The following is a 57,671-nucleotide window of genomic DNA, read 5'->3' on the forward strand; positions in this document are numbered from 1 at the left end:
CTGGGGGCGGGGGCGGCGCGTTGGGCGGCTGACCTCTTTTCCTCTTGGTCCCCCCCCCCCCCCCCCGCCCCACCATCGCGCCTGCGAAAAGCAGGAGTTGAAGCCGTATAGTGTTTGTGCCAGCCGGGGAGTATGTGAGCACGAAACGGCGACATGCCGGGGAGGCGGTCGTATGGCATTGATCGGGCTGGCCGCAGGGGGCTGTTGTCAACCAGCCTTATTTCCAAACTCTGCCCTCGCGGCCGAGTAGTTGACGGGGAGGAACGATGGGGGACAGCTTCGGGCCCGTGCGTGACCACGCGGACGACGACGGAAGCGGTGCCGACGACGGAGCCGGCGAGGGCGTGTCACGCAAGGAACCGATCCGGGTCCTGGTGGTGGATGATCACGCGCTGTTCCGGCGGGGCCTGGAAATCGTTCTGGCCCAGGAGGAGGACATCCAGGTCGTCGGCGAGGCGGGGGACGGCGCGGAGGCGGTCGACAAGGCCGCTGATCTGCTGCCCGACATCGTGCTGATGGACGTCCGGATGCCCAAGCGCGGCGGTATCGAGGCGTGTACCTCCATCAAGGAGGTGGCTCCCAGCGCGAAGATCATCATGCTGACGATCAGCGACGAAGAGGCCGATCTCTACGACGCGATCAAGGCCGGTGCCACGGGTTACCTCCTCAAGGAGATCTCCACCGACGAGGTGGCGACGGCGATCCGCGCCGTCGCGGACGGCCAGTCGCAGATCAGCCCGTCGATGGCGTCCAAGCTGCTGACGGAGTTCAAGTCGATGATCCAGCGGACCGACGAGCGCCGGCTGGTGCCCGCGCCCCGGCTCACCGAACGCGAGCTGGAGGTCCTCAAGCTCGTCGCGACGGGGATGAACAACCGCGATATCGCCAAGGAACTCTTCATCTCCGAGAACACCGTCAAAAACCATGTGCGCAACATCCTGGAGAAGTTGCAACTGCACTCCCGGATGGAAGCGGTGGTCTACGCGATGCGGGAGAAAATCCTCGAAATCCGGTGACCCGGTGACCCGGTGACGCCCTGATCCGGTGATGCGGTGATCCGATTCCGGTTCAGCGCGGATCGGCGGCCAGTTCCGCGCGGAGCGCGGCGGCCAGCTCCCGGTCGTCGCAACGTTCGAGGCGCACGGCGTCGCAGCCGACCCAGGACGCGGCCTCGCGCAGCGCCTGGGCCATGGGGCCGACGGCCTTGCGGTCGCGCATCGAGACCTGGCGGGCGATGAGCGTGCGGCCCTCGCGGGCCGGATCCACCCGGCCCACCAACTGGCCGCCGGCCAGCAGCGGCATCGCGAAGTAGCCGTGTATCCGCTTGGGCCGCGGAACATACGCCTCCAGGCGGTGGGTGAAGCCGAAGATCCGTTCCGTGCGCGGGCGGTCCCAGATCAGCGAGTCGAACGGCGAGAGCAGGGTCGTGCGGTGCCGGCCGCGCGGTGGTGCGGCGAGGGCCGCCGGATCGGCCCAGGCGGGCTTCGCCCAGCCCTCGACCTCGACCGGGACCAGGCCGGAGTCGGCCACCACGGCGTCGACCTGTTCGGCCTTCAGCCGGTGGTAGTCGGCGAGGTCGGCGCGGGTGGCGACGCCCATCGCCGCCCCGGCCTGGGCGACCAGGCGCCGGACGCACTCGGTGTCGTCGAGATCGTCCTTCAGCAGTCGCTCGGGGAGGGCGCGCTCGGCGAGGTCGTACACCCGCTTCCAGCCCCGGCGCTCGGTGCAGACCACCTCGCCGAGCATCAGGGCGCGCTCCACGGCGATCTTCGCCTCGCTCCAGTCCCACCACGGGCCGCCGTTCCTGGCTCCGCCCAGTTCCGTCGCCGTCAGCGGCCCCTCGGCGGTGAGCTGTGCCAGCACCGCGTCGTACGCGGCCGGCGGCAGGTCGTGATGCCAGGTGCGGCGGGCGCGGTAGGCGCGGCGGCGGAAGGCGAAGTGCGGCCACTCCTCGACGGGCAGCACGCAGGCGGCGTGCGACCAGTACTCGAAGCTGTGCGGTGCCGCCGCGGGCCCGCCGGGGGTCCAGTAGGCGGCCTCGACGGCCTGGCGGCCGGTCGCGCCGAGGCGGGCGTAGGGGACCAGTTCGTGGGAGCGGGCGAGGACCGAGATCGTGTCGAGCTGGACCGCGCCGAGGTGCCGCAGCACGCCGCGGACGCCCGCCCGGCGGTCCGGGGCGCCCATCAGGCCCTGCGCCCGCAGCGCCATCCGGCGGGCGTCGTCACGGGAGAGGGCGGTAACGGGCCTGGGCTCCGGGGCTGGCTGCGTCGCGGCGGTCATGCGGCAAAGGGTAGGGGCGGGCACTGACAACAAGGCCCGGAGGCGGGGGCGTCCCCCGTCCCCCGGGGACGCCCCGGGGGACCGTCAGCGGCTTCAGCCCGTGTACGGCAGGTAGGGCGTCGTCTCCCGGACCGGCGCGGAGCCCGGGAAGCCGGCGCCGTCGTGGCCCTCCGGCTCCGCCAGGAGATCGCTCGGGAGCAGCGAGCCGATCCACACGTCACGCCGCGTGCCCTGGTGGAGGAGTTTGGCGCGCAGGGTGCCCTCCATCTGGAAGCCCGCCTTGCGGGCGACGGCGCGCGAGCCCTCGTTGCCGGCCTCCGCGAGCCATTCCATCCGCTCCACGCCCAGGTCGCGGAAGGCCCAGCGCAGCACCGCGCGGGCCGCCTCGACGGTGTAGCCGCGGCCGCGGTGTTCCTTGGCGGTCCAGTAGCCGAGCTCGGCCTGCCGCTCCGGGGTGTGCAGCCGGTCGAGGCGGACCAGGCCCATGGAGCCGACCAGCGCGCCGTCGGCCCGGGAGGTCACGGCGAAGGCGTAGGCCGTGTCCTCGCGCCAGCCCTGCGGGGCGAAGGTGCCGACGAACTGTTCCGCGTCCGTCAGGCCGTACGGCGAGGGGATGCTCGTCCACCGCGGAATGTCGGGTTCCTGACAGGCGGCGTACACCGCGGGGGCGTCGGAAGGCTCGAAAGGGCGCAGAATGAGGCGCTCGGTCGTGAGGGTGACATGCTCCATACAGTGAGTCTGCTGTGGGGCGGGAAAGGCGGCGAAGGGTTTTCGCGGTGATTCCCGGCACCTTCCCGGGACCTCGCGCGTTCACCGGGGGAGGGGATACCGGCCTTCGCGGCGGCGGACCTCCCGGCCGAGACGCGTCCTCCCTTACGATGGCCGTTGCGGCGGGGCCTGCCCCCTTGGAAAAATGCCGCGCCCGCGCACTCGACCGTGCAGGCCCGACCGGCAAGGAGACCAGCCCAAGTGTCCGTCTTCAACAAGCTCATGCGTGCAGGCGAAGGAAAGATCCTGCGCAAACTGCACCGCATCGCGGGCCAGGTCAACTCCATCGAAGAGGACTTCAAGGCCCTCTCCGACGCCGAGCTGCGGGCGCTCACCGATGAGTACAAAGAGCGGTACGCGGACGGTGAGTCCCTGGACGATCTGCTCCCCGAGGCGTTCGCCACGGTTCGTGAGGCGGCCAAGCGCGTGCTCGGCCAGCGCCACTACGACGTCCAGATGATGGGTGGCGCGGCCCTTCACCTCGGGTACGTCGCCGAGATGAAGACCGGTGAGGGCAAGACCCTCGTCGGCACCCTGCCGGCGTATCTCAACGCGCTCTCCGGCAAGGGCGTCCACCTGATCACGGTCAACGACTATCTGGCCGAGCGCGACTCCGAGATGATGGGCCGGGTCCACAAGTTCCTGGGCCTGGAGGTCGGTTGCATCCTCGCCGACATGACGCCGGCCCAGCGCCGCGAGCAGTACGCGTGCGACATCACGTACGGCACGAACAACGAATTCGGTTTCGATTACCTGCGCGACAACATGGCGTGGTCGCAGGACGAACTCGTCCAGCGCGGCCATAACTTCGCGATCGTCGACGAGGTCGACTCCATCCTCGTCGACGAGGCCCGTACGCCGCTGATCATCTCCGGTCCGGCGGACTCGGCCACCAAGTGGTACGGCGACTTCGCGAAGTTGGTGCAGCGCCTCAAGCGGGGCGAGGCCGCCAACCCGCAGCGCGGTATCGAGGAGACCGGCGACTACGACGTCGACGAGAAGAAGCGCACCGTCGGCATCCACGAGTCCGGTGTCAGCAAGGTCGAGGACTGGCTGGGCATCGACAACCTCTACGAGTCGGTGAACACCCCGCTCGTCGGGTACCTCAACAACGCGATCAAGGCCAAGGAGCTGTTCAAGAACGACAAGGACTACGTCGTCATCGACGGCGAAGTCATGATCGTTGACGAGCACACCGGCCGTATCCTCGCCGGCCGCCGCTACAACGAGGGCATGCACCAGGCCATCGAGGCGAAGGAGGGGGTGGAGATCAAGGACGAGAACCAGACGCTCGCCACGATCACCCTCCAGAACTTCTTCCGCCTCTACGACAAGCTCTCCGGCATGACCGGTACGGCCATGACCGAGGCCGCCGAGTTCCACCAGATCTACAAGCTGGGCGTCGTCCCGATCCCGACGAACCGCCCGATGGTCCGCAAGGACCAGCCCGACCTGATCTACCGCACCGAGCCGGCGAAGTTCGACGCGGTGGTCGAGGACATCGTCGAGAAGCACGAAAAGGGCCAGCCGATCCTGGTCGGCACCACCTCGGTCGAGAAGTCCGAGTACCTCTCGCAGCAGCTCAACAAGCGCGGCGTCGTCCACGAGGTGCTCAACGCCAAGCAGCACGACCGTGAGGCGCCGATCATCGCCCAGGCCGGCCGCAAGGGTGCCGTGACGGTCGCCACCAACATGGCCGGCCGTGGTACGGACATCAAGCTCGGCGGCAACCCCGACGACCTCGCCGAGGCGGAGCTGCGCCAGCGCGGCCTGGACCCGGTGGAGCACGTCGAGGAGTGGGCGGCCGCGCTGCCCGCCGCCCTGGAGCGGGCCGAGGCCGCGGTCAAGGCGGAGTTCGAGGAGGTCAAGGAGCTCGGCGGGCTCTACGTCCTGGGCACCGAGCGGCACGAGTCGCGCCGTATCGACAACCAGCTACGCGGTCGTTCCGGCCGTCAGGGTGACCCCGGCGAGTCCCGGTTCTACCTCTCCCTGGGCGATGACCTGATGCGGCTGTTCAAGGCGCAGATGGTCGAGCGGGTCATGTCGATGGCCAACGTTCCCGATGACGTGCCGATCGAGAACAAGATGGTGACGCGGGCCATCGCCTCCGCCCAGTCGCAGGTCGAGCAGCAGAACTTCGAGACGCGTAAGAACGTCCTGAAGTACGACGAGGTGCTCAACCGCCAGCGTGAGGTCATCTACGGCGAGCGCCGCCGGGTCCTGGAGGGCGAGGACCTGCAGGACCAGATCAAGCACTTCATGGAAGACACCATCGACGCCTACATCCAGGCGGAGACGGTCGAGGGCTTCGCCGAGGAGTGGGACCTGGACCGGTTGTGGGGCGCGTTCAAGCAGCTCTACCCGGTGAAGGTGACCATCGAGGAGCTGGAGGAGGAGGCCGGCGACCGGGCCGGCATCACCGCAGAGTTCATCGCCGACGCCGTCAAGGACGACATCCACGAGCAGTACGCCGCCCGCGAGGAGCAGCTCGGCTCGGAGATCATGCGCGAGCTGGAGCGCCGGGTCGTGCTGTCGGTCCTGGACCGCAAGTGGCGCGAGCACCTCTACGAGATGGACTACCTCCAGGAGGGCATCGGCCTGCGGGCGATGGCCCAGAAGGACCCGCTGGTGGAGTACCAGCGCGAGGGCTTCGACATGTTCACCGCCATGATGGAGGGCATCAAGGAGGAGTCCGTCGGCTACCTGTTCAACCTGGAGGTCCAGGTGGAGCAGCAGGTCGAGGAGGTTCCGGTGCCGGACGTGGTGGAGCCGACGTCGCTGGAGAAGGGCGCGCCGGACGTCGTCGCGGCCGGTGCGGGCCGTCCCGAGATCCATGCCAAGGGCCTGGAGGCGCCGCAGCGCCCGGACCGGCTGCACTTCTCCGCGCCCACGGTCGACGGTGAGGGCGGCGTCATCGAGGGTGACTTCACCAACGACGAGGACGGCGATTCCCCGGCCCGCTCCGAGTCGGACGGCCTGACCCGCGCCGAGCGGCGTAAGGCCCAGAAGAGCGGCGGGCGCCGGCGCCGGAAGTGAGCCGCGCGCGATGAGCGGTGAGTAGGTGCGTGACCCGGGCGCGGTGTGCCCGGGTCACGCGGTGGAGGCGTCCCGGCCGGGCATCGGCCGGGGCGCCTTTCGCCGTTCTCCGGCGGCGGCTATGGCGCGGGAACGGCCGGTGCGGGGGATTGCGGGCCGAGGTCGAGGGCGGCGCAGCGCCAGCGGGCGTCGGGGCCGAGTTCCAGGCGGAAGGCCAGGGCGCGCAGGCGTTCGCCGGCTGTGACCCGGGCGAACGCCTCGATGACGCCGCTGCGGGGCCGGCACAGTCCGCAGCCGCGGAGGATCGGGGCCGACGCCCGGACGCCCGGCCCGGGGACGGGCCGCAGCGGCGCCTGCGGTGCCAGCTCCACCAGGCGGTCGTACGCGGCGGGCAGGGAGTGGCCCAGCAGGGCGTGTACGGGCCGCTGGCCGCTGAGGGTGAGCAGGAGCTGATGGGCGAACCACACATGCGGGCGGCGCTCCTGTGCGCGTCGCTGGGCGCCGACGGTCGGCCGGGCGACGCCGGGTGCCGGGGCGGCGCCGGCGGGCGCCCGGCGGCGGCTCACGGCGGCTGCGAGGGCCGCCGAGCGTTCCGGGCCCGGCCGGTCGAGCGTCCGGGCCGAGGGGGCGGGGCCGGTGGGCGCGGGCGGGGCGGTGACGGGCCGGCCCTGGGGCGGGGTGCCGGGCAGGGGCCTGCCGGGGGTGGAGCGGGTGGTGGGGGAGGGGGCGCCGGGGCGGGTGCGGGCGGCGGGGCGGTTGCCCGCGGAGGCGGGGCCGGAGCCGGGTCCGGAGCCGGGGCCGGGGCCTGAGCGGGAGCGGGAGCGGCGGCTGGAGGCGGAGCCGCGATCGGTGGGGTACGGGCCCTGGCCAGTACCGGTGGGGTACGGGCCCTGGCCGCTGCCGGTGGCGGCATCGGGGGACGTGGCGGTGTGGCGGACGCTCCCGGGCTCAGCCGTTCCGGGGCGGGGTGAAGGCATCGCAGGAAGCGTGGGAGGAGCGGTGAGGCGCTGGTCTGCGGGCGCCCGCCTCGGCTGCGGGACGGTGGGCGTGAGGACGGGGGGCTTCGTGGGGTCCGTGGCACCGGTGGGGTGCGTGGAACCGATGGGATCCGTGGCCCCGGTGTGGACCGTGGTTTCTGTGGCGTCCGTGCTCCCGGTGGGATCCGGGAAGCGGGCGAAGTGGGCGTGGGGTGCGTCGGGCGTGGCCGGTGTGGCGGTGTTCGGCATGTGGGTCCCCCGTCGGGCCGGGCCCGGAGTGATTACCGGACGGTAGCTTTCGGTGGGAGATCTCTATCGGCGGGGCGCGGACGGCAGCAAGGCGGGCCGGGGCGGGGGCGGGGCGTGCGGGGAGTTCACCCGTCCGTGGCGCGGGCCCGGGAACAGGGCGTGGAAGAGGGCCGGGTGATCTTCGGCGCCGGGTGGCGCGGACGCGGTGGGGACGCTCCGATGGGGGACTGTCGCCCGTATGCTGGCCGGGCGTTCTTCCACGTCGAGCGAAGCGAGCGAAAGCGACTGCCATGCGCCTCTATATCCCCCTGACCCTCCCCGGTCTCGCAGAGGCGCACAAGAGCGGCGAGCTGGGTCCCGGCCCCCTGGACGCGTACGCCGTCACGCCCGCACTGCGCGAGTGGTACGTCTCGGACGACATCGAGGAGCTGGAGTACGCGGCGCTGAACCGCGCGGCGGCGGCCTCCCTGCGCCTGCTCGCCGGTAATCCGCAGGTGGCGCGGCGGCGGGTCGTGGTGGCCGTGGAGGTGCCGGACGGTGCCGCGGTGTCGGACCCCGACCAGGGGCTGGACCCGTCGTCGCTGGGCGAGGTGCGGGTGGCCGGGCCGGTGCCGCTGGCGAAGGCCGCGGCGGTGCACGTCGACGCCGACGACGCGGAGGCGGACGTCGCCGCGGCGGCCGCCGCGCTCGGCGCCGCCGACCAGGGCGATGCCGACGCCCAGTTCACGGTGGACGGCGCGGAGGACCACGACCTGATGTGGTTCGGGGTGCAGGAGATCCCCCACCTGCTCGGCTGAGCGCGGCTGGAACCCTTGGCCCGACCGGTTGACCGGTTGACCGGGGCGGGCCCCTCGGCGTTGTCAGTGGCCGCGGGTACGGTTTTTGCAGGGCCGGCGGACGGGAGCCGGGACCGGAGCCGTAGGGGGGCGCATGGAGAGCCGCAGGGAACACCGGATGGAGCAGCACACCGCGCATATCGTCTGGGACTGGAACGGCACCCTGTTCCACGACATCGACGCGGTCATCGGAGCGACCAATTCCGCGTTCGCGGAGATCGGCCTGGCGCCGATCACGCTGGAGCGCTACCGCGAGCTGTACTGCGTGCCCGTGCCGCGGTTCTACGAGCGGCTGATGGGGCGGCTGCCGTCGGACGACGAGTGGCTGGCGATGGACGCGGCCTTCCACCGGCACTACACCCGGCACCGGGTGGGCTGCGGGCTGGCCGAGGGCGTCGAGCTGCTGCTGGAGACGTGGCAGGCGGCCGGTCACAGCCAGTCGCTTCTGAGCATGTACGGGCACGACGAGCTGGTGCCGCTCGTGCGGGGCTTCGGGATCGCGTCGCGGTTCGTCCGGGTGGACGGCAGGACCGGGCCGTCCGGGGGCTCGAAGGGCGCGCACATGGTGCGGCATCTCAAGGCGCTGGTGCGCGTCGATCCCGGGCGGACGGTCGTGATCGGTGACGCCGTGGACGACGCTGTGGCGGCGCGGGAGGCGGGAGCGCGTGCGGTGCTCTACACCGGCGGGTCGCACAGCCGGAGCAGTCTGGCGGCCGCCGGGGTGCCTGTGGTGGACACCCTCGCCGAGGCGGTCGAGGTGGCGGAGGAGATAAGCCGGCGGGCCGCCTAGCCGCGATCGGCGGGCGCCTGGTACGGACCATGGGGGCCGAGGCATACGCCACCCCGGTGAGGCGTTGTCCGGAGGGGATAAGTTCGGGCCAGGGATTTGTACACACGTGGCCCATGACGGCACCCGTGCGGGGAGAGATAGCCTTGCACCGTGATCAGCGCGATAACCCGCGGGGGCATCGAGGCCCCTGCCCCGCGCCCGGGACACCACGGTGCCCGGGCGATCGCTGGTCTTCGCGGCCGGGACAGCGGGTCGGTTCTGCCCAGGGCAACCGATGACCGCACGGCCCTTTCTCATCGCGGCACACCGTCGACAGCGACCGGAAACCCCGCGTCGCCGAAGCGTTGCGCCGCTTCCACGGAGATCTTCCACAACGTCACGCAACGGCGCGCGACAGGAGCCAGAGGACATGCAGACCAAGCTGGACGAAGCCAAGACCGAGCTGCTCGCCAGGGCCGCCCGGGTCGTTGAGAACAACCCGGCCGGGGGGGCGACCCCGGTACGCGGCCTCGACCCGGACACCCTCACGGGATACCTCCAGCGCTACTACCTGCACACCGCCCCCGAGGACCTCGTCGGCCGCGATCCGGTCGACGTGTTCGGTGCCGCGCTCTCCCACTACCGCCTCGCGGAGGAGCGTCCGCAGGGCACGGCGAACGTCCGGGTGCACACGCCCACGGTCGAGGAGAACGGCTGGACGTGCAGCCACTCCGTCGTGGAGGTCGTCACCGACGACATGCCGTTCCTGGTCGACTCGGTCACCAATGAGCTCTCCCGGCAGGGGCGCGGCATCCATGTCGTGATCCACCCGCAGATCATCGTCCGCCGCGATGTGACCGGAAAGCTCATCGAGGTCTTCGACTCGAGCTGCGACGCGCACGGCAGCACCGGCAAGGGCAAGGCCACCGAGCTGCCGCACGACGCGGTGACCGAGTCCTGGATCCATGTGGAGATCGACCGCGAGACCGACCGGGAGGACCTCAAGCAGATCACCGCCGATCTCCGCCGGGTGCTCTCCGACGTCCGCGAGGCCGTCGAGGACTGGGAGAAGATGCGCGCCGGCGCGCTGCGCATCGCCGACGAGCTGCCCTCCGAACCGACCGCCGGCGACCTGCGCGACCAGGAGATCGACGAGGCCCGCGAGCTGCTGCGGTGGCTGGCCGCCGATCACTTCACCTTCCTCGGGTACCGCGAGTACGAGCTGGTCAGCGCGCCCGGTGAGGGCGGCGCCGAGGAGGACGTGCTGGCCGCCGTGCCGGGCACCGGCCTGGGCATCCTGCGCGCCGACCCGCCGCACAGCGAGGGCGACGAGGGCCACCCGGTCTCCCCGTCCTTCAACCGGCTGCCCGCGGACGCCCGCGCCAAGGCCCGTGAGCACAAGCTGCTGATCCTGACCAAGGCCAACAGCCGCGCCACCGTCCACCGCCCGTCCTACCTCGACTACGTCGGGGTCAAGAAGTTCGACGCCGACGGCAACGTCATCGGCGAGCGCCGCTTCCTGGGCCTGTTCTCCTCGGCCGCGTACACGGAGTCCGTGCGCCGTGTCCCCGTCATCCGCCGTAAGGTCGCCGAGGTCCTGGAGGGCGCGGGCTTCACCCCGAACAGCCACGACGGCCGCGACCTGATGCAGATCCTGGAGACGTACCCGCGCGACGAGCTGTTCCAGACGCCGGTCGACCAACTGCGTGCCATTGCCACCAGCGTGCTCTACCTCCAAGAGCGCCGCCGGCTGCGGCTCTACCTCCGCCAGGACGAGTACGGCCGCTACTACTCCGCGCTGGTCTACCTTCCGCGCGACCGCTACACCACCGCCGTCCGGCTGCGCCTGATCGACATCCTCAAGGAGGAGCTGGGCGGCACCAACGTCGACTTCACGGCCTGGAACACCGAGTCGATCCTCTCCCGCCTGCACTTCGTCATCCGCGTCGAGCCCGGCGCGTCCCTGCCCAACCTCACGGACGAGGACGTCGAGCGGATCGAGGCGCGGCTGGTGGAGGCCGCCCGTTCCTGGGAGGACGGCTTCTCCGAGGCGCTGACCGCCGAGGTCGGCGAGGAGCGCGCCGCGGAGCTGACGCGCCGCTACACCCGGGCCTTCCCCGAGGGCTACAAGGCCGACAACTCCCCGCGCAGCGCGGTCGCCGACCTCCAGCACCTGGAGCAGCTCACCGGCGCCCCGGGCCACGACTTCGCCGTCAGCCTCTACGAGCCGGTCGGCGCGGGCCCCGGCGAGCGCCGTTTCAAGATCTACCGCAGGGGCGAGCCGGTCTCGCTGTCCAAGGTGCTGCCGGGCCTGAACCGCCTGGGCGTCGAGGTCATCGACGAGCGCCCGCACGAGCTGCGCTGCGCCGACGCCACCGTCGCCTGGGTCTACGACTTCGGGCTGCGGATGCCCGAGCACGTCAAGGGCGACGACGCCCGCGAGCGGTTCCAGGACGCGTTCACCGCGGTGTGGACGGGCGCGGCCGAGAGCGACAACTTCAACAAGCTGGTGCTGCGGGCCGGTCTCCACTGGCGCCAGGCGATGGTGCTGCGCGCGTACGCCAAGTACCTGCGCCAGGCCGGCTCCACGTTCTCGCAGACGTACATGGAGGACACCCTCTCCAACAACGTCCACACCACCCGGCTGCTGGTCTCGCTCTTCGAGGCGCGCATGTCGCCGGAGCGGCAGCGGGCCGGCACGGAGCTGACCGACGGGCTGCTGGAGGAGCTGGACGGCGCCCTCGACCAGGTCGCCTCCCTGGACGAGGACCGGATCCTGCGGGCCTTCCTGACGGTCATCAAGGCGACGCTGCGCACCAACCACTACCAGACCGACGGCCAGGGCCGCCCGCACTCCTACCTGTCCATCAAGCTGGACCCGCAGGCCATCCCCGACCTGCCGGCGCCCCGCCCGGCGTACGAGATCTGGGTGTACTCCCCGCGCGTCGAGGGTGTCCACCTGCGGTTCGGCAAGGTCGCGCGCGGTGGTCTGCGCTGGTCCGACCGCCGGGAGGACTTCCGTACGGAGATCCTCGGCCTGGTCAAGGCGCAGATGGTCAAGAACACCGTCATCGTGCCGGTCGGCGCGAAGGGCGGCTTCGTCGGCAAGCGGCTGCCGGATCCGGCGCAGGACCGGGACGCGTGGCTGGCCGAGGGCATCGCCAGCTACAAGACCTTCATCTCCGGTCTGCTGGACATCACCGACAACCTCGTCGGCGGCGAGGTCGTGCACCCCAAGAACGTCGTGCGGCACGACGAGGACGACACCTACCTGGTCGTCGCCGCCGACAAGGGCACCGCGACGTTCTCCGACATCGCCAACGAGGTCGCCGAGTCCTACGGCTTCTGGCTCGGTGACGCCTTCGCCTCCGGCGGCAGCGCCGGCTACGACCACAAGGGCATGGGCATCACCGCCCGCGGTGCCTGGGAGTCGGTCAAGCGGCACTTCCGCGAGCTGGGCGTCAACACCCAGACCGACGACTTCACCGTTGTGGGCGTCGGCGACATGTCCGGTGACGTCTTCGGCAACGGCATGCTGCTCAGTGAGCACATCCGCCTGGTGGCCGCGTTCGACCACCGGCACATCTTCATCGACCCCGACCCGGACGCGGCCGTCTCCTACGCCGAGCGCCGCCGGCTGTTCGAACTGCCCCGCTCCTCATGGGCCGACTACAACACCGAGCTGCTCTCGCAGGGCGGCGGCATCCACCCGCGCTCGGCGAAGTCCATCCCGGTCAGCGCGCAGGTGCGGGCCGCCCTGGGCATCGAGTCGGGCGTGAAGAAGATGACGCCCGCCGATCTGATGCGGGCCATCCTCCAGGCGCCGGTCGACCTGCTGTGGAACGGCGGCATCGGCACGTATGTGAAGGCCGCGCCGGAGACGCACGCCGATGTGGGCGACAAGGCCAACGACCCGATCCGGGTCAACGGCGAGGACCTGCGGGTCAAGGTCGTCGGCGAGGGCGGCAACCTGGGCCTGACCCAGCTCGGCCGGATCGAGTTCGCCATGGCCGGCGGGAAGATCAACACCGACGCGATCGACAACAGCGCCGGCGTGGACACCTCCGACCACGAGGTGAACATCAAGATCCTGCTCAACGGCGTGGTCGCCGACGGCGACATGACGGTCAAGCAGCGCAACAAGCTGCTCGCCGAGATGACCGACGAGGTCGGCGCGCTGGTGCTGCGCAACAACTACGCGCAGAACACCGCGCTGTCGCTGGCGCTCGCCCAGTCCTCCAGCATGCTGCACGCCCAGCAGCGCTTCATGCGCCGCCTGGAGCGGGATGGTTACCTCGACCGGGCGCTGGAGTTCCTGCCCACCGACCGGCAGATCCGCGAGCGGCTGAACGCCGGGCGCGGCCTGACCCAGCCCGAGACCGCGGTGCTCCTGGCCTACACCAAGATCACCGTCGCCGACGAGCTGATCGGGACGGGCCTGCCGGACGATCCCTACCTCCAGCGGCTGCTGCACGCCTACTTCCCGTCGCAACTGCGCGAGGGCTTCGCCGAGCAGATCGACGGCCACGCGCTGCGCCGCGAGATCGTCACGACGGTGCTGGTCAACGACACCGTCAACACCGGTGGTACGAGCTTCCTGCACCGCATGCGGGAGGAGACCGGCGCGTCCTTGGAGGAGGTCGTGCGGGCGCACACCGCGGCGCGGGCGATCTTCGGCCTGGGCCAGGTGTGGGACGACGTCGAGGCGCTCGACAACACGGTGGCCGCGCAGGTCCAGACCCGCATCCGGCTGCACTCGCGCCGGCTGGTCGAGCGGGGCACCCGCTGGCTGCTCAACAACCGTCCGCAGCCGCTGGAGCTGTCGCAGACCATCGACTTCTTCGGCGACCGGGTCGCCGGGGTCTGGGCGGCGCTGCCCAAGCTGCTCCAGGGCAGCGACCTGGAGTGGCACCGCGCGATCCTGGCGGAGCTGACCGAGGCGGGGGTGCCGGAGGCGCTGGCCGTCCGGGTCGCCGGCTTCTCCTCGGTCTTCCCGGCGCTGGACATCGTCGCCGTCGCGGACCGCCTGGGCAAGGAGCCGCTGGATGTCGCCGAGGTCTACTACGACCTGGGCGACCGGCTGCGGATCAACCAACTCCTCGACCGCATCCTGGAGTTGCCGCGCAACGACCGCTGGCAGTCGATGGCCCGCGCCTCGATCCGCGAGGACCTCTTCGCGGCGCACGCGGCGCTGACCGCCGACGTGCTGACGGTGGGCAACGGCTCCTCGACGCCCGAGCAGCGGTTCACGGCATGGGAGGAGGCCAACGCGCCGATCCTCAACCGGGCCCGCGCCACGCTGGAGGAGATCCACCGGTCGGAGGGCTTCGACCTGGCGAACCTCTCGGTGGCCATGCGGACGATGCGTACGCTGCTGCGCGCGCACAGCTAACGGGGCCGGACCCCGGCCCGGGTCCGCACATGACGGCTGTCCGCCGTCATGTGCGGGCCTCGTAGGCCCGCACGACCTCCTCGGTCGGGCCGTCCATGATCAGCTCGCCCTTCTCCAGCCACAGCACGCGGTCGCAGGTCTCGCGGATGGACTTGTTGTTGTGGCTGACCAGGAAGACCGTGCCGGCCTCGGCGCGCAGTTCGCGCAGGCGCGCCTCGGAGCGTTTCTGGAAGGCGCGGTCGCCGGTGGCCAGCGCCTCGTCGATCATCAGCACGTCGTGTTTCCGGGCGGCGGCGAGAGAGAACCGCAGGCGGGCCGCCATGCCGGAGGAGTAGGTGCGCATCGGCAGGGAGACGAAGTCGCCCTTGTCGTCGATGCCGGAGAAGTCGACGATGCCGTCGTAGCGGGCGCGGACCTCTTCGCGGCTCATGCCCATGGCCAGGCCGCCCAGGAGGATGTTCTTGCGGCCGGTCAGGTCGTTCATCATCGCGGCGTTGACGCCCAGCAGTGAGGGCCGGCCGCGGGTGTAGACGCGGCCGCTCGCGGGCGGCAGCAGGCCGGCGAGGGCGCGCAGCAGTGTGGACTTGCCCGACCCGTTGGAGCCGATCAGGCCGATCGCCTCGCCTTCGCGGGCGGTGAAGGTGACGCCCTTGACGGCGTGCACCTCGCGGGTGCCGGCCGAGGTGGTGCGGCGCACGATCCGGTTCAGGGCGGAGGTGGCGCCGCCCCGGCCGCCGCCCGCGCCGTGCACCCGGTAGACCAGGTGGACGTTGTCGGCGATGACGGTGGGGACGCGCTCGGTGGTGTCAGCCACGGCCGTACTCCTCCTCGGCCCGGTGGAAATAGAGGTATCCGGCGGCGCCCGACAGCAGGGCCCAGCCCAGGGCCATCGGCCACACGTGCGGGGGCAGGCCGTCGGCCCGTACGGAGTCGATCAGGGCGTAGCGCATCAGGTCGATGTAGAGCAGGGCCGGGTTGGCGTCCAGGAGTACGGCGACCAGGTGCGGGGCGTCGCGGGTGAAGACCGACAGGTCGTAGAAGACGCCCGAGACGTACATCCAGGTGCGCAGCACGAACGGCATGAGCTGGGCGGTGTCGGTACTGCGCGCGCCGATGCGCGCCACGGCCATCGCCAGGCCGGCGTTGAAGACCGACTGGAGCAGCAGGGCGGGGACCGCCAGCAGCCAGTGCCAGGTCAGCGGCACCCCGCAGAGCAGCACGATGGCGGCGAGCACACCCATGGAGAACAGCAACTGCTGGAGCTGGATGAGGGTGTACGCCAGGGGCAGGCAGGCGCGCGGGAAGTGCAGCGCGCGCACCAGGCCGAGGTTGCCCGACAGGGCGCGGATGCCGGTCAGGACCGTGGACTGGGTGAAGGTGAAGACGAAGATGCCGGTGCACAGGAACGGCACGAAGTCGTCGATGCCGCGGTCGGTGTGCAGCAGCAGGCCGAAGATGACGTAGTAGACGCCCGCGTTGAGCAGCGGCGTCAGCACCTGCCAGAGCTGGCCGAGCCGGGCGGTGGTGTACGTCGCGGTGAGCCGGGCGGTGGCGAAGGCGCCGATGAAGTGGCGGCGGGCCCATAGGCGGCGGGTGTAGTCGGCGAGCGGGGGGCGGGCGCCGCTCACGCTCAGGCCGTGGCGTTCGGCCAGGGCGCGCAGGTCAGGGTCGGGGGCGGTGCGGGGCAGGGGAGTCCGGGCGGGTGCGGGGGCGGGCCGGGCGAGGGTCTGGGGCATGGGGGCCGCTTTCGTACGTGACGGCGTCGACGGCGTCGGGCGGTGACCGGTGGAGGAGGGAGCACGACGGGACGGGGAACACGACAGAACGAGGTATACGACGGAACGGGTCCGTATCGTCGCGACGTCGACAGTAGGGGCTCCCGACGTCGATACGCAACCGTTGCGTCGTGACGCTATGCTCACGCCATGGCAAAAGACGGCAGCGAGAACGACCCCGCGGCGACGCGCCGGGCACCGGCCGGCGCCGCCGTCCTGCGGGAGGACAAGACCGCCGCGATCCGCGCCGCGGTCTTCGAGGAACTGGCCGCGGTGGGCTTCGCCCGGATGTCGATCGAGGGCATCGCGCGGCGGGCGGGCGTCGGCAAGACCGCCGTCTACCGGCGGTGGCGCTCCAAGCTGCACCTCGTCCTCGACGTCGTCTCCGCGGTGGCCGAGGCCGGGATGCCGACCCCCGACACCGGCTCGCTGCGCGGCGACGTACGGATGCTGCTGGAGGTCGCGGCCCGCGCGCTGCGGCACCCGATGGCCGCGCAGATCATTCCCGACCTGCTGGCCGAGGCGGCGCGCAGCCCGGAGCTGGCGCAGGCGCTCAAGACCGCGCTGCACGACAGCCAGGAGGGTGTGGCGTCGGCGATGCTGGCGCGGGCGGCCGAGCGCGGCGAGATCCTGGCCGGTGCCGACAGCCGGCTGGCGCTGGACCTGCTGGCCGGGCCGCTGTACTGGCGGATGCTGGTCGTCCGCGACGAGCCGCCGGCGGACTATCTGGACGAGCTGTCGGCGGCCGTGGTCGGCGCGCTCGGCGGGCGCTGAGCGGCCCGGCCGGCGCGCGGACGGTGACAGAGGTGCCGCGGCGGATCATCCGCCCCGGCACCCCTGTCGTCCTGTGTGCGGGTGTCAGCCCGCGAGCCCGATGTCCGAAGGCTCCTCGTCCGGGCTCGCCTCGCGTTGCGCGGGCAGCCGGAGCGCCCCGGCCGCGGCGGCCGCCGCGCGCGGGGACGGCGCGGGGGTGCGCTCGGCCGGCGGCAGCGGGGCCGGGGCGAGCTCCTGGCCGAGGAAGACGCGGCGCACCACGCGCTCGGCGGCGTGCCCGTCGTCCCACTGGCAGAAGCGGTCGCGGAAGGCGGCGCGCCGCGCGGTGGCCCGGTCGTCGTCCCAACCGCCGTCGCGGAACGCCTCGATCAGCTCGTCCTCGGTGGTGGCGATGACGCCCGGAGTGTCGCCCGGCCTGCCGGAGAGCAGGTCGAAGGTCACGCCCCGGGAGCGGACGTAGGTGTCCCAGTCGTCGGCGTAGTTGATGATCGGCCGGTCGAGGTTGGCGTAGTCGAACATGATCGACGAGTAGTCCGTGACCAGCGCGTCGGCGGCCAGGCACAGCTCCTCGACGACCGGGTGGCCCGAGACGTCGATCAGCGCGCCGCGCTCCTGGAGCTCCTGGAGGCCGGGGTCCTGGTCGTAGAAGTAGTGGGTGCGCACCAGCAGGACGTAGTCCTCGCCCAGTTCGCGGGAGATCTTCTCCAGGTCCAGGCGCGGGACGTAGCCGACCTGGTAGTCGCGCATCGTCGGCGCGTACAGGACGGCGGTCTTGCCGGGGGCGATGCCCAGGCGCTGCCGGATCTCCAGGACGTCCGCCGCGGTGGCGCGGTAGTAGACGTCGTTGCGGGGGTAGCCGGCGTCCAGCGACTGGAAGTCGCACGGGTAGACGCGCTCCCACTGCTCGGTGGTGTGCTGGTTGGAGGAGAGCGAGTAGTCCCAGCGGTCCGCGCGCGCCAGCAGCTTGCGGAAGCTCATGCCCTTGGCGGCGGCCGGATAGCGCTTCTGGTCGGTGCCCATCGACTTCAGCGGGGTGCCGTGGTGGGTCTGGAGGTGGATCTGCCCCTCGCGCTTGACCACGCCGTCCGCGAAGTTGACGTTGTTGACGAGGTACTTGGCGCGGGCCATGACCTCCCAGTAGCGCGGTGAGTTCACCACGACGTGGTCGATGCCGGCCGGGAGCTCGTCGGCCACCGACTGCTTGACGACCCAGACGCCGTGGACCTGGGGCGCGAGCTCCTTGGCCTTCTCGTAGACCGCGAGCGGGTTGCAGGCGGGCAGGCGGTTCCAGTACGCGGAGTAGACCGCGAGGTTCTCGTCCAGCGGCTGGCGCAGCAGGGCCTGGTAGCGCAGGTCCATCGCCTTGCGCTTGGCCTGCCTGACCCGCTTGGTGGCGTGCTTGCGCACCGTCCGCTGAACCTTGCCGGCGACCTTGAGGCCGGCCAGCGCCGGGTAGGCGTCCTTGGCGAGCAGGGCGTACTTGCCGCCGGCCACGCCGGCCGGCCGCACGAAGCCGGGCGGCAGCAGCCGGCGGTAGTCGCGGGCGGCGCGGTGGAAGAACTCGGCCTGGGCGTTGTGCGGCAGGCGGCCGGGCTTGTCCAGGACGGTCAGGTAGTGGTCGATCATCTTGCGGAACATCTGCGGGCGCCAGCGCGCGAGTTCGGGGTGCGCGTCGAGGTGGGCGAAGACCCGGGCGTACTGGTCGAAGACGTCGAAGTGCTTGCGGCTGGTGGTGCGCAGGATGTTGCCGCCCTGGCGGCGCTGGCGGTAGTGCAGCAGGACCCGGTCCAGGACCGCGATGCGCTCGGCGGTGATCAGCGTGCAGAACGTCCAGGGGGCGTCCTCGTAGTAGCCGACGGGGAAGCGGAAACCGTGCTCCTCGACGAAGTCGCGGCGGTATGCCTTGTTCCAGACGATCTGGAGGAGGTCCAGGAGCTCGGGGCGGTCGGCGAGGGGGAAGGCCGGGGCGCCGGACTCGTCGAGGAGGCCGGCGAGCAGGTTGCGCCGGACGGAGCCGTCCCAGTAGGTCCGCGCGTAGTCGAAGATCAGGATCTCGGGGTCCTCGGTGGCGGCCAGCCGCTCGGCAAGGGCGGCGAGCGCGCCGGGCACGAGGGTGTCGTCGCTGTCGAGGAAGAGGACGTAGTCGCCGCGGACCTTCTCCAGGCCGGCGTTGCGGGCCAGGCCCAGGCCGACGTTCTCCGGGAGGTGCAGCACCTGGACGCGGTCGTCACGGGCGGCGTACTCGTCCAGGATGGCGCCGCTGCGGTCGGGCGAGCAGTCGTCCACCGCGATCAGCTCGAAGTCCGTGAAGTCCTGCTCCAGCACCGAGTCCAGGCATTCGCGCAGGAAGCCCTGCACTTTGAACACGGGGACGATGACGCTGAAGCGGGGTACGGCGTCGGTGCCTATCTCGGCCATGCGGTGCTACTCCTCGTGACGAGCTGAGTACAGAACGCAAAAAAACCCCAAAGGGGCTCGTTCCTTGTCAAGTGTCTGACTCGTGTTCATCCGAAAAGGTTGTGGTTGTTCACTTGAATGTTCCACAGCTCTTCTTGGCATAGTCCCCCGAATGGGGGCGTTCCGGGTGAGCGGGAGCCGCTGTGTCACCAAATACTGAAGATTGACTCGATATCGGCTGGACGGGGGCCGCCGAGCGCCACAGAGGAGACGACCCCCCAGTGCCCGCCCGACCGCCCCGCCTCTCCCGCCGCCGGCTGCTCAAGGCCACCGGCGGCGGACTGGTCGCGGCCTCGCTCGGCGGGGGCATCTGGACCTGGCTCTCCCCGGAGGACGGGGGCGCCGCCCGTCCGGCGGAACCCGCCGCCCCCACGGGACCGCTGGTGGCCGCGGCGGACCAGTCGTTCCTGCACGTCATCGCGCACGCCGACGACGCCCTGTACTTCATGAACCCCGACCTGGAGCAGTCCATCCGCTGCGGCGCCCGCTCGGTGACGGTCTGCCTGACCGGCGGCGAATCCGACGGCCACAACGTCGGCCGGGACACCCGCGACCCCGACAGCGTCCCCCAGGACCGCGCCGCCTTCTCCCGCGCCCGCGCCAACGGCCTGCGCGCCGCGCACGCCGTCATGGCCACCGGCGACCCCGACAGTCCGTGGCACGTGGCGGCCCTCTCCCTGGTCCCCGGCTTCCAGGTGGAGATCCAGACCCTGCGGGCCGCACCGCGCAACCAGCTCATCTTCATGGAGCTGGTCGAGGCCAGGTCCGTCTCGGAGGCCCGCGCGACCAGCCTGCGCGGCCTGTGGCTCGGCGTGGCCGACACCCTGCCCACCCTGCGCCCCGCCGGAACGCCCGTGCGGGGGCAGTACCGCTACACCCGCGACCAGGTCATCGAGACCCTGGTGGCGGTGCTGGAGCGGGTCCGGCCCACGGTCGTGCGGACCCTGGACCCGAACGCGGTGCACATCCCCGGCCGGCCGTGGACCGCCACCGACCCCCGGCTGGCCGGTCCCGTCTACCACGACCACCAGGACCACACCGCCTCCGCCTACTTCGCGCAGGCCGCCCTGGCCCGCTACTGGCGGCGGCGCGGGCCCCGCCGCCCCGCCCTCGTCGAGAGCTACCTCGGCTACGAGGCCGGCGTCCTGCCCCACAACATCGATCTCCAGGCCGGCCGCCGCAAGAGCGCGCTGCTGAGCGTCTACGGCTGGGCCGACGGCCGCCCGTGCGCCGATCCGGCGGGCTGCGGCGACCGCAAGGTGGGCGGCTCGGCGTTCACCGCCTCGCGCGACTGGACCCTCAGCACCCGGCTGCGCGCCCCCGGCTCCAACTGCTGGGTCCTGCCCACCGCCGACGGCCGGCTCGCCGCCTTCGCGGTCATGGACGGCAGGGCGCACTGCTGGACCGAGACCGCCCCCGGCAGCGGCCGCTTCGCCGGCCCGGCCGCCCTCGGCGGTGACCTGCTGGACAGCCAGATCCAGGCGGTACGGCGCCCCGACGGCACCCTCCGGCTCTTCGCCTGCCGCACCGTCCTGCCCGGCCCCGGCGCCGCCCACCACCGCGAGGTGCTGACCGCGGCCCAGCGCGGCACCGGCCGGGGCGGGGCGCCGGCCTTCGCGCCCTGGCAGTCGCTGGGCACCCCGGACCCCGACCCGGTCCGGTCGCTGGAGACCGGCTTCCCGGCGGCGGTGGCCACCGGCGACGGCGCGGCACACGTCTTCGTACGGACCTGGGACGGCGGCATCGCCCACCGCCGGGGGACGGGCGACGGGCCATGGTCGCCGTGGGAGGTGCTGGAGGGCCCGGTCGGCGCCCTGAACACCTCACCGCGGGTGGTCGACGGGCTGGACGCCTGCGTGGACTCCGACGGGCTGATCCACCTCGTCGCCCCCAGCGGGAAAACGGTGCTGCACTGGGTGTCCAAGGAGCCCGGCGGAGTGCCGCGGCCGGCTGCCGCCACCGGGTTGCCCGAGGCGGCCGGGCCGGTCAGCGCCGTCGCGCTGGACAACGGCGTCGTACGGATCGCCTACCGGCTGTCGGTCACCGCCCAGGTGATGGTCGCCGAGCGGCAGAAGGCGATCGGGGGCTGGCGGGTGGCGGGGCGCTGCGACCCGGTCGGCGGCCACGGGCGGGTCGCGGCGGCCCGCGCCGACCGCGGCGACCGGATGGTGATCGCGGCGCGGGACCAGGCGGGCGAGGTGCGCGCCGCGCTGGTCCAGGACACGCCGGGGCCCTGGCAGACGGGCCGGGTGGCGCACTCGGCGGCGGCCGCGGTGGCCCGGGACGTCCACGGCCGGGCGGTCGTCGTGGCACTCGGCAACGACGGCCGGCTGTACGCGTCCCGGCAGCGGGGAGCGGAGCGGACCGCACCGTTCGGCGCCTGGCGGGCCCGAACCGGCGGGCGCCGGGCCGTCGGGGCCTGATTTGGGGGGCGCTGCTCGCGGCGTTGGGCTCCACTGCTGCATACGCCGGCGGATCCACAAGCACCAAGCTGAGCAATGGCACGCTTTCCTTCGAGGCTCATAACGGGCGTGAGATAGGTCAGTCTTCTTCGAAGATCTACTTCGGTGAGAAGTACAAGAAGACCAGCGGGGGCTCCGTGTACGCGCAGTTGAGGGTCAGCTTCGAACGAGCCCTCTACAAGGACAAGGTGAAGCTCGTCAAGAAGGGGCAGAGCATTTCCTACTCGGGGAGCGCCCCCGTAAGTTACGCTACAGATTGCAGCGCCATAGGTGTCATGTCGGCGGATGGCGCGTATTTCGAGACGCCTTCGATCACGCACCTTTGCTGAAACGCCCTCCCCTTCCGCCTTCTTGAAAGATATACCTGGTGATTGAAGCATCTATCGGCGCGCTGCCCGGCCTGATACCGGCATTTCTCTTCATCGTAGTGATGCTGGGCATTCCGTCAGTTATGGTGGCGAAGGCCAAGGGCGGGAGCATCGGCATTTCGCTGCTGTTCGCGGCGGCTCTGGCCGGCGTGGTTGCCGTAACGCTTATGCCAGGTGGAGGAGGTTCAGGGCAGGCCGGAATTTGTGATGCCGGCCTGCCCGCGCAGGAGCTTATGGTCTCCGAGTCGGCGCGTCTTAACGTGCTGCTGTTTGTCCCTGTGAGCTGTCTCGCGGTACTCCTCTTCCGGCGGCCGGTCTTGGCTCTTTCTGGAATGTTGATGTTGACGTGTGGCGTCGAGCTGATCCAATCGTGGACAGATCTGGGGCGCGCGTGTAGCTACGACGACATCAGGGCGAACGCACTCGGTGGCCTTCTCGGCGTCTTCCTCGGGGTCGTGATCTTCTGGGTTCAGAAGCGACAGTCGCCTTTCACGCGCGCTGATGCCCTGTGGGGTACCTGCACCGGTGCGGTAGGGGTCCTCATCCTTACGGCATCGTTCGCTTTTACTGTCGATCCTGTTCACCAAGAGGCGAAGTCCCAGCGCATGCGCGCAACCATGAAGGAAACGGAAAAACAGGACGCGTGGCTGCAAAAGACGGTGGACGACCTGTACGGAAAGGGAACGCAGGTCACGCAGTCCACCAGCGAAAAGTTGAACGGCGGGCGGTGGCGCCTCAAGGCAGAAACAGCGCGTGGAGACGTTACTGTCCTGTGGCCGGAACGAAAGCTCGAAGGTTTCACTTCGAAGATGGCTACAGGCGACCACGCTTCACTTTCCGCAGATGAGGTACGGGCGGTTGGTGATCGATTCGCTGACAAATGGTTTCCCGACGACGTGGCCGGCGCCAAGGTCACCTACAGAACTCTTCATGGGGAGAAAGGGCCGCACATACTGGTTTACCGCCGTTACGTGGACAGGGTGATGATGCCAATGCGACTGGACATGACTGTCTCGTCTGCTGGTCGCATCACGGGTGTGGCTGCGCGAAGCATCCCCGATCCGAAACTCCAGAAGGCCACCGTAACGAAGGCTGTAGCGACGAAGCAGGCTGAACGCGTTGCGGGAGACGCGGATGCGGTTCCTGTCAAGCTGCTCGCCCAACGGGTCAACCACTCTTGGCGACCTGTATGGATGGTTTCCCTGGTGCGGGGTCCGGAGCGAAAAGTGGAGTCAACGGTCTTCATCGACGCTGTAACGGGTGGCGAAGTGACGCCAGAACCCGTCGGAGATGATGACTTGCAGAGCTGACCATGCCTTCCGTGGCACGGAGGCGAATGCATCCGCCACGAATCTACGTCCGCCACGAATCCCGATACTCCGCCCGCGGACTCTCGGCCTGTCGTATCTCCCTCCGACCAACCTGCTCCACACCGACATGATCGGCAAGGCTGAACGGAGCCCTACTGGACGAGCGAGTCCGAAGTGCCGCCCGCCCCGGAGACCGGGTCGGCCGGATGGGTGGCGGGGGAGCCGTCCGGGGAGGGGCCCGGCGTCGTGTGGTGGTGCCGGGAAGGAAGCAGGATCCGTCCGGCGACCAGATAGGTGACCGGCAGGGCCGCGAGGGCCGCCGCCAGCGGCGCCACCGCGCTGTCCATCCCCCACCAGCTCACCAGCGCGACCAGACCCGCGCTCTGCGCCGCGTAGTTGGTGACCTGCGTCAGCGGGAAGAGCAGAAACTTTCGCCACGTCGGGCGGGTGCGGTAGGTGAAGTGGGTGTTGAGGAAGAAGGAGCCCGTCAGGCTCAGCAGGAAGCCGGCGGTGTAGGCCGCGAAGTACGGCAGTACGCGGTGCAGCGGCAGATAACAGGCGTAGAACGTCAGGGTGTTGACGCAGCCGACCACGGCGAAGCGCAGCAGGCGGCTCCAGCGTCCGCCCTGCGCGGCACCGGGCATCAGCGGGCCCGGTAGGCGCCGGCGGCGGGACGCGGGGGGTGTGCGGCGCTCGTGGGCCGGATGCGGGCGGTGGTGGCGGGCTCCTTGGCGGCGGCGGGCGCCGCGCGGCCGGCCTCCTTGAGCAGGTAGTGGGGCCGGCGTTTGGACTCGTAGTAGATCCGTCCGATGTACTCGCCGATCAGTCCGAGCATCACCATCTGGAGGCCGCCCAGGCCCACGATGATGGCGACCAGGGTGACGTAGCCGGGCGCGGTGACCCCGCCGACGGCGGCGGCGCCGACGATCCACAGGGTGTAGAGCGCGGCGAGCCCGGCCAGGCTCAGACCGGCGTAGATCGCCACGCGCAGGGGGCGGCAGTTGAAGGAGATCATGCCGTCGATGCCGTAGTTGATCAGCGAGCCGAAGCGCCACTTGGTCTGCCCGGCCTCCCGGGCGGCGTTGCGGTAGTCGAAGGTGACGGTGTCGAAGCCGATCCAGGAGAACAGGCCCTTGGAGAAGCGGTTGTACTCCGGCAGGGATATCAGCGCGTCCACGGCCCTGCGCGACAGCAGCCGGAAGTCGCCCACGCCGTCGGTGAGTTCGACGTCCACCCAGGTGTTGACGGCGCGGTAGTACAGCCGGCTCAGCGCGGTGCGCACCCGTTTGTCGCCGTCCCGGCTGCGTTTGGCGATGACCTGGTCGTGGCCGAGCTGGTAGAGGTCGAGCATTCTTTCGATCAGCTCGGGCGGGTGCTGGAGATCGGCGTCCATGAGGATCACCGCGTCGCCGGTGGATTCCCGCAGGCCGGCCAGCATCGCGGCCTCCTTGCCGAAGTTGCGGCTGAAGGAGAGGAAGCGGGTGGTGCCGGGGTGCCGCTGGGTGAGGCCGCGCAGGGTGCGCAGGGTGCCGTCGGTGCTGCCGTCGTCCACGTACCAGAGCTCGTATTCGACGACGAGCCCGTCCAGTGCGGCGCGGAGCGTGTCGTCGAAGCGGCCTATGACGGCTTCTTCGTTAAAGCAGGGAACGACGAGGGAGAGCTTCATTCAGCAGTCCTTTTCGCCCGGGGCAGGGGACGGTTCATGCGCCGCCCTCTGGGTGCCGATTCTCGCAAAGGTGGGCGAATGTCACGATTCGGGCGTGTCGTGGGCGGGGGTCTTCCGCCGCCCACGGACGCGCGTGCCACCGGCCACCGCGGCCAGCACCAGGGCCGCCGCGCCGCTCGCCGCCAGTCCCGCCTTCAGGCCCGGTGGAGTGTACGAGCAGGCCAGACGCGAGGCGGAGGAGCCCAGCGGCACGGCCATCAGACCGCCGAAGGAGCGCGGTGCGCGGGCCGGCCCGTCATCGACCGAACAGCTCCAGCCCCGGATGGCGGGCACGGCCAGCACCGCGCTGCCGGAACTGCCCGGCGGCAGGGTGGCCGCCAGCCCGTGGCCGCTCGCGGTCAGCGAGAGCGGGCCCCGGGCGCGCAGGGCGGCCACCGCCGCGGCCAGCTTGCGCGGCGAGAGGCAGGCGACGGCACCGTCGGGGACGTGCTGGCGGCCCCGGCCGGCGAAGCGCACCGTCACCGTGCCGTCGGCCGGGACCGTGCCCAGCTTCCGGACCGGGTTGGCGGTGGTGTCGCGGCGGCCGACCGCCGGGGCGCCGCCGCCGGGGCCGCCGACCTCCCCGGAGAACCACGGCGCGTACCAGACGGCCGTACTGCCCGGGGCGCACTGGGCCGTAAAGGTGGTTCCCGGACGGCCGGGGCCGCCTGCCGGCCCGCCGGCGACGCGCCCGGGCCCGGCCGCCTTCGGTGCGCCCGCCTTCCGCCCGGCCGCCTCCCGAACGGCCGCCTTCCGCCCGCCCGCCTTCCGTACGGCCGGCAGGGTCCAGCCGCCCCGGTCGCGGACCGCCGCCGCGCCCGGGGCCGGCGTCAGCGGCGGCACCTCGTACACCCGCGCGCCCAGCACCCGCTCCTGGCGGGCGAAGACGGTCCCGGCCGGCGAGGCGGGCGGCAGGGTGGCGCGTACGGTCAGCAGCGGCGCCGGCACGCCGCGGGCGAGGGTGTAGCGGCCGTGGCCGCGCGGTACGGGGTGCAGCGAGCTGCTGACCCCCATCAGCGCCTGGCCGACCGGGTCCTCGAAGCTGAGGGTGTGCCGGCCCCTCATGTACCAGCCGGCGCCCAGGGCGTGCAGCGTGCGGGCGGTCGCGGCGGGCAGGTAGCTGCTGTAGTACGAGCCGCCCTCACCGCCGATCAGCAGCGGGTCGTTGTTCGCGAACTCGTGCGGGCCGGGGTCGGTGCGCGAGCGGGGCCAGTCGGCGCGGGCCGCCAGGCCGCGCCGGGCCGCCAGCACCCGGTCGTTCAGCGTGGTCTTCGGCCGGAACCACGCGATCTTGTCGCGCTGCACCGTCACGGAGAACGCCGCGTACGCCGAACCGGCCAGGACCGCGCAGGTCAACGCCACGGTGACGACCGCCCGTACGCCCGCCGCGGCGGCGGGGCGGCGGCGGGCGGCGGCCAGGGCGGCGAGCGCCCCGAGCACCACCGTGCCGGCGCCGGACAGCAGGATCCAGGTGGAGTCGCCGACCGCGCCCCGCTCGCGGCACAGCACCGCCAGCGCGGTGACCACCGCCGCGCCCGCGGCCAGCTCGCGCAGGCGCGGCCGGTGCGCCAGCGCCAGCCACGCGATCATCACCAGGACGCCGCTGAGGACGAAGGCGGCGCGGTACGGACTGCCGTTGGGCAGCGCGGAACCGTGCCACACCAGGATCGTCGGCTGCCACACGAAGGAGGCCGCGATCCCCGCCGCCAGGGCGCACCAACCGATGCGGACCGCCACCGGCACGGCCCGCACGAAGGGGAACGCGGCCACCAGCAGCAGCCCGAGGACGCCGGTGAAGACGTGCGGCACCGGTTGGGCGAGCGGGCCGCCATGGCCGACCGGCAGCAGCTCCGCCAACTGGTCCAGCAGCGGCGGCCGGCCGCGGTAGACGGCCTCCGGGGCCGGTTGGGACGTCTTCGCGGCCTTGAAGGCGACGGTCATCGCCGGGGCGGCGAGCGCGATCCCCGCCAGCGCCATGGACGCGGCCCGGGCGAGCGACCGCAGCCGGTCGCGGGCCGGCGTCCCGGAGGCGAGCAGCAGCCGCAGGGCGAGCACCAATGCCATCGCAAGGGTGGCCATCGCCGCCGTATAGAAGTTGCCCGCCCAGGCCAGGCCGACCAGGAGCGTGCCGGCCACCCAGCGGCGCCGGTGCAGGCACCAGTCAGCGGCGATGCCGGTCAGCGGCAGCGAGACCAGGCCCCACATCCACATCGGGTCCGCGAAGGCGTCGTTCAGCACCCAGCCGCACAGCCCGTAGCCCACCGACAGCAGCGCCCGCAGCGAGCCGGGCCCGGGGTGCAGGCGGCCGAGGAAGACGGTCATCGAGGCGGCGCCCAGGCCGATGCTCAGCAGGGTGACCAGGAAGACCGAGGAGTCCAGGAGGTGGCGAGGGAAGAGCGCGACGAGCCAGGAGAACGGGTTCATCAGGTAGGTGAGGAGGTCGGCGAGGAAGGGGACGCCGTAGCCGCTGCTCCAGTTGAAGAACGCGTCGCCGCCGGTGGTGCCGTGGACCAGGTCCCACAGCCGGGCGTGGAAGGGGACGAACTGATTGCCCAGGTCGTTGATGGCGCGGGAGCGGGCGCCGAAGGGGTGGGTGCCCGCGGCCGCCAGGGCCAGGCAGTAGGCCCCCATGGCCACCAGCGCCGCGAGCCCGGGGGCGGCCGACCGCTCCAGGACCGCTCGCGGCGCCGGCCCGCACCACCGGCCGGCGCGGCCGGGCAACCTTCCGCGCCCGGGCCGCCTCTTACGGGAGGGAGGGACCGGTTCCACCGGCGCTGAACCAAGATCGGCGAACACCCCGCCTACGGTATATGTCTTGAGAGTCCGTTTTGCTCTGCCGGGGCGCGGAGTGCTTTCCCCGGTCCGGTGATTTCACCGGACCGCAGGCGACGAACGGAGGCCACGGTGCCCGCATCCGAGAACTCACCGCGTTCACCCCACCGGGCCACCGCCCGCCCGGAGGCCGCGGCGCCGACCGTCTCCGTGATCGTGCCGGTGCACAACACCCGCCCCTACCTCGACCGCAGTCTCGGCTCGGTCTTCGCCCAGACCCTCGCCCAGGACCGGATCGAGCTGATCGCGGTCGACGACGGATCCACCGACGGCAGCGGCGAGTGGCTGGCCGAAACGGCCCGCCACCACCCGAACCTCACCGTGCTGAGCCGGCCCGCCTCCGGGGGCCCCGGCGCGCCCCGCAACACCGGCCTCGACCACGCCACCGGCGACTACGTCTTCTTCCTCGACTCCGACGACCGGCTCGGCCCGCAGGCGCTGCAACGGCTCACCCGGATGGCCGAAAAACACGGCTCGGACATCGTCTACGGGCGGCTGGCCGGCGCCGACGGCCGCACCGCCCCGGTGGACCTGCGCACCACCAGCGCCAGCGTCTCGGTCTTCGACTCGCCGGTCTACTGGACGCTCGCCGCCTACAAGCTCTTCCGCCGCTCCTTCGTCGAAAAGCACCGGCTGCGCTTCGTCGAAGGCCGGCTGCGGGCGGAGGACCTGCCGTTCGGCATCACCGCCCTGCTGCGCGCCGGCACCGTCTCCGTCGTCGCCGACCACGTCTGCTACTACCTGCACGGCCGCGACGACGACAGCAACGCCAGCCGCCAGGACATCGACTGGGCCGAGCACCTGCGCTACATCGCCACCGTCCTGGACCTCGTCGCCGAAGAGGTGCCGCCCGGCGAGAACCGCGACAAGCTGATGGTGCGTCACTTCCACGGCGAGATCCTCGGCGCGTTCAGCGCGCCCTACCTCGCCCGCGACGAGGCGGGCCGCCGGGAGATGGCGGCCGCCGCCCGGCCGCTCGTCGAGCGCTTCCTCACCGACCGGGTCCTGGCCGCCCTGCCGCCCCGGCTCCGGCTGCGCGCCCACTGCCTGCGCGCCGGACTCGACGACGAACTGACCGGCGTCATCCGGGCCGACACCGAGGACACGCCCGCACCGCCGCACATCGACCCCGACGGCCGGGTCTACGCCGGCTACCCCTACTTCCGCGACCCCGGCCGCGCCCTGCCCGACGCCTGCTACGACCTCACCGACCGGCTCGCCCCGAGCCAGCGGCTGACCGGCCTCGACTGGGTCGGCGGCGTCCTGCGCCTGGCCGGCACCGCCGCCCTGCCGGGACTGGACACCGCCGCCGTCGAGATCGTGCTGCACCGCGCCGGTGCCGAACACGCCGTCCCCGCCGACCACCGCGACGGCGGGTGGCGGGCGGCGCTGGACCCGGCCACCGCGGCGGACGGCGCGCCGCTGCCCGACGGCGTGTGGGGCCTGAAGATCGCGGTCACCGCGCACGGCGCGGACGGGCCGGCCGCGCCGGGCGTCCGGCGGGAAGCCTGGCTGCGCCCCGAGGACCCTGGCGCCCCGACCACCGCCGCGCCGACCGAAGCCGCCTTCCCGCCGCGGCTCGTCGGCCGCGGCCCCGCCGGCCCGGCCGTCGCCGCGCTGTTCCGCTCCGCGCCGCACGGCCATCTCCACCTCGACCTGGACCGCGACGGCGTCCGCCGCCCTCTTGGCGGCGACCTGCGCGGCGACGCCGCCTGCGACCGCACCGGGCGGGCCACCGTCACCGCCGGGGTGACCCTGCCCGGCTGCCCGGCCGACGGCACGCTGCGACTGGTCCTCTTCGACGCCACCCGGACCGTGGCGCTGCGCACCGCGACCGAACGGGGCGCCGGGGACCGCTTCACCGTGCGGTCCGTCCTGCGCTGCGCGCCGCCCGGCACCTGGCGGGTGGCGCTGCGGCTGACGGCGGGCGGGCTGCGCCGCGAGATGCCGGTACGGGCGGCGGGCGGCCGCGCGGACGGCCGGGCACCGCTGATCCTCACCGTCCCCGAGGGCGGCGCCGGGGTGACGGCGCCGCTGCGGCGGATGCTGGGCTGAACGGGGCGCCGGGGCCGGATCCCGCCGCGTCGGCGGTCCGGCCCCGTCCCCTCAGCGGCGCGGCGCCCGCGGGTGGTGGTGCTGCCAGCCCGCCCACGCCGAGGTGATCATGTCGCGGACGTCGTGGTGGGCCTTCCAGCCCAGCTCGGCGCTGATCCGGTCGGCGGCGGCGACGACCCGCGCGGGATCGCCCGGGCGGCGCGGGGTGACCTCGGCGGTGGCGCCCTCGTGCCCGGTGATCTCGATGATCAGGTCGATCATCTCGCGGACGGACACCCCCTCGCCGCGCCCGATGTTGAGCGTCAGATCACGCACCGGGCCCGGCCCGGCGAGCTTGCGGGCGGCCGCCACATGGGCGTCGGCGAGGTCGCTGACGTGGATGTAGTCGCGCACGCAGGTGCCGTCGGGGGTGTCGTAGTCGTCGCCGAAGATGAGCGGTGCAGCGCCCGCGGTGAGCTTTTCGAAGACCATCGGGACGATGTTGAAGACCCCGGTGTCGGCCAGCTCGGGGGCGGCGGCGCCGGCGACGTTGAAATAGCGCAGGCAGGCGGTGCTGATGCCGTGGGCCTTGCCGGTGGCGCGCGACATCCACTCGCCGACGAGCTTGGTCTCGCCGTAGGGGTTGATGGGGGCGCAGGGGGTGTCCTCGGTGACCAGCTCGACGTCCGGCATGCCGTAGACGGCGGCCGAGGAGGAGAACACCAGGCGGCCCACGCCGCCCGCGCACATCGCCTCCAGCAGCGTCTGGAGGCCGTGCACGTTCTCGCGGTAGTAGTGCAGCGGCATCTCGACGGACTCGCCGACCTGCTTCTTCGCCGCCAGGTGCACCACGTCGGTGACGCCGTGCTCGGCGAGGGTGCGGCCGAGCAGCTCGCGGTTGAGCGTGGAGCCGACGACCAGCGGCACGCCCTCGGGAAGCCGGGCGGCCACCCCCGTCGTCAGGTCGTCCAGTACGACGACCTCCTCGCCCGCCTGCCGCAGGGCGCGTACGACATGGGAGCCGATGTAGCCGGCACCACCCGTGATCAAGTAAGACATGACGTCAATCCTAGGCTCGGGGTCAAAGGGGCGGGCCGGGCCGCGGTCAGCGGCGCAGCCGGCGGGCGGCGATGCGCCACACACTGCGCAGGCCCGACGCGACCCGCAGCGACAGCGCGCCGCCGGTCGTCGCGTACGGCTGCGCCAGCAGCAGCAGATGGCGGCGGCTGGGCAGGACCCGGCGCCGCAGCCCCGGGCCGGTCGCCCGCAGCGAGGCGCGGAAGCGGGAGCCGTCCGCGCAGCTCACCTCGGCCATCAGGTCCCAGGGCTCGGGGTCGGCGGACCGCTTGCCGCCCCGCTCGATCAGCGCGCCGAGGTCCAGCACGACCTCGGCCGTCCAGCAGACCGCCGGGTCGGTGCCGTCGGCACACGCGGCGCCGGGGGTGAGGGCGGCGGTGTGCACCGGGCCGCGCCGGTCGTCCGTGCGGCGCCGCAGCTCGATGTCGATGCCGACGGGGCCGGCCGCGGCCAGCCGCCCGTACAGCTCGTGCACCCGCAGCCGCAGCACGCTGCGGGCGCCGATGACCGGTTCGGCGTCGACGGTCACCGGCAGCCGGTGCAGCGGCTTGGTGCCGATCGCGTCCAGTTCCACCTCGGGCAGGTCCGCCGACCACACCGGGCGGTCCTCCTGCCGCGCGTACGGCGGCAGCAGCCGGCCGGGCCGGGCCGCCAACTGGGTCAGGCGCTCCAGGTCGCGCGGGACCGGGGAGGCCAGCACGACGCGGGCCAGCCAGCGGGCCGGGGCGCGGGCCGCGAGCAGGTCGGCCTCGTCGAAGCCGGTGAGGTAGGCGCGGGTCAGCCGCCACCACTCGGCGCGGTAGTCGGCGCCGCGGGTGTGCAGCTCGCGGACGTACATCCGCAGGTCGTGGTCGAGGAACTTGGTGTCCGCGGCGTGCGCGAGGGCCTTGAGGCCGGCGTCGTGGAAGATCCGCACGCTGGTGCGGTGCGCGTCGATCCGGGCCTGCCAGTTGGCGATGTCCGTGCGGTCCAGCGAGATCGACTGCTTGGCCGCGGCCCGGCGCACGTGCCAGACGTAGACGCTGTCGGGGATGGTCGCCAGGCGCGGGGCGGCGGCCAGCACCCGGGCGGTGAACACGAAGTCCTCGTAGGTGAAGCGGCCTTCGGGGAAGAGGATGTCGTGCTCGGCCAGGAACGCCCGGTCGTAGAGCTTGTTGACGCACAGGGTGTCCCGTACGAGCTGGGGGCTGGTCTCGGGCGAGCCGTGGACGGCCGCCTCGCGGTAGAGGGCCGGCTGCCACGGGATGTCGCGGTAGGCGGGCAGTTCACGGCGTACGCAGGCGCCGGCCACCACCGGGGTGTCGTGGCGCAGGGCCGCGGTCAGCAGCGCCTCGGCCGCGCCCGGTGGCAGCACGTCGTCACTGTCGAGGAACATCACGAAGCGGCCGGTGGCGGCGCGCAGCCCGTCGTTGCGCGGGGTGCCGCAGCCGCCGCTGTTCTCGGCGCGGTGGATGACCCTCAGGCGGGGTTCGGCGCGGGCCAGGGCGTCCAGCGCGGCGCCGGTGCCGTCGGTGGAGGCGTCGTTCACCGCGATCACTTCGGTGACCGTCTCTCCCGGTGCCCCCTGCGCCAGCGCGGAGCGCACGGCGTCAGCGACATGGGCGGCATCGTTGTAGGCGATGACGACGATGCTGACCTGCGCGGTGGGCGTGATGGTGGGCCCAGGCCGTGGCTCAAGGGCTTCTTTCACAGTCACTAAATCTACATTTCGTGTCGACAGCATCTCTTGGCGCGAGCGGGATCCGGTCCCCTTATCCGATGGGTCAGAGGGAGAAACCCGCCGTGCGGTTGCACCCCTTGCCACGGTTTTCCGCCTCATTGCCGTCTTGTGACGGACCGGAAGGCCGGACGGGGGGCTGCGCCGGCTCGTGACGACGCCTGCACATGCTGTAACGACGCGACCGCCGCGCGATGCCGATATGCGCGGCACCACATTGCCGCGGCCCGGGCCCCGCCGGCCCCGGGCCGCTGCCGTGTCCGTGAGCGCCGGGCCGGCACTCACTCCGTCATCAGGTCGGCGACCCGGCCCGCCGCGCCACCGTCGTCCCGGTGGCAGAAGGTCTGCCGGAAGTCCGCGTACGCGTCCGCGGCGGCCCGGTTGATGGCGTCCAAGTCGCCCAGCGCGTCGATCAGTTCACCCGTCGAGGTGAGCAGCGGGCCCGGCACCCGGGCCTCGAAGTCGAGGGTGAAGCCGCGCAGGGTGTCGCGGTAGTGCGGCAGGTCGGGGGTGAGGAAGAGCATCGGGCGGCCGGTGTTGGCGAAGTCGGCGGTCAGCGAGGAGTAGTCGGTGACCAGGACGTCCGCCGCCAGCAGCAGTTCGGTGGCGTCCGGGTGCGCGCAGACGTCGAGGGCGAACGGCGCGTGGTGCGCCGGCAGCCGGTCGGCGACCAGCGGATGGCCGCGCACCAGCAGCACGTGGTCCGGCGCCAGCGCCGCCCGGGCCGCCTCCAGGTCGAGCGGCAGATGCAGCCGGTGGTGGGCGGCGTCGTAGGCGAGGTGGTCACGCGGCGTCGGCGCGTAGAGCACCACCTTCTTGCCGGGGTCGATGCCCAGGCGGGCGCGTACGGCGGCCGCGGCCCGGTCGCGGTCGGGGCCGAACAGGGCGTCGGTGCGCGGCAGTCCGCACTCCAGCAGCTCACCGTCATAACCGAGCGCGGAGCGCAGGACCGGGGTGCTGTGCGCGTTGGGCGACAGCAGAACGCTCCACTGACGCTCCGGTCGCGGTCGCGGCGCCAGGTGGGCCAGTCCGGCGCACAGGGTGCCCGCGAGGTCCGCGCCGATGCGCTTGAGCGGGGTGCCGTGCCAGGTCTGCACGACGCGCTGGCCCTCCCGCCGCGAAAACCACCGGGGCAGGTGGGTGTTGGTGACGACCCACCGGCTGTGCGCCAGGGCCCCGTGCCATGCGGCGCTGCCCACCACCACCGGGCGGGCGGTGCCCGGCACCTCGGCCTGCGCGTCACGCACCGCCCACAGGTGCTCGACCGGCGCGCCCCGGCGCACCAGCTCCTCGTGCACGGCGCGCGGCGAGTCACCGTACGCCCGCCCGCCGAAGCTGCTGTAGAGGACGGAGTCGCGCAGCGGGCGGGCGCGGTGCAGCGGGTAGTGCTCCTCGCGCAGGACGCGGCGGCGGTAGGGGCCGCGGTCGACGGCGGGCAGGGCCGGGCCGGCCGCCACGAACGCCTCGTCGTAGTGGTGCCGGTCGAGGACGAGCGGCTTGCCGCGGACCGTACGGGAGGTGGGCAGCCCGTCGAAGACGGCGGGCGCGAAGCGGACCGGGGCGTCCAGGGGCGAGCCGGGCGCGCCCCGCTCGCGCAGATGGAGCGTCCAGCGGCCCTCCCGCAGGGGGACCGCCCCCGCGAGTGTGGGGAGCGCGCCCAGCGGCAGCGGGCAGTGGAACCGGCCGCCGCTGTGGGTGGTGGCGAAGACCGCCTCGGCGGCGTGCGCGGTGTGCTTGAGGACGAGTTCGGTGGCGCGCGGAGCGGCGTCCGGCAGCGTGCCGGCCACCAGCAGCGTGCCGTCCGCGCGCCAGGCGACGCGGTCGAGGAACGGCTGCGGGGTGCGGTCGTGCAGGACGAGGTCGCCGGCCGCGGTGGCCGCGACGATCAGCTCCCGGCCGTGCGAGAGCGGATACGCGACGGGGGCCAGGTCCGGGGCGCAGGCCACGCGGTCGGTGCCGCCGTCGGAGAGGACCAGCTCGGGCACCCAGGTCTCGGAGAGCGCGGGCGGGATCTCGCGGGGCGCGCCGTCCCGGGCGGGGCGGGCGGCGGCCAGGGCGTCCAGGCGCAGTCGCACGGTGCGGCGGGGGGTGGCGGGGGTGGCCGGAGCGGCCTCGGGCTTCGGCCGGGCCCCGGCGGCGTCCCCGTCCCCGGCGGCGTCCCCATCCCCGTCCCCGGCCTCGGCCGCGTCCCCCGTCTCCACCGGAAACGACACCACCGTGCCGGTGCCCTCATGGGTGAGCCGCAGGGCGCTGGGGGCCGGGCCGGGCGCGGTGACGGTCAGGTCCAGGGCGCCGGTCGCCGCCGCGTGGTGGCCGGCCAGCCGGCGGGTGCGGCGGACGACCGACAGCCGCAGCCGCCCGTCCGCGTACCAGGGCGTGATCCGTACGCCCTCGGGCGCGCCGGCCCCCTCTCCCGCCCCGTCGGCCCCGGGCTCATGCGCGCGCGGCGCGGCGCCCGAGCCGCCCTCCGGCGCGTGCAGGGCGGCGGCCCGCACCACGCCCGCCGACGCCAGCAGCACCCCGGCCGTCCAGTCGCCCTCCTCCCAGCGCCCGCCCTTGCGCAGCCGCCGCGGATCGAGGGTGATCTCGAAGCCCGCCCAGTCGTAACAGTGCTGCTCCTGGCCGGACTCGGCGGTGGCCTGCGGCATCTCCAGCGGGCGCAGGGGCAGCAGGAGGCGGCGCCGGCCCTGGCCCAGGAAGGCGGTCCTGAGGTAGCTGTGGCGGGTGGTGGCGTCGAGGTTGCGGAGGTAGGCGTAGCCGCGCAGCACCAGCGTCCCCTCCCGCCACACCGCCTCCGTCACCCGGGTGCGCGCGGGGAAGTCCGCGTGCTCCAGCCGCGTCACGCCCGGCGGCAGCACGAGCGGCGGCGTCAGTGGCACCGCGGCCCGTTTGCGCAGCGGCGGCCCCGCCACCGCGAAGCCGCCGGGGTTGCGCGCCTCGTGGTCGAGCAGGCGGAGCAGGTCGGTGAGCCGGCCGGCCCGTACGAGGTACCAGCGCATCCGCAGCTCCACGGGGAGCGTGGGGAACACCCGAGGGTCGACGCGGGCGAGGAAGTCGCGGGCGCAGTCCAGGAACGTGGTCCGCTCCCCGGGCGCCGCCGTCGGCAGCCCCTCGACGAGGTCCAGCAGCCCGTCGGTGAGCTGGGCGCGGTCGTACTCGCGCAGGAAGTCCGCGCCGCGGGTGCGGGCCGCGTCGGCGAGGAACCGGCGGATGGCGTCCACCGCCGCGAACCGGTCCCGCAGGGCGGTGGTGCCCGGCGGCCGGAGGCGGGCGGGACCTTCGGGCAGCCGCCAGTAGCAGACGTGCTCGCGCAGTACGTCGACCGCGTCGGCGAGGAGGTGCGCGGGCAGCGTCACCGCCGCGTCGTCGCACCACCGGCCTTCGGGGAAGGCGAGCCGGTGGCGGTCCCAGAAGGCGCGGCGGAAGACCTTGTTGCGGGCGAAGTGGTCGGCCAGCAGGGTGCGGTCCTCGGTGACGTGGGTGCGCAGCGCGGTCGCGCGGGCGGCCGGGTGGTAGCGGGACTGGGTGCGGCCGGCCGCGCCGAGCCGGTAGACGTTGCCGGTGGCGAAGTCGGCGCCGGACTTCTCCAGCAGACCGGTGAGGTCCTCGTAGGCGCGCGGCAGCAGTACGTCCTCGGGGTCGAGGAAGGCGAGGTAGGGGGTGTCGGGGAAGGCGTGCCGGGCCCCGGCGTTGCGGGCCGCGCCGGAGCCGGCGGCGGGACCGGGCGCGGTGGCCGTCGCCGGATGCCGTACGACGCGGAAGCGCGGATCGCGTGCGGCGAAGCGGCGGGCAACGGCGGCGGGCGGGCCGTGCGCGCAGGCGGCCTCGGGGAAACCGGCCGCGCCGCCCGGCCCGCCGGCCCCCGCCGCGGGGCCGGCGTCCACCATCACCACATCCAGGTGGGCCAGTGTCTGGGCCGCCACCGACTCCAGGCACACCTCCCAATTGCGCTCGGACCCCTCGGCGCGGGGGACCGGTACGACGACGGTGAGCCGAGGCTTCATACGCGGACCAAGCCTTTCGGACGGGCGAGAGACGGGACGGGGCGTTCAACTCGCCACCGGCGGCGCGGTCACCGGATCTGCGCTGAAAGGGTGAGGCGGATGATCGACACACCGTCATCGCATGGTTACGCTCTGCGTCCGTCCGCTGTTTGAGTGCCTCGATCCACCGGGATGGCCATGCCCCGCTTCAGCGTCATCGTCCCCGCCCGCAGCGTGCAGGGATTCCTCCGCGGCTGCCTCAGATCCGTCCTCGACCAGCCCTTCACGGACCTGGAGCTGATCGCCGTCGACGACTGCTCCACGGACGCGGGCGGGGCCATCATCGACGAGTACGCCCACCGCGACTCCCGGGTCGTGGCCCTGCACCTGCCCCGGCCGGGCGGCGCCGGCCCGGCCCGCAACGCCGGGGCGGCCCGCGCCCGCGGCGACTACCTGCTCTTCCTCGACGGCGACGACACCCTCGCACCGGACGCCCTGGCCGCCATCGACCGGCGGCTGCGCGCCACCGGCGACCCGGACGTCCTGCTGTGGGACCACGAGCGGACGGACGTCTGGGAGCGGGTGCGGCCCAGCGGCGACGGGAAGTTCCTGGCCGGCACCCGGCCGCGCGCCGGCACGGCCGCGCCGGCGCCGCGCGCCACGGTCCCGGCGCCCGGATCGGCGGCCCGCGCCGAGGTCTTCACCGCCGCCGAACGCCCCGGCGTCTTGGCCGTCCTGCCCGCCGCCTGGAACCGCGCGGTGCGCCGCGACGTCTGGCGCGAGCGGTCCCTCGCCTTCGCCGACGGCCCCTACGAAGACCTCCCCGTCGCCTTCGAGACGCTGCTCGGCGCCCGCCGGATCGCCACGCTCGACCGGGTCTGCGTCACCTGGCGCAGGCGCCGCCGCGGCAGCGCCTCGACCACCCCCGGCCGCCACCACTTCATCGCCGTCGACCGCTACGACGAACTCCTCACCCGCCTCGCCCGGCACCCGCACGCCGCCACCCTGGCCCCCGCGCTCTACGACCGGGCCGCCCGCCACCTCCTGGCGATCCTGGACGACGGCGCCCGCATCCGCCCGGCCGACCGCGCCGACTTCCACCGCGCCACCGCCCAACTCCTGCGCCGCCACCGCCCGCTCGGCGTCCCGCTGCCCGCCGGCCTCGGCTCCTACGGCGGCTACCGCTCACTGCGCGGCGCCGACGTCCTGCGCCGCGGCGCCACCGCCCGGCTGCGCACCCACCGCGAGGCCGCCACCCGCACCGCCTACGAGCGCTACTACCGGCTCCAGTTGCGCCGCCCACTGGATCCGAACCTCGTCCTGTACGGCGCGTACGGCGGTCGCGGCGTGCGGTGCAGCCCGGCCGCCGTCTACCGCAAGGCCCGCGAGATCGCCCCCCATCTGCACGGCGTGTGGGCGGTGCGGGCCCGCGACCGGGCCTTCGTGCCGGCCGGCGTGGACCATGTCGTGATCGGCTCCCGCCGCTACTGGGAGGTCCTGGCCCGCGCCACCTACCTCGTCAACAACGCGGAGTTCAGCGGCCCGCTGCACAAGCGACCCGACCAGATCTTCCTCCAGACCCACCACGGCACGCCGCTGAAGACCATGGGCATGGACCTGCGGCGCTACCCGGCCGCCGCGGCCGGCGTCAGCTTCACCCGGCTGCTGGACCACGCCGATCAGTGGGACTACAGCCTCAGCGCCAACCAGCACTCCAGCGAGGTGTGGGAGCGTGCCTACCCCAGCGGCTACGAAACGCTGCCCACCGGATACCCGCGCAACGACGCCTACTTCACGGCCACCGCCGACGACGTCCGCACGCTGCGCGCCCGCCTCGGCATCGCCCCCGGCACCACCGCGATCCTCTACGCCCCCACCCACCGCGACTACACCCGCGACGCCACCCCGCCGCTCGACCTCGAACGGCTCAGCCGCAACCTCGGACCCGGCCACCAACTTCTCGTCCGTACCCACCCGTTGTACGGCACGGACGCCCGCCTCGCCGCCCTCCAGGACGCCGGCAAGATCCTCGACGTCTCGCGCCACCCCTGCGTCGAGGACCTGTGCCTGGCCGCCGACGCGCTGCTCTGCGACTTCTCCTCGCTGATGTTCGACTACGCCTGCCTGGACCGGCCCCTCGTGGTGCACTCCGCGGACTGGGAGACCTTCCGCCTCACCCGCGGCGTCTACCTCGACCTGCTCTCCGGCAAGCCGGGCGACACCCCGGGCGTGATCGCCGCCGACGAGGACGCCATCGCCGACGCCTTCCACTCCGGCCGCTGGGACGGCCCGCGCGCCGGCCAACTGCGCGCCGCCTTCCGCGAGCGGTTCTGTCCCTACGACGACGGACAGGCCGCCGAGCGCGTGGTACGCCGGGTCTTCCTCGGCGACGACGAACCGCTGCCGCCGCTGCCCGTGGCCGAGCGGACCGTGGCGCCCAGCCCGCGCGAGGCGGAGCGGCACAGCCGGCTGCTGGGCGCGGGAGTGTGAGGCCCCAGGGCCCCTTGATGCCGTAGACCCGTTGGTTTGTCGTCATGGCGCCCACCCGCGCCGTGCCCCCAGGAAGGTGACCGCCACCCGATGCCCGGCCGATCCGACAGCTCCGCCACCACCGACGACCCACAGAGCGCCGAACCCGCCCCCGGCGCCCCCGCCCCGGGCGACACCCGGCCGGCGGCCCCCGCGCCCGCCGCCCCCACCGCCTCCACCGCACGCCTGCCGGCCCGAGGCCGCACCGGCCGCGCCCGCCTCCCGTTCGCCCGGACCCCCTTCCGCCGGCAGTTGCGGCGGATCGGCTCCGGACGGGTGCTCGACATCGGCTGCGGGGCCGGGGACACCCTCGCCGGCTGCGCGCCCGGCAGCGTCGGGGTGGACCACGACCCGCAGGCGGTCCAACTGTGCCGGGACCGCGGCCTGACCGCCTACACCCCCGACGCGTTCCTCGCCGGCCCGCACGCCCGACCCGGCGGTTTCGACGCGCTGCTGTGCGCCCACGTCCTGGAGCATCTGGACGACGAGCAGGTCGAGGAGCTGCTGCGGGCCTATCTGCCGTACGTACGGCCGGGCGGCGGCGTCCTGCTGATCACCGCGCAGGAGGCCGGCCACCGCGGCGGCGACGCCCCGGCCCGCTTCACCGACTTCCGGCTGCTGCGCGCCTTCGCCGAATCCGCGGGCCTGCTCGTACGGCGCGCCTACTCCTCCCCGCTGCCCCGCCCGGCCGGGCGGCTGCTGCGCCGCAACGTGTTCGTGCTGGTCGGGCAGGTGCCGCGCTGAGCCCTTGACGGGAGTTGACGACAGGGCCCGCGGCCGGGCGGGCCGGCGCACCTCACCCGGCCCGGCCTCAGCGGCGGGCCCGGGACCTGCGGCGGGCCGCCACGAGCGCCTTGGTGACGACCGGCGGCAGCACCTCGCGGGCGAGGCGGCGCAGGACGCCGCGCGGCGGCCGGGGCGCCGGACGGGCCGCCGTCCCGCGCGGCTCTGGGGCCGCGGCGCGCTCCGGGGCGGGTGCGGCCGGCCGGTGCCGGGAGACCGGCTGGGCCGGCTCGGCCGCGCCCTTGGCGCTGATCCGCACCAGCGGTGCGCCGTTGACGTACTGCACCTCGTGCCAGATGTCCCCCCGGCCCTTGATCCACTCCAGCAGCGCCGCCTGCACGGGCCCGGGATCGCCCCAGGTGCCGTAGAACTTGGTGCCGGTGACGCAGATGGGGCGCAGGCCCTCGTTCGTCACGGCCTGCCAGGTGGCGGCGGCGACGCCCGGGCAGTGCTCGGCGCGGTAGTCGTCCAGCACGACCACCCCGTCCGTGGTGAGCAGCTCGCGCACCGCGAGGATGTCGCCGTGGACGTGCTCGTACAGATGCGAGGCGTCGATATGAGCGAAGCGGACCGTGTCGTCGGCGACATGCTCGCGGACCACCGAGCTCAGGCCCTGCACGATGGTGGGCAACTCCTCGTGGAAGGAGAGGTAGTTGGCCTCGAAGGCGCGACGGGTCAGCGTCGCGTAGGACTTCTTCATCTCCTTGGAGTTGGAGGCGTCCTCGGCGGGCGAGTCGAACAGGTCGCAGACCGTGAAGCGCTCGCCGGCGCGCAGCCGCGCCCCCAGGAAGATCGCGCTCTTGCCCAGGTACGCGCCCAGTTCGAGCAGGTCACCGGGGAGCGACCGGTCCGCCTGGTGGGCGAGGAACCAGTCGAAAAGGAGCTGGTCGGCGGTGAAGAACCAGCCTTTCACCTCGGACAGCCGGGTGGGGCGCGGGAGGTGTTCGGCACTTTGGTCTGCGGTGAGGGCAGTCATGTGCGGTCCGTCTCCAGACGGTCGGGAATCCACGTTCGGGCGGTGTGCGAAGTTTCGCTGACGATCCTCACTCGCACCACACGTTTCACGAGGGAAAGTGCTCGGTCGCCGGCGCCGGCATCGTAGGCCCGGGGAAGTGAACGGAAGATGGCGCGGAACCCGGCACCACCGGGCCCCGCGCGCCCCGCCTCACCACCGCGTCCGCTACTTCACCGCGCCGGCCATCACCCCGGAGACGAACTGCCGCTGGAAGGCGAAGAAGACGATCAGCGGTACGACCATCGACACGAACGCGCCGGGTGCCAGCACGTCGATGTTGCTGCCGAACTGCCGTACCTCCTGCTGGAGTGCCACGGTGATCGGCGGGCTGCCGCTGTCCGCGAAGATCAGCGCGATCAGCATGTCGTTCCACACCCACAGGAACTGGAAGATCCCCAGCGACGCGATGGCCGGCCCGCCCAGCGGCATCACCACCCGCGTGAACAGCCGCAACTCGCCCGCCCCGTCCAGCCGGGCCGCCTCCAGCAGCTCCCGGGGAATCTCCGCGAAAAAGTTACGCAGCAAGAACACCGCGAAGGGCAGACCGAAGGCCGTGTGGAAGAGGACCACCCCGGCCGTCGTCTCGAACAGCCCCACCGCGCCGAACAGCTTCGCCACCGGGATCAGCGCCACCTGGACGGGCACGACCAGCAGCCCGACGACCACCATGAACCAGCCGTCGCGCCCGGGGAAGTCCATCCAGGCGAAGGCGTAGCCGGCCAGCGAGCCGATGACCACCACCAGCACCGTCGTGGGAACCGTGATCGCCGCGGTGGTCAGCAGCGAACCCATCACCTTGTCGTTGGACAGCAACTGGCTGTAGTTGTCCCAGGTGATCTGGGCCGGTTCGGCGAAGACCCGCCACCAGCCGGACTCGCCGATCCGCCGCGCGTCGCGCAGCGAGGACAGCAATAGCCCGAGGGTCGGCATCAGCCAGAACAGGGCGACCAGGACCAGGAAGATCCGCAGAACGCCGCCGCCGCTGCGCGCCGCGATCCGCGCCGCCCATGACTGCCTGGCCCGTACGACACCGTCCACGGGGGTCATCGGCGACGCTCCTTCCGTATGCGCCGGAGGTTGACGTACATCACCGGCATCACGAGCAGCAGCAGGAAGACGGCGATGGCACTGCCCAGGCCCTCGTCGACATCCGTGCCGAAGGACGACTGGAAGAGCTGGAGGGCGAGCACGTTGGCGGACCGGACGCTGGAGCCCGGCGCGATGATGTAGACCAGGTCGAAGATCTTCAGCACATTGATCATGAGCGTGACCAGCACGACGACCAGGACGGGCGCCAGCAGCGGCACGGTGATCCGGCGGAAGACCTGCCACTCGCCGGCACCGTCCACCCGCGCCGCCTCCAGCAGCTCGCGCGGCACCGCCGCCAGCCCCGCCGCGATCAGCACCATCGCGAAACCGGCCCACATCCAGACGTAGGAGCCGATGATGGCGGGGGTGACCAGCGCCGGGCCGAGCCAGTCGACGCCGCGGTAGGCCGCGGCGAAGTTCGCCGCGGGCAGCCGCAGCCGGGCGCCGTCGGCCCGGTCGGCGGGCAGCGCGTACGTCCCGTCGGCGGCGGTGGTCGCCGACGCCACGACCCGGCCGTCCTGGACCGCCTCGACCGTCAGGCCGGCCAGCCCCTTCTCGCCGCGGTCGATGACGCCGGGCCGGCCGCCGCCCCCGCGGGTGAAGTCCAGCCAGACGGTGCCGGTGATCTTCCCCTGGCGGGGGGCGGCCGCCGCCGCGGCCCGGGCGCCGCGCAGGTCGTCGGGCCGGACGGCGACCAGCGGCAGATCCGCCGCCCGCCCCGCACCCCCGGCGCGTACGGCCGACTTCGTGGTGAACGCGCCGCCGCCGGACGCCGCGAGGTCCGCGTTCGGCCGCGGCTTGGCGCCCGGGAACGGCGCCGGATCGGCGAACGTGTCGTGCACGCCGACCCACACCGCGTTCGCGACCCCCCGCTCGGGATCCTGGTCGTACACCAGCCGGAAGATGATCCCCGCCGCCAGCATGGAAATCGCCATCGGCATGAAGACGATCAGCTTGAAGGCGGTGCCCCAGCGGATCCGCTCGGTCAGCACGGCGAAGATCAGCCCCAGGGCCGTCGAGACGGTCGGCGCGACCACGACCCAGATGACGTTGTTCTTCAGCGCCGTGCGGATGCCCTCGTCCGAGAACATCTCGCCGTAGTTGCCCAGCCCCACGAAACCGTCGCCGGAGGCGTCGAAGAGGCTGCGGTAGACGGAGAACACGATCGGATAGGCCACCAGCGCGCCGAGCAGCAGCAGCGCCGGCAGCAGGAACGCCGCCGCCCTCCACGGCCGTGTGCCCAGCACACCGCCTTTGCCGCTCTTACGGGTGCCTATGACGTCGCTCAGGTCTCTTGTGCCGCGTGCGTCGCTCATCGTCACGCTCCCCCGGTCCCGGTCGAGGCGGTCGGCGTCAGTGCCCGAACGACTTCGCGGCGTCCTTCTCCAACCGCGCCTGGGTGCCCGCGATGTCCTCGGGGTTCTTCAGGAAGTCCTGGAGGTCCTTCCACTCGCCCTGGCCCGGCTTGCCGCCGAACCCGGCGGGCGCCTGGTCGGACATGTCGAAGCGGAAGTCGTCGCCCGCCGCCGTGAGCGCCTTGGCGATCTTCCGCATCACGTCATTGGTGTACGCGGCCGGGTCCAGCTCCTTGTTCGGCGAGATGAACCCGCCGGCCTGCGCCCAGATCTTCGCCGCGTCCGTCGACGCCAGGAACGTCAGCAGCGCCTGCGCCGCCTTGCCGTCCTTCAGCGCCACCGCCACGTCCCCACCGGTCACCACCGGGGACTTGGCGCCCACCGCCGGGAACGGGAAGACCTTGGCGTCGGTGCCGATCGCCGCCTTGGTCTGGGTGATGCTGGCGGCGGCGAAGTCGGCGGAGGAGACCATCGCGGCCTTGGGCGTGTCACCGCTGAAGGTCTGGGTCACCGAGGTCGGGAAGTCGGTCTGCAGGGCCCCGGCGTTGCCGCCGGCGAGCAGGTCCTTCTGCCCGAAGAGCTGCCCGAGCGTGGTCAGCGCCCGCTTGACGGACGGATCGGTCCACTTGATCTTGTGCCGGGCCAGTTGGTCGTACTTCTCGGGCCCCGCCTGGGAGAGATAGACGTTCTCGAACCAGTCCGTCAGCGTCCAGCCGTCCGAACCGCCGACCGACACCGGCTCGACGCCCGACTCCGACAGCGTCCGCGCCGTCTTCAGGAAGTCCCCCCACGTCTTGGGCTCCACCGCGCCGGCGTTCTCGAACGCCTGCGTGTTGTACCAGACCAGCGACTTGTTGCTGGCCTTGAAATAGACGCCGTACGGGGTGCCCTTGTGCGCGCCGAGGTCGCGCCAGCCCGGGGTGTAGTTCTTGGCGAGCTGGGCCTTGGCGGTCGCGCCGAGCGGCTTGAGCCAGCCCTTCTCGGCGAACTCGCCCAGCACACCCACCTGTTGGAGCATCGCGATGTCCGGCGGGCCGCCACCGGCGATCTTCGAGCCGACGAAACCGGCCATGTCGTCGCCGCTGGGCACGAAGTCGACCGTGGCGCCGGTGCGCCTTTCGAACTCGTCGAGGACCTTGCCGAAGTTCTCCCGCTCGGCGCCCGTCCACACCGCGGTGACCTGAAGCTTCTGGCCGCCGAGCCGGGGGAGTTGGACCGTGGGTGCGGTGCCGCCCCCCTTGCCGCCCCCGCCGCCCTTCGCGCCTCCGCCGCCGCAGGCCGACACGGCCAGGGCCAGGACGGCGGTCGCCGCCAGGGCGGTCGTCACCGCGCGCCGCCTGCCGCGCGGTGGCCTCCCGCCGGGCGTGCTGCCGGTGAAGTGAGTGGTGCCGCTGGTGTCGGTGGTCTTCGCGCCGTCGAGTCGTGTGCGCATCCCCGTGAGCCCCTTATCGCCGCGCCTGCCGTGCCGGTGGTGCCTGGCGGTGGTGCCGTGTGTGCGACAGTCCTACGCCCGGATCCCGGGGGCCGCAATAGCGCGTCGGGTGTCAACTCGCCTTTTGTGATCGGGCTGTTACGGGCGGTCGCGGCGCCGGGGCGGCCACCGCCCGGGGGAGCGGCGCGGGCGGGCGGCCGTCCGCGCCGCCCCGGCTCACAGCAAGGGCGGCGCCGCGGCCGCTTCCGAGGACTGGGCGGCCCGCTGCAACGCGCTGGCCAGCAGCGCCAGGTCCGTCGGGCCGTTGCCCAGCTCGCGCAGCGGCCGCCGGGCCGGCGGATCACCCATCCGCTGCCACTCCAGTGGCACGACCGTCGGCCGCAGAGTGGAGGTGCGGGGTATCCGTCCGGTCACCCGGCCCGCCTGGAACGGCGTCGAGGAGCCGTCCTCCGCGCGGTGCAGCCGCCCGCGGCCCGGCGGCACCGGCTCGGCCGGATCGCCGGACGGGCCCAACACCACGCGCAGACCCGCCCGTTCGCTCGTCGCGGTGTCGGCCGTACGCTCCGGATGGCCGGTCGCCGCGATGAGATGCACCCCGAGCGCCACGCCGTCGCGGGCCACCGCCTCCAGCGCCCGCACCACGGACCCGGCGGCCGGCCGCCCGGTGCTGCCCAGCGCCGGGGAGACCAGCGCGTCGAAGTCGTCGACCAGCACGAACAGCCGCGGCATCGGCGCCGCCGCCGCACCGGCTGTAGACCCGGCCGCGCTGCGCGCTCGCAGCCGCAGCGTCCCCGTCGTGGACGGGTCCGCCTCGCCGGCCGCGGCGCCGCTCGTGCCCTCCGTCGTCCGCCGGGGCGCGATGATCCGCGGCGCCGGCAGATGCCGGGCCCGCCATTCGGCGAACGGCGTCCCGGCCAGTATTTCCGCGCGCCGCTTCAGCTCGGAGGACAGCGCCTGCGCGAACTCCCGCATCCGCACCGGGTCCGAAGCGGCCAGATACGTCGTGACGTGCGGCAGGTCCGTACAGACCCGCAGCCCCTCGCCGCGCTCGCTGCCGCCGCCGTCCACCAGCACCATCGACAGCAGGTCGGGCCGGTCCGCGGCGGCCAGCGAGGCGGCCAGCGAACGCAGCAGCTCCGTCTTGCCGGTGGCCGCCGCGCCCGCCAGCAGCAGATGCGTGCCGTCGGCGGCGAGGTCGGCGCACAGCGGGCCGTGCGGGCCGGCACCCAGCACGGCGGCGGCGCCCGGCCGGTCGCCGTCCATGGCGGCGGCCCACCGCGCCATCAGGGACGCCGGGGTGGCCCGCGCCAGACCCAACTCGTCCAGTAGGCGGGCGGAGTCGGGCAGCGGGACGGCGGCCCGGTGGACCCGGAGACCGCCGACGGTGGCCGTCGCGTCGGCCTCGCGCAGCGGCGCCAGCGCCCGGGCGAACCGCTCGGCCCAGGCGCCGGAGACCGCGTCCACCGCCGCGACGGTGCCGTTCGGCCCGGAACCGGGCTGGACGACGCGCAGCGCCGTGGCGACGTCACCGCTGAGGACGGCCACCGCCCCGCACTCGCCGAACGCGGGCGACGCGGCCCGCGCCGCCTCGTACGTCGCGGCCAGCGGGAAGACGGGCGAAGCGGCGGGGGTCTCGGCCAGGCACAGGAGATGGATGCCGGCCGCCGGGCCGCCGGACGCGAGCCGGGCGGCGGTCTCCCGCAGCGCCGACGAGCCGGGGTCGCCGTCCACGATCACGACGGTGTACGGGCCGCGGTGGCGGGCGGCCACGGCGGCGACCTCGGCGCGGTCGGCACTGGCCCAGCCCGGCCCCAGCGGACCGTCGTCCAGCCGGCGCACCAGCTCGGAGGTGCGGGCCGCGGCCTGGTCCTTGTCGTAGGCCAGCAGCAGCCGGCAGTCCTGGCCGTGGGCCGGGCGGACCTGCGGCAGCCAGCCGAGCCAGGCCCAGTCCGCCACCCGCTCCTCGACGGGGCGCGCACGGTCCGCGCTGATCAGCACGATCTCCAGTGCGCCGGGGGAGTGCAGGGCGGCGAGCTGGGCGACGGCGGAGCGGGTGAGGCCGGCCAGCCGGGCACGCGGCCCGGCCAGGCCCAGGGCGCCGGCCCGGCGCAGGTCGACGGTGACGGGGACGGCCCGGCGCCCGCCGTCCCTGGCCGCCGTGCCCAGCCGGACCGTCAGTGCGTCGGGATGGCCGGTGCCGCGCTCCCACAGGCGGGGACCGGGGCCGAGCGCCGTCAGCAGGATCGCGGCGGCGTCCGGCCAGCGTTCGTGATCGGACGGGCCGTGCGGCTCGGCGGGCGCCTCCCCGGCGCCGGCGGCCGTGCGGGACGGCGACGCGCCGGCCCGCTCGCCCGCCCGGTCCGCGACCGGCTCCGCCACCGTCCCCGGCGCGTCCGCCACCGCGGGCCGGCCACCGGCCAGCCGCCGCGCCCAGGCCCCGATGCCGCCCCGCCGGCCTTTGCGCGCCGCCCCCTCCGGCGGCGCCAACTCCCGCTGCCCGCCGTGCGTCCCGTCCGGCCCGCCACCCTCGAACCGCTCCCGCCCGCCGGGACCGAGCCCCTGGGCGACACCGCGGCCGGCGTCGGCGTCCGCCGCGCCCGCCTGGGGGGCGTACGGCCGCGAGGACGCGTACGGCTGCCGGGGCGCGCCGAATCGATCGTGATCCGGGCGGATGTGCCCTTGCGGGTCGTCCTGCCGAGCGTCCTGCCGGGGGTCGTGTGCCGGGCGGGCGTGCCCTTGCGGGTTGTCGAGCGGATTGTCGTGCCGCTGGTCGTGGTGGGGCCGGAGGTGTCCCTGCCCCTGCCCCTGTGATCCGCCTTGCCCCTGGTCGTGTCCCGGCCCGGCGTACCCGAGGTCGTCCTGCCGGGGGTCGTCCTGCCAGTGGTCGTGTGCCGGGCGGGCGTGCCCCTGCGGGTTGTCGTGCGGGGCGTCCTGCCCCCGGTCATGGCCCGGCCGGCCATACGCCTGCGATCGGTCTTCCCGCTGGCCGGATGCCTGCCCGGCGTACGGCGTACCGGGGCGGTCCGCGCCGCCGGTCCGCGCCGGTCCCGAGGAGGCGCCCCGGGCCCCGGGGACCGGGCGGTCGGTATCGGCGTCGTCGAGGAAGGCCGCGCCGGGCGCCTCGGGGGCGTACGAGCCCACGGCTTCGGGCCACGGCCCTGCGGCGGAGGTGGGCGTGCCCCGTAGAGGCGTCTCCCGGCGGGCCGTGCCACCGGCCGCCGGGTGCGCGGGGAAGGCCGCCGAACCCGCCGCGTCCCGGCCTTCCGGGCCGGAGCCCGTCCGCCGACGGCCCGCATGGCCGTCGCCCACCGCCCCATCCGGGGCGGTGCCATAGGCATCGAAGACCTCATACGCACCGTCCCCGGCACCCCGCGCGGATGCCTCACCCGGCTGCTCCGCCCGGCCACCGGCGCCGACCGCACCAGCCCAAGTGGCGCGCGCACCCTCGGAGTCGTACCCGCCCGGTCGCCCGGATTCCGGCGCGGGCCATCGCTCGGCGCCGCCGTCCGCCGGGGAGGATCTCGGCCCCGCCGGTGCGGGAATTCCGGCCGGGCAGCCGTCCGCACCGCCCGCAGCCGGCCACTCGCCGTCCGGATCGCCCGCGTCCCCGCCCGGCCGCGCCGCGCGAGGGTCCGCCGCCGCGCCGGAGGCCGGACCCGCACCGGGGCCCGCCGCACCGCCCGCAGTCGGCCACCCGCCGTCCACGCCACTCGCGCCCCCGCCGGGCCGCACGGCACCCGGGCCCGCCGGGCCGGACCCCGCAACCGCACCGGACCCCGCCGCGCCCGATCCAGCCGCATGGCCGGAGCCCGCCGCATGCCCCGATCCCGCCGCAGGGCCGGAGCCCGCTACCGGGCCGGAACCCGCCACCCCACCGGGCCCCGCCAAAAGGCCGGATCCCGCCCCCGAGCCCGCCGCCGGGCCGCCCGCCGCGTCCGGTCCGCCCTCCCCGGCCCCCGTTCCCGCCGGGGCCACCCGTAGGTGACCCTCGCCGTCCGGGGTGGCGGTCAGGGCGGGGTCGGGGGTGGTGCGGGAGGTCTGGAGGGACAGGGCGGATTCGCCGATGCGGAGGAGGGCGCCGGGGCGCAGTGGGGCGGGGGCTTCGCCCAGTTCGGTGCCGTCGACGGCGGTGCCGTTCGTGGAGCGCAGGTCGGCGACGGATACCGCACCGTCCGGCGCGACGGTCACCGCGCAGTGCAGCCGGGACACGTCGGGGTCGTCGAGGGGCACGTCGGCGTCGGCGGAGCGGCCGATACGGATCTGGCCGCCGTGCAGCAGATGGACACCGCCGGCGTCGGGCCCGGAGATCACGCGCAGCCGCGCCTGCCCGTGCGGCAGGCCGTGCGCGGGGGAGGGGCCAGGGCCCTGGAGGGAGAGCACCGCGCCGTCGATCAGCGGTGGCTCACCGATCGCCGCACGCTGCGGATCGAGCCGCTCGGTCCCCGCGTACAGCACCACGGGACCACCGGAGCCGCCGCCGGCATCCGCGCCCGCGCCGGCCACGGACGCCGCGAGCGCACCGGCCACCGAGGCCAGGGCCGTCCCGGCGGGGGCCGTCACGAGCACGTCGCAGGCCCGGGTGGTGTGGCCGCTGCGCGGCCCGAGGACGGTCAGCCGGATCTGCATCGCCGTCAACGGTCCCTTCTGCCGGGGAATCCGGCAGGGGCTCCGCTCGCTCCCCCACCGCACCCGAGCACGTCGGCACTTCGGACTCACTCATCCAGCACGTCGCGAGAAGGAGCGCGCGCCCCCACCGCATGCGTGCTGGATGCATCCTCGCACCTGCCACTGACAACACGCCCGCCGACCGCCAATCAGTGATCTTGATTGGTCCTCGCCAGGCGAAAAACCGCCTGCTTACGCGCGTCGAACGGCCTGTTTTAGACCGTTGTGATCAGTCGCGGAAGCGTCCGGGCCCCCGACGCGCGGTTCCGGGCCCCCGCCGAACGACGGGGGAGCACCGCCGCCCCGGCCGACCGGGGCAACCATCCGTCCCCCACCCGCGTCTTCCCCCCGAGCCCCGCCCCGGTCGCCGAGCCGTGGAGCGTGGGGGTCGGCATTACAGTGGGGCGGACGGGCCGCGAGCTGACCCTGCGGGCCAGGCAGAGCAACGACCACGACCAGGGAGCGCATGACGTGCGGCCGGTAGGCAGCAAGTACCTGCTCGAGGAACCGCTGGGACGCGGCGCCACGGGCACCGTCTGGCGTGCGCGCCAGCGGGAGGCGGCGGGCGCCGAGGCCGCCGTGGCCGGACAGCCCGGTGAGACGGTCGCGATCAAGGTCCTCAAGGAGGAGCTGGCGCACGACGCGGACGTGGTGATGCGCTTCCTGCGGGAGCGCTCCGTCCTGTTGCGCCTCACCCACCCCAACATCGTCAGGACCCGCGACCTCGTCGTCGAGGGCGATCTGCTCGCCCTCGTGATGGATCTGGTCGACGGCCCCGACCTGCACCGCTACCTGCGGGACAACGGCCCCTTCAGCCCGGTGGCCGCCTCCCTGTTGACCGCCCAGATCGCCGACGCGTTGGCCGCCAGCCACGCCGACGGCGTCGTGCACCGCGACCTCAAGCCCGCCAACGTCCTGCTCGCCGGGTCGGACTCCGGCGACGAGATGCACCCGATGCTGACCGACTTCGGCATCGCCCGCCTCGCCGACTCCCCGGGCCTGACCCGCACCCACGAGTTCGTCGGCACCCCCGCCTATGTCGCGCCGGAGTCCGCCGAGGGCCGCCCGCAGACCTCCGCCGTGGACATCTACGGCGCCGGCATCCTGCTGTACGAGCTGGTCACCGGCCGCCCGCCGTTCGCCGGCTCGACCGCCCTGGAGGTGCTGCACCGCCACCTCAGCGAGGAACCGCGCCGCCCCAGCACGGTGCCCGAGCCGCTGTGGACGGTCATCGAGCGCTGCCTGCGCAAGCGTCCCGAGGAGCGGCCCGGCGCCGGCAACCTCGCCCGCGCGCTGCGCACCGTCGCGGCCGGCGTCGGAGTGCACGCCACCCCGGCCCAGGCCGAGGCCGCGCTGGGCGTCGCCGCGCTGCTCGCCCCCGACCCGGCGCCCGCCACCGTCCCCGGCACCGGCACCGGCACCGACGGCGGCCGGGGCGGCGACGCCGACCCCACCCAGGTGCTCCCCTCGAACGCCGGCTCCTACGACCCGGCCGCCGCCACCAGCGTCCTGCCGGCCACCGGCGGACCGGACGCCGACCCGACCCGCGCCATGCCGCCGATGCCCCAGGGCGCGCCCGGCGGCGGACCGCGGGAGCCGGACGGGCCGCATCCCTGGGAGTCCCAGATGCGCGCCGCCCGCGACCGCAACGAACAGACCCAGGTGCAGTATCTGGACCCGCAGGACGACCCGCTGCGCCGCCGTCCGCAGCGCCGCCCGGCCGCCCCGCAGCAGCGGCCCCAGCAGCAACAGCAGTACGGCGGACCCGCGCCGGTGCCGTACGCCCAGCAGCAGCCGCAGGCCCCGCAGCGCCGCCAGGAGCCGCCGCCGCGCCGCTACGAACCGCAGCGCCCGCCGGCCCCCGAACCGCGGCCGCGCCGCGAACCGCGTCAACGCGGCGCCAACCCGATGCGCATCCCGGGTCTGGGCTGTCTCAAGGGCTGCCTGTTCACCGTGCTCATACTGTTCGTGGCGAGCTGGCTGGTGTGGGAACTGACTCCGCTTCAGGAGTGGATCGGCACCACGAAGGGCTTCTTCGCGCAGATCGGGGACGTCTTCGGCCAGGTGCAGGACTTCGTCCAGAAAATCTCCAAGTAGCGCGGCCGGCCGGCCCGCGCCGGCCGCCGCCGTCCGCGACTTCGTGGATTTGTCGACTTCTCACGGGCGATTTCCTGTACAGAAGTGAAGGTTGCCGCCGTCCGGGGCACTGAACCCCCTGGCACCCGCGTAGCTTTGACGCCAACCTCAGCCCCCGCGGGACGCCCGGGGGCCCGACACGTCGGAGCAGTCTTGGCACGGAAGATCGGCAGCCGGTACACCGCCCACCAGATCCTGGGGCGCGGCAGTGCGGGCACGGTATGGCTGGGCGAGGGTCCCGAAGGGGCCGTGGCCATCAAGCTGTTGCGTGAGGACCTCGCCTCCGACCAGGAGCTCGTCGGCCGCTTCGTGCAGGAGCGTACGGCGCTGCTGAGCCTGGACCACCCCCGTGTCGTCGGCGTCCGCGACCTCGTCGTCGACGGCAACGACCTGGCGCTGGTCATGGACCTCGTCCGCGGCACCGACCTGCGCACCCGCCTGGAGCGCGAGCGCCGGATGGCCCCCGAGGCCGCCGTGGCCATCGCCGCCGACGTCGCCGACGGGCTCGCCGCCGCGCACGCCGCCCGGATCGTGCACCGGGACGTCAAGCCCGAGAACGTCCTGCTGGACATGCAGGGCCCTCTCGGCCCCGGTGGCGCGCACCCCGCGCTCCTCACCGACTTCGGCATCGCCCGCCTCGTCGACTCGCCGCGCAGGACCCTCCCCCAGCCCCCGGCCGGGGGGAGCCCCCTCTCGCTCCGCCCGACGAAGGTCATCGGCACCCCCGACTACCTCGCCCCGGAGATCATCGAGGGCCTGCCGCCGCGCGCCTCCGTCGACGTCTACGCGCTGGCGACCGTCCTGTACGAGCTCCTGGCGGGCTTCACGCCCTTCGGCGGCGGTCACCCCGGCGCCGTGCTGCGCCGCCACGTCACCGAGAGCGTCGCGCCGCTGCCCGGCATCCCCGACGAGCTGTGGCAGCTACTGCTCCAGTGCCTGGCCAAGGCGCCCGCCTCCCGGCTGCGCGCCCCGGAGCTGGCCGCCCGGCTGCGCGAGATGCTCCCGGCGCTGGCGGGCATCCCGCCGCTGGACATCGACGAGCCGGACGACGAGGACGGCGACGACGAGCGGGCGGGCCAGGACGCGGCACCGTCCCCCGGGGGCCGCGAGGAAACGCTTTACCCGCCGTCGGCGGGGGACGACACCCCGCCGCGCGGCGCGGTCCCCCTCGTCCAGGGCGCGGTGCCCGACTCCAACCGCGAGACGCACACCAGCATGCGCGTCCCGGGCCCCGACGAGCTGGCGGGCGGCGCGCACGGCACCGCGCGCGCTCCCCGGGTCGCCGGTGAGCGCCGGGCCGGCTCGGCCCGCCACCGCGCGTCGGCCGAGGCGCTGCGCCGCCGCCGGATCCGGCTCGGCGCGGCCGCCGCGGCGCTGGTGGTGGCGGCCGGGCTGGGCGGCTGGCTGGCCTCGGGCGGCGACGAGCCGGGCGACGCCGGACCGGGCGTCCACCGGCCGGGCCCGGCCGCCCCGGAACCGAACGCCCCAGGTCAGGACGCCCCCGGCCAGGACGATCCCGGCCTCGACGCCCCAAGTCGGAGCGCTCCCTGACCGGCTTCCCGCCAGGGCTGCCGAGGGCGGCCCGACGCCGGTCTCGCGGCGTTCCGGCGGCGGTCGGCCGGGGCCGTCCCGGCCCGTCCCGCCGGGGCCGGGCCACACTGTCGGCGCCAGCCGTTAGGCTGGGTGCGTGGCAGTCGTCGATGTATCCGAAGAGCTGAAGTCCCTCTCCTCGACCATGGGGTCGATCGAGGCCGTCCTGGACCTCGACAAGATGAGGGCCGATGTCGCCGTGCTCGAGGAGCAGGCCGCGGCGCCGTCCCTGTGGGACGACCCGGAGAGCGCGCAGAAGATCACCAGCCGTCTCTCCTACCTCCAGGGCCAGGTGCGCCGGGCCGAGGAACTGCGCAGCCGGGTCGATGACCTCGAGCTGCTCTTCGAGATGGCCGAGGACGAGGGCGACGAGGAGGCCCGCGCCGAGGCCGAGGCGGAGCTGGCGTCCGTCCGCAAGGCGGTGGACGAGCTGGAGGTCCGCACCCTGCTGTCGGGCGAGTACGACGCCCGCGAGGCGCTGGTGAACATCCGGGCCGAGGCCGGCGGCGTGGACGCGGCCGACTTCGCCGAGAAGCTCCAGCGGATGTATCTGCGCTGGGCCGAGCGGCACGGCTACAAAACCGAGCTGTACGAGACGTCGTACGCCGAAGAGGCCGGCATCAAGTCGACCACCTTCGCCATCCAGGTGCCGTACGCCTACGGCACGCTGTCGGTCGAGCAGGGCACGCACCGCCTGGTGCGCATCTCGCCGTTCGACAACCAGGGCCGCCGCCAGACCTCGTTCGCGGGCGTCGAGGTGCTGCCCGTGGTCGAGAAGACCGACCACATCGAGATCGACGAGTCCGAGCTGCGGGTGGACGTCTACCGCTCCTCCGGCCCCGGCGGCCAGGGCGTCAACACCACCGACTCCGCGGTGCGCCTGACGCACCTTCCGACCGGCATCGTCGTCTCGTGCCAGAACGAACGCTCGCAGATCCAGAACAAGGCGTCCGCGATGAACGTCCTCCAGGCCAAGCTCCTTGAGCGCCGCCGCCAGGAGGAGCAGGCCAAGATGGACGCGCTCAAGGGCGACGGCGGGAACTCCTGGGGCAACCAGATGCGTTCGTACGTCCTGCACCCCTACCAGATGGTCAAGGACCTGCGGACCGAGTACGAGGTCGGCAACCCCACCGCGGTGCTGGACGGCGACATCGACGGCTTCCTGGAGGCCGGTATCCGCTGGCGCAAGCAGCAGGAGAAGTAACGCTTTTCGCCGGAAAACAACTGCCGCTCTTCGGAGGGCAGTTGTTTTTCGTTGTGGCGGTTTGGTCACAGTCGTACGTCCATGTATCCCCCAACTCCCAGCAATTCGGGCATCGAGTCTTTATTCGACCTTGACGATGTTGGGAGAACTGGGAAGGGTGGGCGCGGCATGCGTATGTCCGGGGCGCGTGTGTGAACGGGGAGATGAGTGGCCTGCCCGCAGTTGCGGGGCCGTAACTCGCTGCCCCCATCGGCCGTCGCCCCGCGCAGAGATGCTCCAATGACGAGTTCAGCTACTGGGGGTAGCAGCACATGAAGAAGAAGACGCGGCTGCGCGTAGCGCGCATCGCTGCCGGCGCGGTGATCGCGGCCGGAGCGTCGCTGACCGCGGCCGGTGCCGCTTCGGCGGCCACCGCTGGAGAGACGTCGCAGCAGGACGGCGGCGTCATCGGCGGCCTGGAGATCATCGGCGGTGTCTTCGGCGGTGGCGACTCCGGTGGTGACACCGGTGGCGACACGGGCGGTGACACCGGTGGTGACACCGGCGGTGACTCCGGTGGTGACACCGGCGGCGAGATCGGTGGCATCGGCGGCGCCGACACCGGCGGCAGTGACATCGGCGGAAGCGACATCGGCGGCGGTGACATCGGCGGTGACACCGGTGGCGACACCGGCGGCATCGGCGGCGGTGACGCCGACGGCGGCGCCATCGGTGGCGACGACTCCGGCGGCAGCGTCGGCGGTGGCAACGACGGTGGCACCGACACCAGCGGTGGCAACAGCTCCGGCGGCAACTCCGGCGGCGACAGCTCCGGCGGAAACAGCTCCGGCGGCAACTCCGGTGGCGGCGACAGCGGTGGTGGCAGCACCTCCGGCGGCAACAGCGGTGGTGGCAGCACCACCGGTGGCGACGGCACCGGCACCGACAACGAGAACACCAAGCCCATCGAGCAGCCGGGCCAGGGCAAGGAGCAGATCGCTGACACGCCCGGCCAGGCCAAGCAGCAGGCCAAGGGCGGGGAGCTGGCCGAGACCGGTTCCTCCGGCACGACCGTCCTGCTGATCGGCGCGGCGACGATGATCGCGGGCGGTGTGGGCTTCCGCCTGCTGCCCCGCCTCATCAACAAGAACGGTGGCGGCGCGGCCGCGGCCTGACGCTGACACCCGCACGACGACGAGGGCCCGGAGCGCAGCCAGCGCCCCGGGCCCTTTGGTGTCTCAAAGGCTGTCCCCAGCCTTACCGGCGCGCACCCCGGCGCCCGAGCGTCGTCACACCGCGTGTTCGATCAGCAGGGTGACCGCTATCAGCGCGATCAGCAGGGCCACCAGCATCACGGGGTTGAGCTGGGCGAACATGCCGCCCGCTTGCTGCTGGAGCCGTTGCCTGCTCGCCCGGCACACGGGGCAGCGGCCCTCGCTCACAGGGGCCGCGCAGTTGGCGCACACCAATCGGTCGTACGTCATGCGACCTCCTTCTTCACCGCGCCAACGCACCGGAAGGCGCATTGGTTCCCCCTACCACTGTGCCAGGTCCGTGGCGGAACGGCGCGCCCCGCCAGTTTGTGCTCCTTTTGTCCCGTAGGTGTCGTGAATAAACGCACCAACCCCTGACGGCGACTGCGCCGCCGCGTGAGGTTCGCGTATGGTCACGCACACCGACGGGAGCCGCAACCCGGCAACCCGTGCCCTCTATCCAGGTCGACCGTGGTGCATCAGTGATCCGATTCGACAACGTCTCCAAGACCTACCCGAAGCAGAACCGCCCCGCTCTCAGGGACGTCTCCCTGGAGATCGAGCGCGGCGAGTTCGTCTTCCTGGTGGGCTCCTCGGGCTCCGGTAAGTCCACCTTCCTGCGGCTGCTCCTGCGTGAGGAGCGCGCCAGCCATGGCGCCGTGCACGTACTGGGGAAGGACCTCGCGAAGCTGTCCAACTGGAAGGTTCCGCAGATGCGGCGCCAGGTGGGCACGGTCTTCCAGGACTTCCGGCTGCTCCCCAACAAGACGGTGGGGCAAAATGTCGCCTTCGCCCTCGAAGTGATCGGCAAACCGCGCGGGCAGATCCGCAAGACGGTTCCCGAGGTCCTCGAACTCGTCGGCCTCGGCGGCAAAGAGGACCGTATGCCGGGTGAGCTCTCCGGTGGTGAGCAGCAGCGCGTCGCCATCGCGCGGGCGTTCGTCAACCGCCCGATGCTGCTCATCGCGGACGAGCCCACCGGCAACCTCGACCCGCAGACCTCGGTCGGCATCATGAAACTGCTGGACCGGATCAACAGGACCGGTACGACGGTGGTCATGGCCACCCACGACCAGCAGATCGTCGACCAGATGCGCAAGCGGGTCATGGAACTTGAAAAGGGCCGGCTCGTACGCGACCAGTCGCGCGGCGTGTACGGCTACCAGCACTGAAAGGACGCCATGCGCGCCCAGTTCGTCCTGTCGGAGATCGGCGTCGGTCTCCGCCGAAATCTCACGATGACCTTCGCCGTCATCGTCTCGGTAGCCCTCTCGCTGGGTCTCTTCGGCGCCTCGATGCTGATGAGCGACCAGGTCGAGACGATGAAGGGCTACTGGTACGACAAGGTCAACGTCTCGATCTTCTTCTGCAACAAGAATGACGCCGCCACCGGCACCAATTGCGCCAAGGGCGCGGCGACGCAGCAGCAGAAGGACGAGATAAAGGCCGAGTTGGCCAACCTGCCGATCGTGCAGAGCGTGACGTACGAGTCCAGCGACCAGGCGTACAAGCACTACAAGGAGCAGTTCGGCGACACGCCCGTCGCCGGCCTGGTGACGCCGGACCAGCTTCCGGAGTCCTACCGGGTGAAGCTGAAGGACCCGACGAAGTTCACGGTCATCAAGTCGGCGTTCTCCGAGCGGCCCGGCGTCCAGGAGGTGCAGGACCAGCGGGACACCGTGGAGCCGCTGTTCCGGCTGCTGGACGGCATGCGGTACGCGGCGCTCGGCGTGATGGGGCTGATGCTCGTCGTCGCGCTGCTGCTGATCGTCAACACCGTCCGGGTGTCGGCGTTCAGCCGCCGGCGGGAGACGGGGATCATGCGGCTGGTGGGCGCCTC

35 protein-coding genes (1 of these 35 only partly in view) are annotated in these 57,671 nt (G+C 73.0%); 17 read left to right on the forward strand and 18 right to left on the reverse strand.

The genetic code is table 11. The features are described from left to right. Positions 1–266: 266 nt before the first annotated feature. Positions 267–1,016 carry a response regulator gene (locus tag ACZ45Z_RS03890; RefSeq protein ID WP_468355633.1) on the forward strand — a complete coding sequence of 250 codons (750 nt, stop codon included), beginning with the start codon at positions 267–269 and terminating at the stop codon, positions 1,014–1,016. A gap of 52 nt (positions 1,017–1,068) precedes the next feature. Here ACZ45Z_RS03890 and ACZ45Z_RS03895 read toward each other — a convergent pair whose 3' ends face one another. Next, positions 1,069–2,280, reverse strand: coding sequence for a winged helix-turn-helix domain-containing protein (locus ACZ45Z_RS03895; RefSeq protein ID WP_468355636.1), 1,212 nt, complete (start codon positions 2,278–2,280; stop codon positions 1,069–1,071). A 93-nt stretch (positions 2,281–2,373) separates the two neighbouring features. After that, positions 2,374–3,009: a GNAT family N-acetyltransferase gene (locus ACZ45Z_RS03900; protein WP_468355639.1), complete on the reverse strand. Its 636-nt coding sequence runs from the start codon at positions 3,007–3,009 to the stop codon at positions 2,374–2,376. Between the two features lie 240 nt (positions 3,010–3,249). On the opposite strand from ACZ45Z_RS03900, the gene secA reads away from it, so the two are divergent. Then, on the forward strand, positions 3,250–6,084 hold the full coding sequence (gene secA / locus ACZ45Z_RS03905) for a preprotein translocase subunit SecA (RefSeq protein WP_468355642.1): 2,835 nt from the start codon (positions 3,250–3,252) through the stop codon (positions 6,082–6,084). A 119-nt stretch (positions 6,085–6,203) separates the two neighbouring features. Here the strand turns inward: secA and ACZ45Z_RS03910 are convergent, their stop codons facing one another. Further along, complete coding sequence (locus tag ACZ45Z_RS03910; protein WP_468355645.1) at positions 6,204–7,061, reverse strand: Rv3235 family protein; 858 nt, start codon at positions 7,059–7,061, stop codon at positions 6,204–6,206. 539 nt (positions 7,062–7,600) lie between these two features. Here ACZ45Z_RS03910 and ACZ45Z_RS03915 point away from each other — a divergent pair. The 3 genes from ACZ45Z_RS03915 to ACZ45Z_RS03925 all read left to right on the forward strand — a co-directional run bounded on the left by ACZ45Z_RS03915 (position 7,601) and on the right by ACZ45Z_RS03925 (position 14,307). Further along, positions 7,601–8,107: a DUF6912 family protein gene (locus tag ACZ45Z_RS03915; RefSeq protein WP_468355648.1), complete on the forward strand. Its 507-nt coding sequence runs from the start codon at positions 7,601–7,603 to the stop codon at positions 8,105–8,107. Positions 8,108–8,264: 157 nt separating this feature from the next. Continuing rightward, positions 8,265–8,936, forward strand: a complete 672-nt coding sequence (locus ACZ45Z_RS03920) for an HAD family hydrolase (RefSeq protein ID WP_468355651.1) — start codon at positions 8,265–8,267, stop codon at positions 8,934–8,936. 409 nt (positions 8,937–9,345) lie between these two features. Next, entirely contained in the window at positions 9,346–14,307 is a 4,962-nt protein-coding gene (locus ACZ45Z_RS03925; RefSeq protein WP_468355654.1) for an NAD-glutamate dehydrogenase, read from the forward strand. 46 nt (positions 14,308–14,353) lie between these two features. On the opposite strand, the gene ACZ45Z_RS03930 is transcribed toward ACZ45Z_RS03925, so the two are convergent. Together ACZ45Z_RS03930 and ACZ45Z_RS03935 are read right to left on the reverse strand one after the other, a co-directional pair. Then, positions 14,354–15,121 carry an ABC transporter ATP-binding protein gene (locus ACZ45Z_RS03930; protein ID WP_468355657.1) on the reverse strand — a complete coding sequence of 256 codons (768 nt, stop codon included), beginning with the start codon at positions 15,119–15,121 and terminating at the stop codon, positions 14,354–14,356. Further along, positions 15,114–16,043, reverse strand: coding sequence for an ABC transporter permease (locus ACZ45Z_RS03935; protein WP_468355661.1), 930 nt, complete (start codon positions 16,041–16,043; stop codon positions 15,114–15,116). The genes ACZ45Z_RS03930 and ACZ45Z_RS03935 overlap by 8 nt, the downstream gene beginning before the upstream one ends. A 189-nt stretch (positions 16,044–16,232) precedes the next feature. On the opposite strand from ACZ45Z_RS03935, the gene ACZ45Z_RS03940 reads away from it, so the two are divergent. Further along, a complete protein-coding gene (locus tag ACZ45Z_RS03940) occupies positions 16,233–16,856 on the forward strand; it encodes a TetR/AcrR family transcriptional regulator (protein WP_468355664.1) in 624 nt (207 codons plus the stop codon). An 84-nt stretch (positions 16,857–16,940) separates the two neighbouring features. On the opposite strand, the gene ACZ45Z_RS03945 is transcribed toward ACZ45Z_RS03940, so the two are convergent. Then, positions 16,941–19,274, reverse strand: coding sequence for a bifunctional glycosyltransferase/CDP-glycerol:glycerophosphate glycerophosphotransferase (locus ACZ45Z_RS03945; RefSeq protein ID WP_468355667.1), 2,334 nt, complete (start codon positions 19,272–19,274; stop codon positions 16,941–16,943). Between the two features lie 260 nt (positions 19,275–19,534). Here ACZ45Z_RS03945 and ACZ45Z_RS03950 point away from each other — a divergent pair, with 260 nt between their 5' ends. Then, positions 19,535–21,736, forward strand: coding sequence for a PIG-L family deacetylase (locus ACZ45Z_RS03950; RefSeq protein WP_468355670.1), 2,202 nt, complete (start codon positions 19,535–19,537; stop codon positions 21,734–21,736). 406 nt (positions 21,737–22,142) lie between these two features. Further along, complete coding sequence (locus ACZ45Z_RS03955; protein WP_468355673.1) at positions 22,143–23,453, forward strand: VanZ family protein; 1,311 nt, start codon at positions 22,143–22,145, stop codon at positions 23,451–23,453. A 152-nt stretch (positions 23,454–23,605) separates the two neighbouring features. Here the strand turns inward: ACZ45Z_RS03955 and ACZ45Z_RS03960 are convergent, their stop codons facing one another. The 3 genes from ACZ45Z_RS03960 to ACZ45Z_RS03970 all read right to left on the reverse strand — a co-directional run bounded on the left by ACZ45Z_RS03960 (position 23,606) and on the right by ACZ45Z_RS03970 (position 27,879). Continuing rightward, entirely contained in the window at positions 23,606–24,097 is a 492-nt protein-coding gene (locus ACZ45Z_RS03960; protein ID WP_468355676.1) for a GtrA family protein, read from the reverse strand. Then, positions 24,097–25,119, reverse strand: a complete 1,023-nt coding sequence (locus ACZ45Z_RS03965) for a glycosyltransferase family 2 protein (protein WP_468355679.1) — start codon at positions 25,117–25,119, stop codon at positions 24,097–24,099. The genes ACZ45Z_RS03960 and ACZ45Z_RS03965 overlap by 1 nt, the downstream gene beginning before the upstream one ends. A gap of 81 nt (positions 25,120–25,200) precedes the next feature. Then, positions 25,201–27,879: a YfhO family protein gene (locus ACZ45Z_RS03970; RefSeq protein WP_468355682.1), complete on the reverse strand. Its 2,679-nt coding sequence runs from the start codon at positions 27,877–27,879 to the stop codon at positions 25,201–25,203. Positions 27,880–28,062: 183 nt separating this feature from the next. On the opposite strand from ACZ45Z_RS03970, the gene ACZ45Z_RS03975 reads away from it, so the two are divergent. Beyond that, positions 28,063–30,045 (forward strand): glycosyltransferase, encoded by a 1,983-nt coding sequence (locus ACZ45Z_RS03975; RefSeq protein ID WP_468355685.1) that lies wholly within the window; start codon positions 28,063–28,065, stop codon positions 30,043–30,045. Between the two features lie 51 nt (positions 30,046–30,096). Here ACZ45Z_RS03975 and galE read toward each other — a convergent pair whose 3' ends face one another. The 3 genes from galE to ACZ45Z_RS03990 form a co-directional block, all read right to left on the reverse strand. Beyond that, entirely contained in the window at positions 30,097–31,083 is a 987-nt protein-coding gene (gene galE, locus ACZ45Z_RS03980; protein ID WP_468355688.1) for a UDP-glucose 4-epimerase GalE, read from the reverse strand. Positions 31,084–31,129: 46 nt separating this feature from the next. After that, positions 31,130–32,791 (reverse strand): glycosyltransferase family 2 protein, encoded by a 1,662-nt coding sequence (locus tag ACZ45Z_RS03985; protein WP_468357309.1) that lies wholly within the window; start codon positions 32,789–32,791, stop codon positions 31,130–31,132. A gap of 308 nt (positions 32,792–33,099) precedes the next feature. After that, positions 33,100–36,822 carry a bifunctional glycosyltransferase/CDP-glycerol:glycerophosphate glycerophosphotransferase gene (locus tag ACZ45Z_RS03990; RefSeq protein WP_468355691.1) on the reverse strand — a complete coding sequence of 1,241 codons (3,723 nt, stop codon included), beginning with the start codon at positions 36,820–36,822 and terminating at the stop codon, positions 33,100–33,102. A 153-nt stretch (positions 36,823–36,975) separates the two neighbouring features. On the opposite strand from ACZ45Z_RS03990, the gene ACZ45Z_RS03995 reads away from it, so the two are divergent. Next, positions 36,976–39,291, forward strand: a complete 2,316-nt coding sequence (locus tag ACZ45Z_RS03995) for a bifunctional glycosyltransferase/CDP-glycerol:glycerophosphate glycerophosphotransferase (RefSeq protein WP_468355694.1) — start codon at positions 36,976–36,978, stop codon at positions 39,289–39,291. 90 nt (positions 39,292–39,381) lie between these two features. Continuing rightward, positions 39,382–40,074 carry a class I SAM-dependent methyltransferase gene (locus tag ACZ45Z_RS04000; RefSeq protein ID WP_468355697.1) on the forward strand — a complete coding sequence of 231 codons (693 nt, stop codon included), beginning with the start codon at positions 39,382–39,384 and terminating at the stop codon, positions 40,072–40,074. A gap of 67 nt (positions 40,075–40,141) precedes the next feature. On the opposite strand, the gene ACZ45Z_RS04005 is transcribed toward ACZ45Z_RS04000, so the two are convergent. From ACZ45Z_RS04005 to ACZ45Z_RS04025, 5 genes are all read right to left on the reverse strand, one after another. Then, positions 40,142–41,089, reverse strand: coding sequence for a class I SAM-dependent methyltransferase (locus tag ACZ45Z_RS04005; RefSeq protein ID WP_468355700.1), 948 nt, complete (start codon positions 41,087–41,089; stop codon positions 40,142–40,144). 204 nt (positions 41,090–41,293) lie between these two features. Next, a complete protein-coding gene (locus ACZ45Z_RS04010; RefSeq protein WP_468355703.1) occupies positions 41,294–42,175 on the reverse strand; it encodes a carbohydrate ABC transporter permease in 882 nt (293 codons plus the stop codon). Beyond that, the gene (locus tag ACZ45Z_RS04015; protein WP_468355706.1) at positions 42,172–43,533 is read right to left on the reverse strand and encodes a carbohydrate ABC transporter permease; all 1,362 of its coding nucleotides are present in this window, start codon (positions 43,531–43,533) and stop codon (positions 42,172–42,174) included. The genes ACZ45Z_RS04010 and ACZ45Z_RS04015 overlap by 4 nt, the downstream gene beginning before the upstream one ends. 37 nt (positions 43,534–43,570) lie before the next feature. Further along, the gene (locus tag ACZ45Z_RS04020) at positions 43,571–45,004 is read right to left on the reverse strand and encodes an ABC transporter substrate-binding protein (RefSeq protein WP_468355709.1); all 1,434 of its coding nucleotides are present in this window, start codon (positions 45,002–45,004) and stop codon (positions 43,571–43,573) included. A gap of 216 nt (positions 45,005–45,220) precedes the next feature. After that, the gene (locus ACZ45Z_RS04025) at positions 45,221–49,630 is read right to left on the reverse strand and encodes an FtsK/SpoIIIE domain-containing protein (RefSeq protein ID WP_468357312.1); all 4,410 of its coding nucleotides are present in this window, start codon (positions 49,628–49,630) and stop codon (positions 45,221–45,223) included. 510 nt (positions 49,631–50,140) lie between these two features. Here ACZ45Z_RS04025 and ACZ45Z_RS04030 point away from each other — a divergent pair. The 4 genes from ACZ45Z_RS04030 (at position 50,141) to ACZ45Z_RS04045 (ending at position 55,753) form a co-directional block, all read left to right on the forward strand. Continuing rightward, positions 50,141–51,766, forward strand: coding sequence for a serine/threonine-protein kinase (locus ACZ45Z_RS04030; RefSeq protein ID WP_468357315.1), 1,626 nt, complete (start codon positions 50,141–50,143; stop codon positions 51,764–51,766). A 192-nt stretch (positions 51,767–51,958) separates the two neighbouring features. Next, a complete protein-coding gene (locus ACZ45Z_RS04035; protein WP_468355712.1) occupies positions 51,959–53,356 on the forward strand; it encodes a serine/threonine-protein kinase in 1,398 nt (465 codons plus the stop codon). A 136-nt stretch (positions 53,357–53,492) separates the two neighbouring features. Beyond that, the gene (prfB, locus tag ACZ45Z_RS04040; RefSeq protein WP_468355715.1) at positions 53,493–54,599 is read left to right on the forward strand and encodes a peptide chain release factor 2; all 1,107 of its coding nucleotides are present in this window, start codon (positions 53,493–53,495) and stop codon (positions 54,597–54,599) included. 311 nt (positions 54,600–54,910) lie between these two features. Continuing rightward, on the forward strand, positions 54,911–55,753 hold the full coding sequence (locus ACZ45Z_RS04045) for a hypothetical protein (RefSeq protein ID WP_468355719.1): 843 nt from the start codon (positions 54,911–54,913) through the stop codon (positions 55,751–55,753). A gap of 114 nt (positions 55,754–55,867) precedes the next feature. Here ACZ45Z_RS04045 and ACZ45Z_RS04050 read toward each other — a convergent pair whose 3' ends face one another. Then, entirely contained in the window at positions 55,868–56,062 is a 195-nt protein-coding gene (locus ACZ45Z_RS04050; RefSeq protein WP_468355722.1) for a hypothetical protein, read from the reverse strand. 251 nt (positions 56,063–56,313) lie between these two features. Here ACZ45Z_RS04050 and ftsE point away from each other — a divergent pair, with 251 nt between their 5' ends. Further along, on the forward strand, positions 56,314–57,003 hold the full coding sequence (gene ftsE / locus ACZ45Z_RS04055; RefSeq protein WP_030069385.1) for a cell division ATP-binding protein FtsE: 690 nt from the start codon (positions 56,314–56,316) through the stop codon (positions 57,001–57,003). Positions 57,004–57,012: 9 nt separating this feature from the next. After that, positions 57,013–57,671, forward strand: partial view of a permease-like cell division protein FtsX gene (ftsX, locus tag ACZ45Z_RS04060; RefSeq protein WP_468355725.1) — the 5' portion only. The gene runs 253 nt beyond the window's last position; the window shows 659 of its 912 coding nt (coding positions 1–659); it begins with the start codon at positions 57,013–57,015; its stop codon lies beyond the right edge, outside the window.

Source organism: Streptomyces sp. NPDC031210 (assembly GCF_055570395.1).

Excerpts from the sequence above, each read along its gene's own strand:
- ACZ45Z_RS03925 (WP_468355654.1), top strand. The coding sequence starts at position 9,346 with ATGCAGACCAAGCTGGACGAAGCCAAGACCGAGCTGCTCGCCAGGGCC.
- ACZ45Z_RS04045 (WP_468355719.1), top strand. The coding sequence starts at position 54,911 with ATGAAGAAGAAGACGCGGCTGCGCGTAGCGCGCATCGCTGCCGGCGCG.
- ACZ45Z_RS04020 (WP_468355709.1), bottom strand. The coding sequence starts at position 45,004 with ATGCGCACACGACTCGACGGCGCGAAGACCACCGACACCAGCGGCACC.
- ACZ45Z_RS03990 (WP_468355691.1), bottom strand. The coding sequence starts at position 36,822 with ATGAAGCCTCGGCTCACCGTCGTCGTACCGGTCCCCCGCGCCGAGGGG.
- ACZ45Z_RS03945 (WP_468355667.1), bottom strand. The coding sequence starts at position 19,274 with ATGGCCGAGATAGGCACCGACGCCGTACCCCGCTTCAGCGTCATCGTC.
- galE (WP_468355688.1), bottom strand. The coding sequence starts at position 31,083 with ATGTCTTACTTGATCACGGGTGGTGCCGGCTACATCGGCTCCCATGTC.
- ACZ45Z_RS04000 (WP_468355697.1), top strand. The coding sequence starts at position 39,382 with ATGCCCGGCCGATCCGACAGCTCCGCCACCACCGACGACCCACAGAGC.
- ACZ45Z_RS03890 (WP_468355633.1), top strand. The coding sequence starts at position 267 with ATGGGGGACAGCTTCGGGCCCGTGCGTGACCACGCGGACGACGACGGA.
- ACZ45Z_RS03895 (WP_468355636.1), bottom strand. The coding sequence starts at position 2,280 with ATGACCGCCGCGACGCAGCCAGCCCCGGAGCCCAGGCCCGTTACCGCC.
- ACZ45Z_RS04025 (WP_468357312.1), bottom strand. The coding sequence starts at position 49,630 with ATGCAGATCCGGCTGACCGTCCTCGGGCCGCGCAGCGGCCACACCACC.
- ACZ45Z_RS03935 (WP_468355661.1), bottom strand. The coding sequence starts at position 16,043 with ATGCCCCAGACCCTCGCCCGGCCCGCCCCCGCACCCGCCCGGACTCCC.
- ACZ45Z_RS03965 (WP_468355679.1), bottom strand. The coding sequence starts at position 25,119 with ATGAAGCTCTCCCTCGTCGTTCCCTGCTTTAACGAAGAAGCCGTCATA.
- ACZ45Z_RS03915 (WP_468355648.1), top strand. The coding sequence starts at position 7,601 with ATGCGCCTCTATATCCCCCTGACCCTCCCCGGTCTCGCAGAGGCGCAC.
- ACZ45Z_RS03910 (WP_468355645.1), bottom strand. The coding sequence starts at position 7,061 with ATGCCTTCACCCCGCCCCGGAACGGCTGAGCCCGGGAGCGTCCGCCAC.
- ACZ45Z_RS03940 (WP_468355664.1), top strand. The coding sequence starts at position 16,233 with ATGGCAAAAGACGGCAGCGAGAACGACCCCGCGGCGACGCGCCGGGCA.
- ACZ45Z_RS04010 (WP_468355703.1), bottom strand. The coding sequence starts at position 42,175 with ATGACCCCCGTGGACGGTGTCGTACGGGCCAGGCAGTCATGGGCGGCG.
- ACZ45Z_RS04015 (WP_468355706.1), bottom strand. The coding sequence starts at position 43,533 with ATGAGCGACGCACGCGGCACAAGAGACCTGAGCGACGTCATAGGCACC.
- ACZ45Z_RS03960 (WP_468355676.1), bottom strand. The coding sequence starts at position 24,097 with ATGCCCGGTGCCGCGCAGGGCGGACGCTGGAGCCGCCTGCTGCGCTTC.
- ACZ45Z_RS03920 (WP_468355651.1), top strand. The coding sequence starts at position 8,265 with ATGGAGCAGCACACCGCGCATATCGTCTGGGACTGGAACGGCACCCTG.
- ACZ45Z_RS04005 (WP_468355700.1), bottom strand. The coding sequence starts at position 41,089 with ATGACTGCCCTCACCGCAGACCAAAGTGCCGAACACCTCCCGCGCCCC.
- ACZ45Z_RS03900 (WP_468355639.1), bottom strand. The coding sequence starts at position 3,009 with ATGGAGCATGTCACCCTCACGACCGAGCGCCTCATTCTGCGCCCTTTC.
- ACZ45Z_RS04050 (WP_468355722.1), bottom strand. The coding sequence starts at position 56,062 with ATGACGTACGACCGATTGGTGTGCGCCAACTGCGCGGCCCCTGTGAGC.